Origin of the sequence: Streptococcus sp. 21.1 (assembly GCF_016648635.1) — a bacterium.
In the GTDB taxonomy this organism is placed as follows: domain Bacteria; phylum Bacillota; class Bacilli; order Lactobacillales; family Streptococcaceae; genus Streptococcus.
This window is the reverse complement of record NZ_JACLQL010000013.1, coordinates 1-52929: the sequence shown is the minus strand read 5'-3', so window position 1 is coordinate 52929 and position 52929 is coordinate 1. Positions and strand designations below refer to the sequence as shown.

Sequence of the window (52929 nt, the reverse complement as noted above, 5' to 3'; positions counted from 1 at the left end):
TTGGGCGCGTAGCTCAGATGGTTAGAGCGCACGCCTGATAAGCGTGAGGTCGGTGGTTCGATTCCACTCGTGCCCATTATATGGTCCGTTGGTCAAGGGGTTAAGACACCGCCTTTTCACGGCGGTAACACGGGTTCGAATCCCGTACGGACTATATTTTATGGAGGATTACCCAAGTCCGGCTGAAGGGAACGGTCTTGAAAACCGTCAGGCGTGTAAAAGCGTGCGTGGGTTCGAATCCCACATCCTCCTTATAACTAACGCGGGATGGAGCAGCTAGGTAGCTCGTCGGGCTCATAACCCGAAGGTCGTAGGTTCAAATCCTGCTCCCGCAATTTGGCTCGGTAGCTCAGTTGGTAGAGCAATGGATTGAAGCTCCATGTGTCGGCGGTTCGATTCCGTCTCGCGCCATTTGTTTATATTTTGGAAGGGTAGCGAAGAGGCTAAACGCGGCGGACTGTAAATCCGCTCCTTCGGGTTCGGGGGTTCGAATCCCTCCCCTTCCATAGTAACGGGCATAGTTTAAAGGTAGAACTAAGGTCTCCAAAACCTTCAGTGTGGGTTCAATTCCTACTGCCCGTGTTAGTAAGGTGGCGAATGTGGTGAAGTGGTTAACACATCAGATTGTGGCTCTGACATTCGGGGGTTCGATTCCCCTCATTCGCCTATATTTTTGGGGTATAGCCAAGCGGTAAGGCAAGGGACTTTGACTCCCTCATGCGTTGGTTCGAATCCAGCTACCCCAGTTATACTTTGCCGGCGTGGCGGAATTGGCAGACGCGCTGGACTCAAAATCCAGTGTCCGCAAGGACGTGCCGGTTCGACCCCGGCCGCCGGTATAGTAAAAAAGACAAGGTTTTCGGACCTTGTCTTTTTTTCTCTGTTTTTGTTGAGTTACCAATTTTTTCCATTTTAAAATAAATCATCAAGTTTATTAGCCAATGTTTTCTGTTTGCTAGGGTACAAATGAGAATAAGTATCAATTGTTGTTGTAATAGATGCGTGTCCTAATCTTTCTTTGACAACAAGATAATCTTCTCCTTGATTTATAAGTAATGATGCATGAGAGTGTCTTAAATCATGAATTCTTATTTTCTTTAAATCTTTATCCCTTTCTAGTATTTGCTTAAACTTCTTATCAATCATATTTTTTGTAATTGATATTGGTGTACTCTGTATTATTTGAAGTTCTTCAGTATTTTTCGTAAATTCCTCAAGTTTTTCTTTTTGTTTTACTTTCCAATCTATTAGCATTTCTGCTAATTTCTGATTTATTGTTATATTTCTAGTTCCTGATCGTGTTTTTGTTGTATTAATGTAGCTTGTATTATTAACAAAGTATACCGTTTTGGTAACGTAAATCGTATTTGTTAAAAGATTTATATCATTCCAGTTCAATGCGAGGATTTCTCCCATTCTCATTCCAGTAAAGAAAGCAATTACGAAAAACAGGTCATAACTTATTTCATCATCTCGAATAAGTCCTCTAAATCTCGTGAATTCTTCTATACTCCAAAATTTAATATCAGGCTTCCTAATTGGTAATTTTCTCAGATTCTTAACTGGATTTTTATCAATGAGTGATTTTCTTATACCAGTATCAAAAATTTTTTTAAGTAGAATCAGAACCTTATTAATTGTATTATAGCTTAAAACTTCATTTTCATTTTGTTTTTTAGGTTTTGTTTTTAGGTATTCACGAAATTCGAATATATGGTCATACGTTAATTTATTTAAATTTGTATTTTTAAAATATGGCTTAATATGACGCTCATAATTATTTCTTTGTGTACTTGTGTAGCTTACTTTTCTGCCATTTTTCAAATCATCTTCTTCAAGTAAGTCGAATAACATATCCGTTGTTACTACAAAGTCAAATTGTTTTTCTTTTAATTCTACAACTCTAATATGTTGTTCAAGTTCTAGGGCTTCCTTTTTAGATTTTAATCCTTTACGAATAATACGTATTCTTTTTTGTGTGACTGGGTGGAAACCGTTAGAAACATCAACAGTCCATTTACCACTTTTAGTTTTACGAATAGTCATTCATTATGCTTCTTTCTGGAGTTCAATTCCTAGTAGTTCTTCAGCGACACTGGCTGGAATTGTACCAATCCGTTTGTTATCGTAGATATTAAAACCACGATTCACTAATAGTAATTTGCCAGTATGGATAATCTTTCTTGCAGTTCCTGGAGCAAATCCAAGTTCGATAAGGTCATCTTTTGTTACAGTTTTAATCATGTGCTCTCCTTTTCTAATTAGATTAAGTACGGGGAGGATTAACTCCCCTTGTCTTATACTTATTTTTGTTTTACATCTACTAAATGGATAGCATCCGCCTTGTAATACATCGTTGAACTAATCATAGTAGCTTGTAAATTGTCAAATGTAACTGGTACTTGATCCATTGCTTGGATATAGTCATTATCGACTAAAGCTTCTGGATTGTCTACTGAGACTTGGGTTGATTTCTTTTTGAATTGTCCATCCTTGATCGTTACATTGTATTTCCAACCAATGATTTTATCGGTATTAAAACGTCTTTCGCTACCATCTCGGTTTTTGATAATTTCTCCGTTTGCATCTGCTCGGACTTCCGTTTCAAATTTTGGAATGACTTCATCCAATTCAAATTTTGTTCCAATGTTATTGAAATTCCAGTCATTTTGTGAGAGCATTTTTGCCATATTTAATTTCTCCTTTTGATATTTTCTTTGATTGTAGGGATTAAATCTTCTCTTTTAAAGAGAATTGCCCTTTCTATTAATCCACTTGCTAAATCTGGTGGATATTCCATATTGTTGAGTGCGAGATAGTTAGATTTCTCATACTCATGCAGTAAGTTATTGTCGTATAGAAATTTATACGCTTTTAGAATAGCTCCAGAACCTTTATAGGTAAACCATTCTAATTTTTGTTCTAGTTCTGTCTTTGGTTTTGAAATAATGATAGAGACAGGTTTTGAGTGACCTAAAAACTTTTCCCAAGATCTCAAAGGTTTTGAGAAGTGACTATCACTATAGAACCTCACTTTTTCTTTGAGGTATCCCTTGGTAAAGTTAAGAAGATCTATTTCTGAATGCAACCATTCTTGAATGAAGTAGTGAGCTTTTGCTTTCCTAAGTTCTAACTCAGTTCTTATCCAATTTTCTATATACCGCTTGCTGATCCCGAGCTTTTCAGCTTGTTCTAAGCGCTTATCGTAAATTCTAAGTCTTTCATCATCATTGGGTTTTCTTAAATATAAGGTCTGACCGATCGTTTCATCTCCGTAGGTATTGTAGTAGGTGCTTTTTCCATATAGAAAGCGTTTCTTCTGACAAATCTTTAGAAGTTGATTAGGAGTGAAATAGGGTGTTTCATTAAAATCATCTATTGCAATATCAATTCGTCTTACTGAAAAATGAATGTAATTGTAGTAGAGGTTGTTCAGAAACTGTCTTTCGGAGAGACTATTTGGATCTAATACCATATCTCTATAGAACTCTAGTGCCTGTCCTGACATGACAAGCATGTAGGACGACTCTTTCGATCCATAGTAGATACGGATATTCCCATAATGAAGCTGGCTATCATAGTTATAGTATTTAAGGCTCCCCTTATTCTCAATAAATAGGTCAAAGTCAAGAAATAGGATATCTTCGATTATTTCTTTTGGCGAAAATTCAGTCTTATCAAACTGAATTTGAATCCAGTCAAATACAGAACGTAAATGCTCATTTTTTGCCATAGATTTTGATTCAACTTTTTGCCTAATTTTGCCACCCTTAAAATCTCCAAAACCCTTGGTAATACTGAATTTTTTCGATGGTACACCTAACTTGCAGAGGGTGGTGTTACTACACACCCTATCGGTCAAAAATGGTCCGTCCGCATCTACGCTCATTTTCGGCTTTCTGCCTCATGGCTCAGCCGAAAACTCGCTATTAGCCGAACCTATTTTTTGACCTCTTGTTAACAAACCCTAGTAAGCCGGTTTGCATCGACTCTTCAATATCTTGGATTTTCTTTTTTAGGTTGGAATTCTCAATTTTTATCAGTCGCATTTCTCGCTTAAATTCCTGTTTTAAGGCGCTCAGTTCATCGTAGAGCTCATCTATTACTTGGTTTAGGGATTCATGTTCATTGTCTGCTAGACTCCCAAATACGGCTTGTATAGCCTCTTTTAGACCTATTTCAAGTTTTAGTTTAGCTAACTTTTGAAATTGTCTAAGGTCTTCGTCTGTAAAATCATAGGCAACTGTATAACTTAATTGATGAGTTCTGGGATTTCTACTGATAGGAACTTTAATTTTCTTAAATTCCTTGCCACTTATCTCTTTAATCAGTTGAATCCAATTTTTAAGAGTAGAGGTAGAGTTTAGGCCAGAAATTTGATTGACTAACTCTTTATTGGTCATCTTTTTGTGAAACCTCCGAAATTTTCTTGTGCAACTGAAGAGTTTTCTGTGGTATAATTGTTACATAATATGTTTTGATCTTGGAACGAACGGCACATTTGTTTCAAGATTTTTTATTTTGTCGAATCCTACCTCCTTTATTAAAATTTTTTAAATCGACTACTAGTTACATACGCTTTTACCTCCTTTTATGCTATAATATTCTCAATGGAATATTCAATCTCAAAATAAATATTCCTTATGGAATAATTCTATTTTATACCGTTTAGAATATTTTGTCAAGCTAAAATATACGAATAAGAATATCTATAGGAGAATTATGTATACAGAGGATTATAAATTTTCAGAGAGGTTAAAAACTCTCAGAAAATCAAAAAAGTTAACTCAAGTACAAATATCGGAATTAATTGGAGTTCAACAAGGGACATATTCTCGGTGGGAGAATGGAACGTTAGAACCAGGATTAGAATTCGTTGTGAAATTAGCAAATATCTTTGGGACTACTACAGATTATTTGCTGGGACAAAAACCTTATTCAATTATCAGTAGTTTACCTCTAGAACAATTAGATCTTACCAATATTGCAAACTTTTCAAAGGATGAGTTTGATATTTTGAAACATTCAATAGCAGTTTCGGTGGCAAGAAATAAAATAAAGGCAACAGAACTAAAAGATAGAGTTATAGAAAAAAATCAGTTGTCAGAAAAAGATGCAGAACTTTTGAATAAGATTTTTGAAGAAGTTAAAACTTATTGGGAAAATTAGGAGGACGCTAGTCTTCAAAATTCCCTCCCAAAATGTGTCCAAAATATTGACAGAATTCTAGCTTTTCATTATAGTTCTTATGGAACTTTTTTTCTACAACAAAATAGGCTCCATAATATCCATAGGGGATTTACCCACTACAAATAGTATAGAGCCGGTTTTATTAATGTCCTGCATTTCCTAATAAGTTAACCATGACAACACCAATGATAATCAAAATTAAACCGATAATGCTATAAACATTTAGTGTTTCTTTGAAAATCATTACTGCGATAGAGGCTGTCAAAACTAAACCGACAGCTGACCATGTTGCATAAGCTATTCCTAAAGGAATTTTTTGCATTGCTAGTGAGAGGAAATAGAAACAAACGCCATAGCTAAGTAGGGCAGAAACGGTTGGAATAGGCTTTGTAAAACCGTCTGATAATTTCAAAAGGTTAGTTCCCAATATCTCTCCTACAATGGCGATAAAAAGATAAAAGTATGACATGTCTTTAACCTCCTATATGTCATGTTTTTGCTCTAAGAGCTATTATAGCTATCCGTTTTTTATAAATCTTGGCACAAGTCATGAGAATTTGTAGTAAAACTGTGGCAGACACTTTTTCAGAACCAATAGCTGATAAGTTTAGTATATCATAAGATAAATTTAAAAAAAAAAGTTTTGTTAGAAAATGAATTATCAAATTCTTGGGCTAAAGAGTTATTTTTGTTAAAATAATAAAAAACACTTACCCTAATTAAAGGAGAAAATAAAATGATTACATTAACTGTTAATCGTACAAGTGTCTTGAATACCTCTGGATGAATATAACCTGTTGGGACATATCGTCTATTCTCTGATGATGCTCTTAGAACGATAAGGTATGGAGTGTTACCAAAAAGTTACTAAAATTTGAAAAATGAGTCTATTTTGCAAGATTCAAAAGGCTTAAAACCCTATTAAATCAGGGTTGTAAGATTTAAATAATGGAGTTATGGAACTCAAAATCCAGTGTCCGCAAGGACGTGCCGGTTCGACCCCGGCCGCCGGTATAAGTTACACTCCTTTAGGAGTGTTTTTTTGTCTATAGGAGTTTAATTTTTATGTCTGATAAATTTCAGCTTCTCTTAAAACAAATTCGTTTTCCTGAGGAACACGATGCTTTTAAAGAAATTAAAGATGGTTCTATCGAAACAGTAAAACTATTTAAATCAAAACGGCAGTGGTTTTTTGTTTTTTCTTTTCGTAGTGTTCTTTCTTATGAGTCTTTTGTGCTTTTTGATAGTTTACTTCATTCTTCCTTCGATTCTTTAGGTGCCAAAGCTTCTTTTGAGATTCGTTTACTTTCTACTTCTTGTGATGATTCTTTACTTGGAGACTATTTTTCATATGCCTTAGATAGTTTAAAATTTTCTCACTTTTCTATTTATTCTTTATTCTCAAATCTAAAGGTTGAAATTTCAAATAATAGTATTTGTGTTAAGGCTCCAGCGCATATTATTAAAGAAAATTTACAGGATAGATTTATTTCTTTGATTTCTAAATCTCTTTCTCAAGTTGGTTTATCTGATGTATCAATTTCTGTTCTTGAAGATAAGGAAGCGTCATCTTCGATAGAAGAGGCTTACGAAACAAACAAGGTTTCTTTACAAGAACAAGCTGAATCTCAGGCAAGACAGGCTCTTCAATCAATTCTTGAGAGTGCTCCAGCACCGAAACCTGTGAACGAACTGGTCCAAAATTTTGCTGAGAAACAAAGTCAACGTCAAGCTAGTTTTGATAAGGCTGAAATAACGCCAATGGTTGATATTAATTCTGAAGAGAATCGTGTTGTTTTTGAAGGATATATTTTTGATGTAGAGCAACGTGAAACTAAGACGGGTCGAATTATTATTAATTTCAAGGTAACTGATTATACCTCTAGTTTTGCAATGCAGCGCTGGGTTAAAGATAGTAATGAGCTTGCTAAGTTCGATATGATAAAAAAAGGTAACTGGGTAAGAGTTCGCGGTCGTATTGAGAATAATCCTTTCACTCATAGTCTGACAATGAATGTACAAGATATCAAAGAGATTTCGCACACACCTCGCAAGGATTTGATGCCTGAGGGACAAAAGCGTGTGGAATTTCATGCACATACTAACATGTCGACTATGGATGCCATGCCAACTGTGGAAGAGCTTATTGATACTGCTGCTTCTTGGGGGCATCCAGCTGTTGCTATAACTGATCACGCTAATGTTCAGAGTTTTCCTCATGGCTACCATAGGGCTAAGAAAGCTGGTATTAAAGCTATTTTTGGTCTTGAAGCCAATCTTGTTGAGGATAAAGTTCCTATTGTTTATAATTCCCAGAATTTGGATTTAAAAGAAGCAACTTATGTTGTATTTGACGTAGAGACAACGGGCTTGTCTGCTGTTCATAATGATTTGATTCAGATTGCCGCATCAAAAATGCATAAAGGTAATATTATTGAGCAGTTTGATGAATTTATAGACCCAGGGCATCCTCTTTCTGCTTTTACTACTGAGTTGACAGGTATTACTGATAATCATGTAAAAGGTGCTAAACCTTTAGTCCAGGTTTTACAGGAGTTTCAAGAATTCTGTCAAGGAACTGTGCTAGTAGCCCATAATGCGACCTTTGACGTTGGTTTTATGAATGCCAATTATGAAAGACATCAGTTACCAACAATTTCACAACCAGTTATTGATACTTTAGAATTTGCACGAAATCTTTATCCTGAGTATAAGCGTCATGGTTTGGGTCCTTTGACGAAGCGGTTTGGTGTGGCTTTGGATCACCACCATATGGCCAATTATGATGCGGAAGCAACGGGCCGTTTGTTGTTTATCTTCATAAAAGATGTGTTTGATAAGCACGGTTTGACTAATTTGGAACAGTTGAACACGGATTTGGTTTCTGAAGATTCGTATAAAAAGTCTCGTGTTAAACATGCGACGCTGTATGTTCAGAATCAAACTGGCTTGAAGAATATCTTTAAGTTGGTAAGTTTATCAAATGTCTCATACTTTGAGGGGGTAGCACGTATTCCTCGTACGGTCTTAGATGAGTATCGTGAGGGAATCATTGTAGGTTCTGCTTGTGCTGATGGTGAGGTTTTTGATACGCTTCTGTCTCATGGTATTGAAAAGGCAGTTGAAGTTGCTAAATATTATGACTTTATTGAAGTTATGCCACCAGCGATTTATGCACCATTGATTGCGAAGGACTTAATTAAGGATGAGGTGGCTATAGAACAACTGATTCGAGATCTGATTGAAGTTGCTAATCGTCTGGACAAGCCTGTGCTTGCTACAGGAAATGTACATTATATCAATCCTGAGGATGCGATTTATCGTGAAATCATTGTTCGTGCTTTGGGACAAGGAGCAATGATTAATAGGCCAATCGGTAAGGGAGAAAATGCAAAACCTGCTCCTTTACCTGAAGCGCATTTTAGAACAACGAATGAGATGCTAGATGACTTTGCCTTTTTGGGAAAAGACTTAGCCTATGAAATTGTTGTAACTAATACGCAGGCTATGGCAGAACAAATTGAAGAGGTCGAGGTTGTCAAAAAAGACTTGTACACACCTTTCATTGATCGTGCGGAAGAACAGGTTGCGGAGATGACATATGCTAGAGCGTTTGAGCTCTATGGTAATCCTTTGCCTGATATTATTGATCTGCGAATTGAGAAAGAGTTGTCCTCAATTCTTGGTAATGGTTTTGCCGTAATTTACCTGGCTTCGCAGATGCTGGTTAACCGTTCAAATGAACGTGGGTACCTAGTTGGTTCGCGTGGATCTGTCGGTTCTAGTTTTGTTGCGACGATGATTGGAATTACTGAGGTTAATCCGATGCCGCCACACTATTTATGTCCTAAATGTCAACACTCAGAGTTCATTACAGATGGTTCTTATGGATCTGGCTTCGATTTGCCTGATAAGGAGTGTTCGGAATGTGGAACGGAGTATAAAAAAGATGGTCAGGATATTCCTTTCGAGACTTTCCTAGGTTTTGATGGGGATAAGGTTCCGGATATCGATTTGAACTTTTCCGGTGATGATCAACCATCAGCCCACTTGGATGTTCGTGATATTTTTGGAGAGCAATATGCTTTTCGTGCTGGAACAGTAGGTACTGTTGCAGATCGGACGGCTTATGGTTTTGTCAAAGGTTACGAACGTGACTACAATAAGTTTTACCGAGATGCCGAGGTCGACCGTTTAGCCATGGGGGCTGCTGGTGTTAAGCGAAACACAGGTCAGCACCCGGGTGGTATCGTTGTTATTCCAAATTATATGGATGTCTATGATTTCACACCTGTTCAATATCCGGCTGATGATGTAACGGCTGCTTGGCAGACAACTCACTTTAACTTCCACGATATTGATGAGAACGTGTTGAAGCTTGATATTCTGGGACATGATGATCCGACTATGATTCGTAAGTTGCAGGATTTATCAGGAATTGATCCCAAAGATATTCGAGCAGATGATCCAGATGTGATGAAACTTTTTTCAGGGACTGAAATTTTGGGGGTTACACCTGAACAGATTGGGACACCAACGGGAATGTTGGGAATCCCTGAGTTTGGGACTAACTTTGTTCGTGGTATGGTCGACGAGACGCATCCGACGACCTTTGCGGAACTCTTACAGTTATCTGGTTTGTCCCATGGTACAGACGTTTGGTTGGGTAATGCACAAGATTTGATCAAGGAAGGTATTGCCACTCTGAAAACCGTTATCGGTTGTCGTGACGATATCATGGTATACCTAATGCATGCGGGATTAGATCCTAAGATGGCCTTCACCATTATGGAACGTGTGCGTAAGGGAATGTGGTTGAAAATTTCTGAAGAAGAGCGAAATGGCTATATTCAAGCCATGCGTGAAAATAATGTTCCAGACTGGTATATTGAATCTTGTGGTAAAATCAAATACATGTTCCCTAAAGCCCATGCGGCAGCCTACGTTATGATGGCCCTGCGTGTAGCTTATTTCAAAGTGCACCATCCTATTTATTACTATTGTGCCTACTTTTCAATTCGAGCTAAAGCATTCGAGCTTAAAACGATGTCTGCGGGTCTTGATGCTGTTAAAGCTCGAATGGAAGATATTAAGGAGAAGCGCCAACGAAATGAAGCGACTAATGTTGAAAATGACTTATTTACGACGCTTGAGATTGTTAATGAAATGTTAGAACGTGGCTTTACCTTTGGCCAGTTAGATCTTTATAAGAGTCAGGCAACTGAATTTCTGATTGAAGGAGATACCTTGATTCCACCGTTTATTGCACTTGAAGGTTTGGGTGAGAACGTTGCTAAGCAAGTGGTTGCTGCGCGTGAAGAAGGGGAGTTCCTTTCCAAAACAGAATTGCGTAAACGAGGAGGTCTATCATCAACCCTAGTTGAAAAATTGGATGAAATGGGAATCCTAGGAAATATGCCAGAAGATAATCAATTAAGTCTTTTTGATGATTTCTTTTAATAGCTAAAGAGAATCGTCATCAACTTTGAGAGAATGGAGTCAGTCTCCGTTCTCTTTTTGTTTAGGGGTCTGCATGTGATGCTAAAAAGTCAAAGCTGAGAAGAAACCTTTTTCTTCGTCTTATGGTATACTGATAGAAAATTATAGTTTCGAGGAGTTAATCATGGTTTTACCAAATTTTAAAGAAAATCTTGAGAAATATGCTAAATTACTGGTTGCTAATGGGATTAATGTGCAACCTGGTCACACAGTGGCCTTGAGCATTGATGTAGAACAAGCAGAGCTAGCTCACCTCTTAGTAAAAGAAGCCTATGCTTTAGGAGCAGCTGAGGTAATTGTTCAATGGTCAGATGATATTATTAATCGCGAGCGCTTCTTGCATGCCGATATGGACCGCATCGAAGAGGTTCCTGCCTATAAAAAAGCTGAGATGGAATATTTGTTGGCCAAGAAGGCAAGTCGCTTAGGTGTTCGTTCATCAGATCCAGGTGCCCTTAATGGTGTAGCTCCTGAGCGTTTATCTGCTCATGCAAAAGCTACTGGAGTGGCCTTTAAACCTATGCAGGTGGCAACTCAGTCTAATAAGGTTAGTTGGACTGTAGCTGCTGCAGCTGGTAAGGAATGGGCTAAGAAGGTCTTTCCCGATGCTTCGAGTGATGAGGAAGCTGTAGATTTACTTTGGGACCAAATTTTCAAGACCTGTCGTGTTTATGAAGAGGATCCTGTACGTGCCTGGAAGGAACATGCTGACCGTTTGGATGCTAAGGCACGCCTACTCAATGAGGCACAATTCTCAGCCTTGCATTACCAAGCACCTGGAACAGATTTGACTCTAGGGTTGCCTAAAAATCACGTTTGGGAGTCTGCAGGTGCCATCAATGCGCAAGGTGAAGGCTTTCTTCCTAATATGCCAACAGAAGAAGTCTTTACGGCACCAGATTTTCGTCGTGCAGATGGCTATGTCTCAAGTACAAAGCCTCTAAGTTACAATGGCAATATTATTGAGGGAATCAAGGTAACCTTCAAAGACGGTGAAATTGTAGATATCACAGCGGATCAAGGTGATGAAGTGATGAAGAATCTCGTATTCAACAATAATGGGGCGCGTGCTCTAGGTGAATGTGCTTTGGTACCAGATCCAAGTCCTATTTCACAGTCAGGCATCACTTTCTTTAACACTCTTTTTGATGAGAATGCATCCAACCACCTAGCTATTGGAGCAGCCTATGCTACCAGTGTTGAGGGAGGGGCAGACATGACAGAAGAGGAGCTTAAGGAAGCTGGTCTTAATCGTTCTGATGTACACGTAGATTTTATGATTGGTTCAAATCAAATGGATATTGATGGTATCTGCCAAGATGGTAGTCGTGTACCAATCTTCCGAAATGGGGATTGGGTAATCTAAGTATGATGGAGAATTTATCATGATTGGAAGTATGATAGTTGGTTTTCTAATTGGCCTTATTGCTTCTGCTATATCAAATAGGGGTGAACGTATGGGCTGTATTGGCAAGACCTTTGTTGGATGGCTAGGTGCTTTTGTTGGTCAGCTTCTTTTTGGAAATTGGGGACCGATGTTAGCAGATACTGCTATAGTCCCTTCGGTGCTAGGTGCTGTTATCTTATTAGCCCTTTTTTGGAATCGTAATAGTTAGAAATGAAAGAGTTCTGAGGTATTGGTTAGATATCTAAGGACTCTTTTTTCTTATTTTTTCATTTTCATATACCACTTTTAGAAAAACTGTGGTAGAGTAATAAAAACAGCATCTATTTGGAAAGGACTAGAAATGAGCGACTTAGATAAAAATATGGCTGTAAAAAGTATGGTAGTTATGCGTAAGGCTTTTCGTACCATCGATGCCAAGGTTTCTGAGACCTTTAAAGAATTTAATTTGACACCAACTCAATTTGGAGTCATGGACGTGCTAAATGCCAAAGGACGTATGAAGATTGGCGAATTAATTGATCGCATGCTTGCTACCTCCGGTAATATGACTGTCGTCATTAAAAATATGGAGAAAAAAGGCTGGCTGACGCGAGAAGCCTGCCAAACAGATAAGCGTGCTTTCGAGGTTGATTTGACGGATGAGGGCCGTCGTATTATTCAAGCAGCAATCCCCCCACATCAGCAAGCTATTGAGGAGACTTTTTCCGTTCTGACACCTGAAGAGCAGGCACAGTTGGTAGAGCTACTGAAAAAATTTAAGAATGTCTGAGCATATTTCTTTATATTTCTAATGAAATCACATATATTACTATGTAGTACTAATTATTAATTGTTAGAAATACAAAGGAAATGTATCATGAAAAACATTCTATTTATCGTTGGGTCTCTTCGTAAGGGATCATTTAACCACCAATTAGCAGAAGAAGCTGAGAAAATGCTAGCTGATAAAGCTAATGTTTCTTATCTTGACTATAGTCAAGTACCTGTTTTTAATCAGGATTTAGAAAGTCCGGTTCTTCCTGTTTTGGCAGAAGTTCGAGAGCAGGTCTTGGTAGCAGATGCAATCTGGATTTTCTCACCGGTTTATAATTTCTCAATTCCTGGGCCAGTGAAAAATTTGCTTGACTGGTTGAGCCGCGCCCTTGACCTATCAGATCCTTCAGGACCATCAGCTCTTCAAGATAAGATTGTAACCGTGTCATCAGTTGCTAATGGTGGTCACAATCAACTTTTTGATGTCTACAAAGAATTGTTACCATTTATCCGTACCCAAGTGGTTGGTGATTTTACAGCGACAGGTGTAAATGATACAGCATGGGTGGATGGAAAATTCGTAGCAACAGCAGAAGTTCTTGAAAGCCTTCAGAATCAAGCAGAGGCTTTGGTTGAAGCCATTAAATAAGAATAACGAATACCCGAGGTTTCTAGCTTCGGGTATTTTTATATGCAATAATGAAAAAAGACACCCTAAGGTGTCCTCGTATTATGAAGGCGGTAGACGGATTTGAACCGACGATCAAGCTTTTGCAGAGCCGTGCCTTACCACTTGGCTATACCGCCATAACAGATACCATTCTATCGAAAAAACAAAGATTCGTCAAGTCTCTTTCATCAAATTGGCTGGTTGATTGTTCAAACTGCCTATTTACAAGAAATATAAAGAGGCTGAAAGACATTCAACCTCTTTATATTTCTTGTAATTGTTGTAGATAGATTACTAACACGTATGTTTTGATTATTGTCTAATCAAGTAATCAAAGGCTCCGATAGCAGCTGTAGCACCAGATCCCATGGAAATAATGATTTGTTTGTAGGCGCTGTCAGTACAGTCACCTGCGGCAAAAATACCAGGGATATTTGTTGAACCAAATTTATCAACGATAATTTCTTGGCGTTCATTGAGTTCAATACCACTGTCTTTGAGCCAAGCAGTACTTGGTACAAGACCAATTTGGACAAAGACACCTTCAAGATTAAGATGTTTTTCTTCGTTTGTATCACGCTCAACGTAACTCAAACCAGTCACATGATCTTGACCAAGAATTTCTTTGGTTGCAACGTTCTTAAGAATGGTTAGATTATCAGTTTTAGCAGCTCGTTCTTGTAAGACTTGATCTGCCTTCAATTCAGGCAAGAACTCTAAGACTGTAACGTGTTTAGTAATACCCGCTAAATCCAAAGCAGCTTCCAAACCTGAGTTACCACCACCGATAACAGCAACGTCTTTTCCTTCAAATAGAGGACCATCACAGTGTGGACAGTAAGTAACCCCTTTATTGCGGAATTCATCTTCACCAGGAACGTTGATATTACGCCATTTGGCTCCGAGAGCTAGGATAGCCGTTTTAGATTTTAGAACGGCACCGTTAGCCAGTGTCACTTCAATAAGTTCTTTCTTTTCGATGCCAGTAGCTAATTGACTTTTGATGATATCAACATTGTAAGATTTTGTATGCTCTTCAACTTGGGCCATTAACTTAGGACCTTCTGTATATAGCGTACCAATCATGTTCTCAATACCAACTGTCTCGATAACTTGTCCACCAAAAGTTTCTGCTAAAAGCCCAGTTTTAAGCCCTTTACGAGCAGCGTAAATTGCAGCACTGTTTCCAGCAGGACCACCACCAATAACCAAGACATCATAGACACCTTTATCAGCGAAAGCCTCAGCTTCAAGTGGTCCGTCCAACTTTTCTACAAGCTGTTCAATGGTTGCACGACCAGAAGTAAATTCTTCTTGGTCTTTGTAAACCGTAGGAACAGACATGATACCTTTGGCTTTGACCTCATCTTGATACATACCACCTTCAATCATGGTGTGGGTGATATTGGGGTTTAAAACAGCCATTATATTAAAGGCTTGAACAACGTCTGGACAATTGTGACAGGTTAGTGAAACATAAGTTTCTAAATCGATGGTTTTATCAATCTTCTTGATACGTTCGATAGTGTCATCATCAACTTTAGGTGGACGACCAGAAACTTGCAAGAGAGCTAAAATGAAAGATGTGAATTCGTGGCCCATTGGTAAGCCTGAGAAAATAACACGACTTTTTTTCCCTTTTTGTGCAATACCAAAACTAGGTTGACGTTTTAAATGTGTTGATTCAAGACTAATGCGGTCAGACATAGCGACAATCTCGTCTAGAAATTCTTTTACTTTACGAGAATTATCATCATCCCCTAAATCTGTTTGTAATACAATATCAGATTCTAGTAAATTTAAATACTGCGCTAATTGTGTCTTGATTTCTTTATCTAAGACCATGGATACCCCCTGGTTGTTAAATTTTACCTACAAGATCTAAGCTAGGAGTAAGTGTTTCAGCTCCTTCTTTCCATTTGGCTGGACAAACTTCACCTGGATGTTGACGAATATATTGAGCAGCACGAACTTTATCAATAAGAGTGCTTGCATCACGTCCAATACCATCAGCGTTGATTTCCATCATTTGGATAACGCCATCTGGATCAATGATAAATGTACCACGTTGTGCGAGGCCATCTTCTCCAAGAACATCAAAACCTTGTGAGATGTGGTGTGAAGGATCTCCAATCATAGGATAAGTAATAGTTCCAACAACATCTGAGTCATCATGCCAAGCTTTGTGAACAAAGTGAGTATCAGTAGAGACAGAGTAAACCTCTACACCAAGAGATTTAAGAGTTTCATATTGTTCTTGAAGGTCACCGAGTTCAGTTGGGCAGACAAATGAGAAATCTGCAGGGTAGAAGCAGAAAACAGCCCATTTTCCCTTAACATCTTCATCTGTAACAGTAATGAATTCCCCGTTGTGGTAAGCTTGTGCTGAAAATTCAATAATTTCTTTTCCGACTAATGACAAAATAATGTCCTCCTCTATTTTTGATAGCCTAATTATAAACAAAATACTTATCAACCTCAAAGAAAACGATTGCAATTTTAATGCGGGTAATTTTTTTCTAATGATTAGCCTGATTTTAGAGCTTGTCAAATGTCACTTTTTTTGATAAACTACTATAGTTGCGTAAAGTGACAAATACTCATTCTAAGCCGATTGTGGTCTTGTTGCCGCAGGGTGGGACTGCAAGTCTAAAGCTTAGAAGAGGAAAAAACAATTTTTAAGGAGAAATACTCATGGCAGTAATTTCAATGAAACAACTTCTTGAGGCTGGTGTTCACTTCGGTCACCAAACTCGTCGCTGGAATCCTAAGATGGCTAAGTACATCTTCACAGAACGTAACGGAATCCACGTTATCGACTTGCAACAAACTGTAAAAATGGCTGATACAGCTTACGAATTCGTTCGTGAAGCAGCGGCTAACGATGCAGTAATCTTGTTCGTTGGTACTAAAAAACAAGCAGCTGAAGCAGTAGCTGAAGAAGCAACTCGTGCTGGTCAATACTACATCAACCACCGTTGGTTGGGTGGTACTCTTACAAACTGGGATACTATCCAAAAACGTATCGCTCGTTTGAAAGAAATCAAACAAATGGAAGCTGATGGAACTTTCGAAGTTCTTCCTAAGAAAGAAGTTGCACTTCTTAACAAACAACGTGCACGTCTTGAAAAATTCTTGGGTGGTATCGAAGATATGCCTCGCATTCCAGATGTAATCTACATCGTTGACCCACACAAAGAACAAATCGCTGTTAAAGAAGCTAAAAAACTTGGTATCCCAGTTGTAGCGATGGTTGATACAAACGCTGATCCAGATGAGATCGATGTAATCATCCCAGCTAACGATGACGCTATCCGTGCCGTTAAATTGATCACTTCAAAAATGGCTGATGCTATCATCGAAGGTAACCAAGGTGAAGATGCTTCTGCAGATTTCCAAGAAGCAGCTGCAGCTGATTCAATCGAAGAAATCGTTGAAGTTGTCGAAGGTGACAACAACTAATCTTTAAGATTGGTTAGGGCTCGATGCCTACTAAAGATACGACAAACACCTAAGGGGCGGGGCTCAGCCCTGCCCCTTAGGTTGATAAAATAAATTTGGAGAAAAACAAAATGGCAGAAATTACAGCTAAACTTGTTAAAGAATTGCGTGAAAAATCTGGTGCTGGTGTCATGGACGCTAAAAAAGCATTGGTTGAAGTTGAAGGTGATATCGAAAAAGCGATTGAATTGCTTCGCGAAAAAGGTATGGCTAAAGCAGCTAAGAAAGCTGACCGTGTTGCAGCTGAAGGTTTGACGGGTGTTTACGTTAACGGTAACGTTGCAGCAGTTGTTGAAGTTAATGCTGAAACTGACTTCGTTGCGAAGAACGCTCAATTCGTTGAGTTGGTAAACGAAACAGCTAAAGTAATTGCTGAAGGTAAACCAGCTAACAACGAAGAAGCACTTGCATTGACTATGCCTTCAGGTGAAACTCTTGAAGCTGCATACGTAACTGCTACAGCTACTATCGGTGAAAAGATTTCATTCCGTCGTTTTGCAGTTGTTGAGAAAACTGATGCACAACACTTCGGAGCTTACCAACACAACGGTGGACGTATCGGTGTTGTTTCAGTTATCGAAGGTGGAGATGATGCTCTTGCAAAACAAATCTCAATGCACATCGCAGCGATGAAACCAACTGTTCTTTCATACACTGAATTGGACGAACAATTTGTTAAAGATGAATTGGCACAACTTAACCACGCTATCGATCAAGATAACGAAAGCCGTGCTATGGTTAACAAACCAGCTCTTCCACACCTTAAATATGGTTCTAAAGCCCAATTGACTGATGCTGTTCTTGCTCAAGCTGAAGAAGATATCAAAGCTGAGTTGGCTGCTGAAGGTAAACCAGAAAAAATCTGGGATAAAATCATCCCAGGTAAAATGGACCGCTTCTTGCTTGACAACACTAAAGTTGACCAAGCATACACACTTCTTGCTCAAGTTTACATCATGGACGACAGCAAAACAGTTGAAGCTTACCTTGAATCAGTAAACGCTTCAGTAGTAGAATTCGTTCGCTTTGAAGTTGGTGAAGGTATCGAAAAAGCATCTAACGACTTTGAATCAGAAGTTGCAGCTACAATGGCAGCAGCTCTTAACAACTAATTCTAGTTGCTAGATAAAAAGAAAAGAAGTTACGTGAATGAATCGTAACTTCTTTTTTGTTGCTATTAAAAAAACGTCTGAGCATGCCCCAGACGTTGAAAAAAGTAATTAATGAGCGAAGGTATTTACACCAAGTAGAAGAGAGAGTGTTCCCATGATGATACCTGCAAGGATAACCCCAAGCATAACAGCAATAACACTACGTTTAAAGTCCCAATCTAGGATAGATGCTGCTAGGGTACCAGTCCAAGCTCCTGTTCCTGGAAGCGGAATTCCCACAAAAAGGAGAAGGGCCCAGAAGACACCCTTATCTCCAGCAGCTTTTTCAAGTTTTTGGCCACCACTGTGACCTTTTTTAAGACACCAGGTAAAGAAGCCACCAATTAGAGGTTTATCTGCCCCCCATTCGAGGACACGGCGGGCGAAGAAGAAGATAATTGGAACTGGAATCATGTTCCCAATGACACAAAGAATTAGGGCTTGCCACCAAGGGATACCTGAGGCGATAGCAACAGGAACGGCTCCACGGAGCTCAACCAAAGGAATCATAGAGATTAAGAGTGCAATGATGTATTTCATGAGTAACCTTTCATAAGGGAATAAAATAAGAGATAAGACTCAAAATGACATGAGCTTTATCGAGAGTGATAAGACTAATACTACTGCGAAAGTGCTAGAAAGTACTTGTTGGATTAGGTGGGTCTCAGCCTGTTAAAGTGGATAGAAAATTTGAATCAAACACCTTAAGTTACCTAATATTTTAGTCTTATTTATTGTATCTTATATGGTCTCTAATGACAACTTTAAAAAGCTTTTTGAAGGTATAGTTTCCCATGAGCTGACATTTTTGGTATAATAATAGTCAGTTATAGTCAAATTAGACTGGAGGAATTAAGATGGCAAGAAATACATCAGATAGTATAGAAGAATATATTAAAGAATTGCTGGGCCAGTCTGGAATTGCTGAGATTCAACGCTCGAACTTAGCAGATACTTTTCAAGTTGTACCGAGTCAGATTAACTATGTTATTAAGACTCGTTTTACAGAAAGTCGTGGTTATATTGTTGAGAGTAAACGTGGAGGTGGCGGTTATATTCGTATCGTCAAGGTCAGATTCTCCGACAAGCACCACATGATTAATGATTTGCTTCAGAACTTAGCAGATCAGCTCAGCGAGCAGGTATTTACAGACTTGATTCAGTTGCTTTTTGATGAAAAAATCATCACTGAACGTGAGGGAAATTTGATTTTAGCAACTGCTAGTGATGATGTTTTAGGCGAAGATGCGGCTGCTATTCGTTCGCGTATTCTACGCTCGCTATTACTTAGATTGGATAGAAAAGGAAATTAGATGACGACATATTCAAGAAAAATGCAGGCCATTTTCCATCGTGCTCAGCTTGAGGCAGAGCGTTTTGGAAGTCCTTTCTTGGAGACTTGGCATGTGCTTCTGGCTATGGTTGAGGTTCCAGGATCTGTAGCCTACCTAACATTTACTGATTTTGAGGACCGTATTCGTGCGGAAGAGATTGAGACAGCCGCTGTACTAGCGATGGAGAAAAGTCCAAAAGACTTGTCTGAATCAGATATTATCGATTTACGTGCACAGTCGCATGCTTTAGAGGCTATGTTGCAAGAGGCAGAGGGAATTGCTGGTGTGACTGGTGCTGTAGAGGTAGGGTCTGAACATGTATTGATGGCCTTCCTCCTTCATAAGGATTTGATGGTTTGTCGTCTCCTTGAAGTTGCTGGTTTTCAATATAAGGATGACAGCGATAAGCCTCGTATTATCGATTTACGACGTTCTTTGGAGCGTTACGCAGGTCTTAGTAAGCAAGATTTGAAGGCCATTCATGACCTTCGTAAGCCTAAAAAATCAAAGGCATCAGGAAATTTTGCTAATATGATGCAGCCTCCTCAATCTTCTACTGGGGAACTGTCAGATTATACCAAAGACTTAACGGCAGTAGCCGAATCAGGTGCTCTTGATCCTGTTATTGGACGTGAGAAAGAAATTTCACGCATGATTCAGGTTTTGAGTCGTAAAACGAAGAATAACCCAGTTCTTGTAGGTGAAGCAGGTGTTGGTAAAACGGCACTTGCGCTTGGCTTGGCACAACGTATTGCTTCAGGCGAAGTACCTTTTGAGTTGGCTGATATGCGTATCTTAGAGCTTGATATGATGAGTGTGGTTGCAGGAACACGTTTCCGTGGCGATTTCGAAGAACGTATGAATCAGATCATTGATGAGATTGAAGCTGATGGAAAAATCATTCTCTTTATTGACGAATTGCATACGATTATCGGTTCTGGTTCAGGTATTGATAGTACCTTAGATGCGGCAAATATTTTGAAACCTGCTCTAGCACGTGGAACTCTTCATATGGTTGGAGCAACAACTCAAGCTGAGTACCAGAAGCATATTGAAAAAGATGCAGCTCTTTCTCGTCGTTTTGCTAAAATTACAATTGAGGAGCCAAGTGTAGCTGAGGCGATTGATATTCTAAAAGGCCTACGTTCGTCTTATGAAGACTATCATCGTGTAACGATTACTGATGAGGCAGTTGAGACAGCAGTCAAGGCAGCCCACCGTTATTTGACGAGTAAAAACTTACCCGACTCTGCCATTGATCTTTTAGATGAAGCGAGTGCAACTGTTCAAGGTTGTATCAAAAAAGAAGCCAAACGTGAGATAACGCCTTTGGATGAAGCACTTCTATCTGGTGATATGAAGGCTGCTGTTAAACAATATAAGGCTAGCCAAAAAGCAAAATTACCAAAACCTGCCTTGGTAGATGCAGATCAGATTATGCAAACCCTTAGTCGTCTATCAGGTATTCCTGTTGAGAAGATAACACAGGCAGATAGCAAGCGTTACTTGAATCTGGAAGCAGAGCTTCACAAACGTGTTATTGGTCAAGATGAAGCAGTTTCGGCGATTAGTCGTGCTATTCGTCGTAACCAGTCAGGTATTCGTACCGGAAAACGCCCGATTGGTTCCTTTATGTTCCTTGGCCCTACTGGTGTTGGTAAGACAGAATTGGCCAAGGCTTTGGCGGAAGTTCTCTTTGATGATGAGTCAGCTTTGCTTCGCTTTGACATGTCAGAATACATGGAAAAATTTGCGGCTAGCCGACTTAACGGTGCTCCTCCAGGTTATGTTGGATATGATGAGGGTGGTGAATTAACAGAGAAAGTTCGCAATAAGCCTTACTCAGTTCTCCTTTTTGACGAGGTGGAAAAGGCTCACCCAGATATTTTCAACATCCTCTTACAGGTTTTGGATGATGGTGTCTTGACAGATAGTCGAGGTCGTAAAGTCGACTTCTCAAATACCATTATCATTATGACTTCGAACTTGGGAGCGACTGCTCTTCGTGATGATAAGACCGTTGGTTTTGGAGCCCAAGACATTTCTCATAATCACCAAGCTATGCAGTCACGTATTATGGAAGAACTTAAGAAGGCCTACCGTCCAGAGTTTATCAACCGTATTGATGAGAAGGTTGTCTTCCATAGTCTTGAGGAAGAGCAACTTCGTGAGATTGTCAAGATTATGGTGAAACCGTTGGTATCAGCTTTGGCTGAAAAAGGGATTGACTTGAAATTCCAACTAGCTGCCCTTAAGCATTTAGCTAAAGATGGCTATGATGTTGAGATGGGTGCCCGCCCATTACGTCGTACGATTCAAACTCAAGTGGAGGACAGGTTATCTGAGCTCTTACTAGGTGGCCAAGTAGTTAGTGGACAAACTCTTAAAATCGGCTGCTCGAAAGATAAATTAACCTTTACAGTAGTGTAAAAATCAAACAAAAAGACAGATTACAGGTGTAGTCTGTCTTTTTTTGTGTCAATAGGAGTCAAGATAGAGTCAATCTTTCTGTAAAGATGGGGTAAAAGAAAAAGCCGAGCAAAGCTCGACTGTAATAATTAGAGTTTTTCGTTGACAAAGTTGACAAAGTGATTCCACCAGACCTTGAGGAAGAAGCTTTTCTTAACTTCTTTACCAGCAACCAGTTCCATGCTAGGCATACCCTGGTTAGGCAAGTAACCTTCTCCTACAAGTGATTTATCTTCAAAGGTAGCAGTTCCAACCTTGTCACTTGAGTTGACAGGGGCTTGGACTTGATTTGTAGTAACTTTAATATGTTTACTATTGTTAGTATCTATTTTTTGGATGATATTAAAGTCAGACTTAGCAACAGCAGTGACTTGCTTAGATTTACCATCAAGGACATTGGCTTGGCTTTTACCAATAGCTTGTCCTTTTTTGGCAATGGTCTTGCTTTCCCAATGATAGACTACGTAGTTAAGTAGGTCATTGGTTGCAGTGAAACGGGCGTAATCATCAGTATCGGTATTATCAGCATTCAAAATGACTGTGATAATGCTCATGCCGCTTTCATTTGAGTGGGCCACGAAGGAAGCACCGGCTAAATCAGTGGTCCCTGTTTTTAGGCCATCTACACCTTTACGGTAACTAGGTTGTCCCTTGAGCATATAGTTGAAGGTTTTGAGTTTGTTGACACCATCAAAATCAGCTTCAGTTTTTTTAGTGATGTCGAGAATTTCAGGATATTCTTTTACCACGTGTTGTGCAATGATAGCAACATCTTTAGCACTCATGGTATTTTCTTCGTCTGATTTAGAGCCTGGATAGATATTGTCACCTAAGTAAGAATTATTGAGACCAGAGGCATTGACAATCTTGGCATCAGTGATACCCCAATCTTTAAGTTGGGCTTTCATCATGTCGACAAACTTACTTTCGGTTCCTCCGATTTCCTCGGCTAGAGCAATCGATGCACTATTGGCACTGGAAATAAGAGTTGCGTCAAGAAGTTGTTTGACAGTGTATTTGCGGGCATCTAGTGGGATATTGGATACTCCGGCACTGACAGTTAGTTCAAAGGGGTAGTCAGAAATATCAACTTTGCTGTTCCATTTGAGGTCTCCTTGATCTACCGCTTTATAAACCATGTAGGCTGTTAGGAGCTTGGTAATAGAGCCAATCCCTGTAGAAGTGGTTGCATCTTTTTCGTATAAAATTTTGCCAGTAGTAGCTTCGACAGCGATGGCATGTTTGGCTGCGGCATCATATCCTTTTTTCTTATCTGCTGCAAAAGCAGGGGCTACGCTTCCCAGACAGAGTAAGAAGGTCATCATAAGCGTAATCAGTTTTTTCATGGTTTGTTCCTTCATGTATTTTGGATATTTATTATACCACATTTTGAGAGGAACATAAGGTGTAGAGAAGGGGCATTTACTAACAGGACTAATTTTGAAGGCAAGATAAAACTACCTTTTGATATCTAAAAGGTAGTTTTGTGTTTACTTATTTCCTGTAAAGAAATTAACGATATGGTTCCACCAAACTTTTAAGAAGAAACTTTTCTTGATAGATTGGTTGGCTGTTACCGAAATTTGAGGCGGATCAGAGATGTAACCTGTTCCTACGAGATTCTTATCATCAAAGGTTGCTGTTCCAATAGTGTCACCTTTTTTGATAGGTGCTGTTATGGTTTTTGCTTTGATTTTAACAGCATCATTTTTGCTGTTTATTTTTTGAATGACTGTAAGGTCTGACTCGAGCTTAGCAGAGATGGTTTGACGGTCTCCATCGGCTACCTTAATATCATTTTTCTTGACGATTTGTCCTTTGGTGTTGAGGGTTTTGATTTCCCAGTTTTGAGTCACATAATCTAGCAACTCATTTGTGGCTGTGAATCGAGCAGCTTCATCCTCTCCGCCATTGTCCGCATTCATAACAACTGTAATCAAACTCATGCCATTTTCATTGGAGTGGGCTACAAAGGATGCCCCTGCAAGTTCGGTTGTTCCAGTCTTGAGTCCATCAACGCCTTCACGGTAGTTGTCTTGCCCCTCCAACATGTAGTTGTGGGTCGTTAATTTGTTGTCACCTTCGAAGTCAGTTTCGGTTTGCTTGGTGATTTCAAGTACCTGAGGATAGTCTTTGATGAGGTGGTCCGCAATAATTGCAACATCTAGGGCGCTCATCGTATTCTCGTCATCTGGTTTTGAGCCAGGATAGCGGTTATCCCCAAGATATTTATTATTTAGACCAGAAGCGTTAAATAATTTAGCATCTGTAATGCCCCATTCTTTTAGTTGGGCTGTCATAGTGTCAACGAAGGCACTCTCTGATCCTGAGATTTTTTCAGCCAGAGCAATAGCAGCACTGTTAGCGCTGGAAATGAGGGTGGCATCTAGGAGTTGTTTAACAGTGTATTTTCGGGAATCCAGTGGGACATTTGAAACTTCTGAATCAACGGTTAAGTTGAAAGGATAGTCTGAAATATCTACTTCAGTGTCCCAGGTAATTTTTCCTTGATCAACTGCTTTATAGACCATGTAGGCTGTTAGGATTTTAGTCATTGAAGCCACACCATCAGGGGTAGTGGCGTCCTTTTCATAGAGGACTTTTCCTGTAGTTGCTTCGATAGCAATCGCATGTTTAGCGGAAACATTGAAGTCATCTGTCTGTTCTTGTGCTAGAGCAGGTGTTACTAGGCCTAGTAAGATTAAGGCAATCATGATGATGTGTTGTAATTTTTTCATAGTCATTCCTTTGTCTCTCATAGGTGTTTATTATATCACAAAACGACTTAAATATCTGAGAGAAAGGGAATCTTAGCTGCTAACTTATGCTGGAGCTCTGCCATTTTTGACTATATTATGGTAAAATGAAAGTTATATCAAATGAATGACATAAAGTTGACCGGTTCATTTTTATAAGGGCTGGTCATGGATAAAAAGAGGGATCAAACATGGCTAAACAAACTTTTGAGATGACCTTTGCAGGACGCCCGCTTGTCGTTGAAGTTGGGCAGGTAGCCAAGCAGGCTAATGGTGCTGTCGTCGTGCGTTATGGAGATACAACGGTATTATCAACAGCTGTTATGTCTAAAAAGATGGCAACTGCAGATTTCTTTCCTTTACAGGTTAATTATGAGGAAAAAATGTATGCAGCTGGTAAGTTCCCGGGGGGCTTTAACAAGCGTGAGGGTCGTCCTTCAACAGATGCCACGTTGACTGCTCGCCTCATTGACCGTCCTATTCGTCCTATGTTTGCGGAAGGCTTCCGAAATGAAGTTCAAGTCATTAACACCGTCCTCTCTTATGATGAGAATGCTAGTGCTCCGATGGCAGCTATGTTTGGCAGCTCTTTAGCTCTTTCTATTTCTGACATTCCTTTCAATGGTCCGATTGCTGGGGTTCAAGTGGCCTATGCCGCAGAAGATTTCATCATCAACCCAAGTGCAGCGGATAAGGAAATTTCACTTTTAGACTTGACAGTGGCAGGTACCAAGGAAGCTATCAATATGGTAGAGTCGGGTGCTCAGGAATTGTCTGAGGATATTATGTTGCAAGCACTCTTGAAGGGACATGAGGCTATTCAAGAGTTGGTTGATTTCCAAAATTATATCGTTGCAGCTGTTGGTAAGGAAAAGGCTGAGGTTGAACTTCTACAAGTTGATGCTGATTTGAAAGTCGAAATCGAAACGGCTTATTGTGATCAGTTAGCTAAGGCTGTTCAGGTGGAAGAAAAACTGGCGCGTGAAGCAGCAACTCAGGCTGTAAAAGAAGAAGTCCTCGCCTCTTATCAAGAACGCTTTGCAGAAGATGAAGATAAGGAAACCATTCTGCGTGATGTAGCAGAAATCCTTGAGCAGATGGAACATGCTGAAGTACGCCGTCTCATTACCGAGGATAAGGTTCGTCCAGATGGTCGTCGTGTGGATGAAATCCGTCCTTTGGACGCAGAGATTGACTTTCTTCCTAAGGTTCATGGTTCAGGTCTCTTTACACGTGGACAAACTCAAGCCTTGTCAGTTTTGACTTTAGCACCTATGAGTGATACACAACTTGTTGATGGTTTGGATCCAGAGTATAAGAAACGCTTCCTTCACCACTATAATTTCCCTCAGTATTCAGTGGGTGAAACAGGGCGTTACGGTGCACCAGGTCGACGTGAAATAGGTCACGGAGCCCTAGGTGAACGTGCCCTTGCTCAGGTTCTTCCAAGTGTTGAAGAGTTCCCTTATGCTATCCGTTTGGTAGCAGAAGTCTTGGAGTCAAATGGTTCTTCCTCACAAGCCTCTATTTGTGCAGGAACCTTGGCTCTTATGGCTGGTGGTGTACCGATTAAGGCGCCTGTTGCAGGGATAGCCATGGGGCTTATCTCAGATGGTACTAACTACACTGTCCTGACTGATATTCAAGGTTTAGAAGACCATTTTGGAGATATGGACTTTAAAGTAGCTGGTACACGTCAAGGAATTACAGCTCTTCAGATGGATATTAAGATTTCAGGTATTACACCTGCCATTCTCGAAGAGGCTTTGGCTCAAGCCAAGGTAGCTCGTTTTGAGATTCTTGACGTTATTGAGTCAGCAATCGCTGAGCCACGTCCAGAATTGGCACCAACAGCGCCTAAGATTGACAGTATTCAGATTCCTGTTGACAAGATTAAGGTTGTCATCGGTAAAGGTGGCGAAACGATTGACAAGATTATCGCTGAGACTGGTGTCACTATCGATATCGATGAAGAAGGTCTTGTTCAGATTTTCTCTAGTGATCAGGATGCCATTAACCGTGCTAAAGCTATCATCTTTGATCTTGTACGTGAAGCTAAGGTTGGAGAGGTTTACACTGTACCAGTTGTGCGTATTGAAAAGTTCGGTGCCTTTGTTCACCTCTTTAATAAGACAGATGCTCTTGTCCACATCTCAGAACTAGCTTGGGAACGCACTGAGCGTGTCGAAGATGTGGTTAAGGTTGGGGACATGGTAACTGTTAAAATTATCAAAATCGATGAAAAAGGACGTATCGATGCCTCAATCAAGACCTTGCTCCCTAAGCCTGAAAAGATTGAGGACGGGGAAAATAAAGGAGAGCATCGTCACCGCCGTCGTTCTCATCACAAACCACGCCACCATAATGAAAATGGTGAAGCACCGAAAAATCCTGATAAATCAGAAACGAAAGAACAGATAGAAGAATGACAGAAAATCAAGAATTGCAAGCTTTTGATGAAACTCTAAAAGAATTTTTAAAGGAACCAGACCACTTTTTGACCAGTCTGGCTTTGGTTAATCACCTACAACGTACTCCCGTCTTGGCTGCCCAAGACCTCTACGCAGTTGAAGTGGAAGGCAAGAAGGTTGTTCCTGTCTTCACTAGTGAACAGGACTTACAATCTTTCAAAGCTACTCAAGAGAGTGCTCGAGAACAGACTTGGATAGAACGTTCAAGCTTAGATATCCTAACACAACTGGTTCAGGCAGAGCTTTTTGGTATTGCTTTCAATTTAAAAGAGGATGGTGATTTCTCAAATACCACTCTGTTTGCAAGCAGTGAACTTATCCAGTTTATCAACTATTTCACTCAGACGCTCAATAACCTTTTGGGTGAGGAAAATCAAAAGGCGGATCCTGAAGATAAGATTTATCTTGTCCCAGCCTTCATTCACAAACGCGAGGAAGATGGTCAGGATGACCGTCTCTTTGCGACCATGTCGAATGCAGAGGGACAGAGTTATGTGCCTGTGTTTACGAACTTAACGAGCTTTGCAAAATGGTACGGTAACGAAACTTTTGGCCTACCTTTCCGTAAGGCTAAAGGGACGATTTTACAATGGCCACTGTCAGAAATTTACCAGCCTTCAACAGGTGAAAATGAGTTGGATAAGGTTCAAGGTATTGTCATCAATCCGTTTGATGAGCAGCCTGAGTTAGTCGACTGGTCTTATTTTGAAGGGGATAGCGAGTAGACCTAGTGTTCACAGCTTTCCACTTTAAAGAATAGTAGGGCTACAACAAACAATAATAGTAATAATGATGTAAGGAGTGACCTAAATGGGTTGGTGGAAAGAAAGTATTGATATAGTAAAGAAAAATGACCCAGCAGCTCGGACGAGTCTGGAGGTTCTTTTAACCTACCCTGGATTAAAAGCCTTGGCTGCTCATCGTATCTCACATTTTCTCTGGCGCCACCATTGTCGACTCTTAGCACGTATGCATAGTCAGTTTTGGCGCTTCTGGACTCAAATCGAGATTCACCCAGGGGCTCAGATTGCTGAAGGTGTTTTCATCGACCATGGCTCAGGCCTTGTCATTGGTGAGACAGCTGTTGTGGAGAAGGGTGCTATGCTTTACCACGGTGTCACTTTAGGTGGTACTGGTAAAGATGTCGGAAAACGTCACCCAACCGTTCGTGAGGGTGCCTTGGTTTCAGCCCATGCTCAGGTCATAGGCCCTATTGAGATTGGAAAGAATTCTAAGGTCGGTGCGGCAGCTGTGGTTGTTGCGGATGTCCCAGAAGATGTTACAGTCGTTGGTGTTCCTGCTAAGGTTGTGCGTGTTCATGGTCAAAAGGATGAAGAAGTTATTCACGATATTGAAGAAGGACGTGAATACTATAGCGAAAAACTAGAAGACCTTCTAAAAGCAGCTAGCTTCCACTCATCACGGCTATAAGGAAAGGAAACGATGAAACTATTTAGTTCAAAGGTGACTCGATTGACGGTCGTGGGCCCTCTTGCCCTTGTTTACATTGCTTTACATAGAGCAGACTATAGCATGGCAGCCTTGTGGTTTTGCATTGCTCTTTTATGGGCTGGTCTTGTTTTTAAGCAACGTCACAAGTAATACTTGAGTTATGAAAAATTTATTCAAAAACAATCCTTTTTTGGTCTTCTATATAGTTGGGAGTTTCCTTTCAGCTATGTCTCTCTTGGCTCAGGGTCAGCTGGTTGCGGCTATATGGATTATCATTCTTGTGATACTCTTGTGTTTATACCTAAACCATATCAAGGATAAAAAATAGTTTCCAGTTAATTGAAAGGAATCTCTAGTGATTAAAATTTATGATACGATGACGCGTTCGCTCCATGATTTTGTACCTTTGACAGAAAATGTTGTCAATATGTATGTCTGCGGACCAACAGTTTACAATTATATTCATATCGGAAATGCCCGTTCAGCAGTAGCTTTTGATACTATTCGTCGTTATTTTGAGTATTGTGGCTACACAGTCAACTATATTTCTAACTTTACGGATGTAGATGATAAGATTATCAAGGCAGCCAATGAAGCTGGCATTTCAACTAAAGAATTGTCGGACAAGTTTATCGCGGCTTTTATGGAAGATACTGCACAGCTTGGCATTAAACCAGCGACACAAAATCCTCGTGTTATTAACTACATGGATGAAATCATTGCATTTGTGTCAACCTTGGTTGACAAAGGTTTTGCCTATGTCTCTGAAGGTGATGTTTACTTCCGAGTAGCTAAGTCAAACAACTATGCTAAATTAGCTAACAAGACTTTGGAAGATCTTGAAATTGGTGCAAGCGGACGTACGGATGCTGAAACAGAACGTAAGGAGAATCCTCTGGATTTTGCCCTTTGGAAAGCTGCCAAAGAGGGAGAAGTTTCTTGGGACAGCCCGTGGGGACCTGGTCGTCCTGGTTGGCACATCGAATGTTCAGTTATGGCGACTGAAATCCTTGGAGATACCATCGACATCCATGGTGGAGGGGCAGACCTTGAGTTTCCACACCATACCAATGAAATTGCTCAATCAGAAGCCAAAACTGGCAAGACCTTCGCCAACTACTGGATGCACAACGGTTTTGTCAATGTGGACAATGAGAAAATGTCAAAATCCTTAGGTAACTTTGTAACGGTTCATGATATGCTTAAGACAGTCGATGGTCAAGTGCTTCGCTTCTTCCTAGCAACACAACAGTACCGTAAGCCAATTAACTTTACTGAAAAAGCTATTCATGATGCTGAAGTCAATCTTAAGTATTTGAAAAACACCCACAGTCTTCCCTTGACAGATCAGGTGAATCAAGATGAGTTGCAAACTTATCTTGAAGCCTTCCAAGAAGCTATGGATGATGACTTTAATACAGCGAATGGTGTGACTGTTCTGTTTGACATGGCCAAATGGATTAATTCAGGCAATTATGACCAAACCGTTAAGGATGCTTTTGAAAAAATGCTCCAAGTCTTCGGTATTGTTTTCGAAGAAGAAGTCCTTGATGCAGATATCGAAAAACTCATTGAAGAGCGTCAAGCGGCGCGTGCCAACAAGGACTTTGCGACAGCAGACCGCATTCGCGATGAGTTGGCTGCTCAAGGTATCAAACTTCTTGATACCAAGGATGGTGTGAGGTGGACACGTGACTAAACACCTTGATGTCAACCTTATTAATGGTATTGCTCTCGCTTTTGAGGGAGATGCTGTTTATTCCTTGTACATTCGCCGTCACCTGATTTTTCAAGGTCAGACCAAGCCAAATCAATTGCACCGTCTAGCTACACGCTATGTGTCGGCAAAGGCGCAAGCTAGTCTCATTGAAAAAATGCTAGAGCAAGAGCTTTTGACTGAAAAAGAGCTAGATATCTATAAACGAGGTCGTAATGCGAATAGTCACACCAAGGCTAAAAATACAGATGTCATTACCTACAAAATGTCAACAGGCTTCGAAGCAGTCATGGGCTATCTTCATATGACCGAGGATATTGCTCGCTTAGAGGAACTTATTGATTGGTGTATTGACGAAGTTGAAAAAGAAATCTAAAAATTCTGCCGAGAGCAGGATTTTTTGTTATTTAAAGGCTATAAAAATTGTGACAATTAGTTGAAGCTTCAAAATTTAGATTATTTGAGAATCAAAGTAATTCAGCGTCTTGACAATAAAAAATAAGATGAAACTAATATTTAGCACCTTGAAAATGAGAAAGTTAAGGGATGTCTAACACGTGTAAAACCCCGATATTATAGCTTTTTTAATAAAACTAATTTGACAGAAAGTAAAAAAAAAGTCTATAATATTAATAAATGAGGCCATCTAAAAATGAGGAGGTGAATGGAAATAGCTAAGAAAAAAGTTTTCTATACAACTTTTGCTGCTTTGATTTTATCTAGCTTTACGCTTCAAACAGGTAAAGCAGATGAAGTTCAGGTAAAATCTGATGAAGCTAAAATAGATTATGTTAATAGTGAGGCACCGACTCCAGTTGCTCCTCAAGCTGATCTTTCATCGGTAGGAGCTAAGGCAGAGCCAGCGAGTCAAGTAAGTTCAGTAGTGACCTCAACGTCACTGATGGTTGTCTCTTCAAGTGAGACAGATGAGGGGCTTCTTGAGGTACATTCTCAAGTTGATATCGTGGAGACTAGCGTTTCTACGACGACACCTCATTCAGAAGAGGCTCGTGCCCAAGCTTTTGGTGAGGATCGATCAGTAGCGGCGTCTGAACGAGGAGATGCAAACCCAACATCTGATTCTGAACAAGCTAAACCAAATATTGTGCTTACTTATGATAAGTCTCGTGAGGCTACAGCGACTGCAGAGTCACAAGCTGTGACTTCAATGTACAAGAGTGAAAGCACACTATATACATCCGAACTTGCTGGAAATACACATGCAGTTATTGAAAAATCAGAGTATTCTTCACTGGATTCTCATACGACATCTGTAAGTGCGACTCCTACTAGCCAAGCTATTGCAACTTCTGAAGTCGCTTCTGAGTCTGCAAGTACTGCAAGTTCGCTTGCATCTACGGCTCCAGAAACGAGTCAGTTAAATAATAATTCAGAAGATAGCTTAACTGTCCTCACGATTGGTTGGAAAGATTCATCATCAACTTCTGAGGTCTTTGAAACTTCTGAAGTGGTTTCTATGTTGCAAAGTGAGAGTTTGACCTATTCGTCAGAGGTAACCTTTACGGATGGACTCATCTCAGAAATCTTAGCGACTCCAATCACTTCTGAAGTTTACACCGTTGTTCCAAAACGAGACAGTACTGGAGCGCTTCTTGAAGATCAACCTGCTGTTACAGGGAATACAGACATTCTTTATTTAGCACGTGGTGAAATCTTTAACGTCAATTTTGATGTTAACAAGATGGAAGGTAAGAAGATTAAGGGGCTTAATCTAGTCCTTGATGGTAAACAAATTCATCATAGTTACTTTGTTGAAGGAACTCTGGATGAGGTCAATGCTGGTTTGAGTGCCTACCATTTGGCAGAACAAACGACTGGTATTCATAAAATGACCTTTGAGTTGATTGATACGAATAACAATATTCATTACCTGACACAGACTTTTAGCGTCTTCAATGAAGGCGAGCGTCCAGTGACACCTGATAGTTACCGTAGGAATCAGTATTCATCAACGACAACAACGACTGTACCGGTTACTTATAATACCAGTGCAAATAACTATACTGAGACCGCCAATCATATACAAGCTACGGCTGTTAATGAGTTGGCTGAGACAACTAGAGCGTTAACACAGCAATTAGCAGAACAAATTGCTGTGGTTTTGAGTGGTTGGTCTTCAGCGATTTCTGGAAATAGTTCAACAAGCACAGGTTCAATTGATATCTTCCAAGCAGCAGGTAAAACCATTACTCAAGCTGCGAGAAAGATTGCAGAATCAATCTCAGATCCAGATACAATTGGTAAGCAAGCTTTGGCTGCTGCAACTGTTGTTCTAGTTCTCCTAGTGCTTTATCTAGCAGCAATTACATTTATTTAACATGCTTTGCCCTCGTAAGAGGGCTTTTTTTATGATAGAATTAGCTTATGAAAACAACTAAAGAATCAAGTCTAGACATTGTTTATGGTGTGCACGCCGTAACAGAGAGTCTAGAAGCAAATACTGGTAATAAACTCTATATTCAAGATGATCTTCGAGGGAAAAATGTTGATGCCATTAAGGCCTTGGCAGCTGAAAAGAAGGTTTCCATCTCTTGGACACCTAAGAAAACCTTGTCTGATATGACAGGTGGGGCTGTGCATCAAGGTTTTGTTCTTCGTGTGTCAGAGTTCGCTTATTCTGAGCTCTCAGTTATTATGGATAAGGCTGAACAAGAGGAGAATCCTCTAGTCCTCATTTTAGATGGACTTAACGACCCTCATAACTTTGGTTCTATCCTACGTACAGCTGATGCTACTCAGGTGACAGGAGTTATTATTCCTAAGCATCGTGCTGTGGGGGTAACACCTGTCGTTGCCAAGACATCAACAGGGGCCGTGGAGCATATTCCCATTGCCCGAGTGACTAATCTTAGCCAAACTCTTGATAAGCTTAAAGAAGCAGGCTTCTGGGTGTTTGGAACGGATATGGATGGGACCCCATCTCATAAATGGAATACAGCTGGAAAGGTTGCCCTTATCATTGGTAATGAAGGTAAGGGAATCTCTGCTAACATCAAGAAACAAGTGGATGAGATGATTACTATACCCATGAGTGGTCATGTGCAGAGCCTTAATGCCAGTGTGGCAGCAGCAGTTCTCATGTATGAAGTTTATCGAAACCGATTGTAACTATGAAAAAAAGAATACTTCTAGTTGATGGTTATAATATGATTGCCTTTTGGCAAGAAACCCGTCAACTCTTTAAGACCAATCAGCTTGATGAAGCTCGTGAAACATTGCTTCGTAAGCTCAATCATTATGCTAACTTTGAACATATTGATATTATCTGTGTGTTTGATGCCCAGTTTGTTCCAGGGAGCCGTCAGCGTTATGATCAGTATCGTATCAGTGTTATTTTTACTGAGGAAGATGAGACAGCAGATAGCTATATTGAGCGCGCAGCGGCTGAGATGAATACTGTTCAAAATTTAGTTGAAGTAGCAACTAGTGACTTAAATGAACAGTGGGCTATCTTTTCACAAGGAGCTTTGCGTGTTTCGGCGCGTGAGTTGGAAGAGCGTGTCAATACTGTTAAGTCTGACTTAGACAAGATGTCGGCACATATTGACTTAAAGACACCAAAACTACGTCCATGGGACGATGCACAATTAGGGAAATTACAGGACCTTTTAAATGAAATAGAATAGAGGGACATATGACATTTAACATTTTGACAGATTCTACAGCAGATCTAGATGAAAAATGGGCTCAGGAGAATAAGGTAGAGCTCGTTGGTTTGACCATTACGCTTGATGATATTGCCTATGAAACCGTTGGTCCTAACCGTTTAACGAGTGACCGTCTCTTGGAACGTATGCAGGAAGGCAGTCAGCCGACTACTAGTCAAGTGAATGTTGGTCAATTTGAAGAGGTTTTTCGTCGTCACGCCAAAAATGGTGATGCCCTTCTTTATATTGCCTTTTCATCAGTGCTTTCAGGTACTTATCAAAGTGCTGTTATGGCGCGTGACATGATTTTGGATGAATACCCAGAAGCTGTCATTGAGATTGTAGATACTCTAGCGGCAGCAGGTGGGGAAGGTCATCTCTCTATCTTGGCGGCAGAAGCTCGTGACCAAGGTAAGAGCTTATCTGAAACGAAAGCCATGATTGAGGCTATTTTGCCAAGATTACGCACTTACTTCTTGGTTGACGATCTTTACCATTTGATGCGTGGGGGACGTCTCTCAAAGAGCTCAGCTATTATTGGTAGTTTGATTAATATTAAACCTCTCCTTTGGTTAGATGCTTCAGGCAAGTTGGTTCCTCTGGCTAAAATCCGTGGACGTAAAAAAGCCATTAAAGAAATGGTGCTGCAAGCTACTCAGGATATTGGACATAGCACAGCAATTCTCGCTTATGCCAATGATATTGAAGCGGCGGAGAATCTAAAAGAACAATTGTTAGCAGTTGACGACATTGAGCAAGTTCTCATTATGCCACTTGGGCCAGTCATCTCTACCCACGTTGGACCAGATACCTTGGCCGTCTTTACGATTGGTAAAGAAGTTAGATAGAAAAAGTGTCAGATAGGATTTCCTATCTGATTTTTGTTTTCTGAAATGATAGATTAATAGAATATAAAAAGATAATATATACAAAATGAATGATATATTTGACATAACGTAAAATAATGCTATAATGAATCTAGAAAATGGAGGAAACAAAATGAAGAAGTCAAAGAAAAAAGTAGCTAGCAAGATGGATGAACGTGCTCAGTTGATCAGCGGAGAATCTTCTGCTAGAGGTTATTGGATAGCCATGCTTGGTATGTTTGTAACGATTATGGTTGCTAGTAAGACACACTCCGTCGAATTAGTGCAGTCACTATTAATCATCACTTTCTTTGGTTCTATGTGCCTAGTATTAGTTCACAGCGTATCACGTAATGGGCATCCATGGTTGCTAGACAAAAAACTTGAGAAGAAGATGCTTATAATTTCCTGGGTAATGTGTTTTTTGGGAATTTTTATATTGCTAATGGGCCTCTTAAGTCTATTTCAGTCGTTTAAGATAGGGAAGAATCTTATGAGTAGTGTAGCATTTTTGACATTGGGTTTGACCCTTATTTGTGACTGCTGGGTTATTATTAAAAGAATTAAGAAAAACCGTTTGGAAGAGCTAGAAGACGAAGAGTAGGTTTTTTAAATGAAAAATTTAAAAATGAAGTCAGCGCGTGTAGCAAAGGATCTCACTCAACAGGGGTTGGCAGATGCTATAGGAGTCTCTCGTCAGACTATCTCAGCTATTGAAAAGGGAGACTACAACCCGACTATAAATCTGTGTATTGCTATCTGCAAAACTCTGGACAAAACTTTAGACCAGCTTTTTTGGGAATCTGAGGATTAATTTGTACCCCCTTAGAGGTTAATTAGGTATGATTTCTAGTCTTACACCTTATAAAATTAGAGACTAAAAAAATACAAAAAATAAAAGAAAAACACCTCCAAATGACTTGCCTTGGACGTGTTTTTTTGATATTATGTTAAACGGTATTGTTTACCCCATTTGAAAGGCCCCGGAACCTTCCAAATACTTTTCGATGGGAAGGAACACCCATCACTCGTAAACAAAAATCGAACTATATATAGGAGAAATCATGAACAAAACAACATTTATGGCTAAACCAGGCCAAGTTGAACGTAAATGGTATGTCGTTGACGCAACTGATGTGCCACTTGGACGTCTTTCTGCAGTAGTTGCTAGCGTACTTCGCGGAAAAAACAAACCAACTTTCACACCACACACTGATACAGGTGACTTCGTAATTGTTATCAATGCTGAAAAAGTCAAATTGACTGGTAAAAAAGCAACTGATAAGATCTACTACACTCACTCAATGTACCCAGGTGGATTGAAACAAATCTCAGCAGGTGAACTTCGTTCTAAAAATGCTGTTCGTTTGATTGAAAAATCAGTTAAAGGTATGCTTCCACACAACACTCTTGGACGCGCACAAGGTATGAAATTGAAAGTCTTCGTTGGCGGTGAGCACACTCACGCTGCACAACAACCAGAAGTACTTGATATCTCAGGACTTATCTAATTCTAAGAGGAAAGGAGCACTAATATAATGGCACAAGCACAATATGCAGGTACAGGACGCCGTAAAAACGCCGTTGCACGCGTACGTTTGGTTCCAGGTACTGGTAAAATCACAGTTAACAAAAAAGATGTAGAAGAATACATCCCACACGCAGACCTTCGTCTCGTTATCAACCAACCTTTCGCAGTTACTTCAACTGAAGGTTCATACGACGTACACGTTAACGTTGTAGGTGGTGGATACGCTGGTCAATCAGGTGCGATCCGTCACGGTATCGCTCGTGCACTTCTTCAAGTAGATCCAGACTTCCGCGATTCATTGAAACGCGCTGGACTTCTTACTCGTGATGCACGTATGGTTGAACGTAAGAAACCAGGTCTTAAGAAAGCTCGTAAAGCATCACAATTCTCAAAACGTTAATTCGTTGCTGGGAAGCACAATACAAACGAAAATACTTTGCAACTTGCAAGGTGTTTTTTGTATGAGAATTAGCGGTGCACAATTAGGATAGCTCTAGCGACTTTAGTCGCATAGAGATATGCTATGCATAGTTGCCCCAAGAAAACAAGCGAAGCGACATTTGATTGGATGGTAACCACTGCACTCAAAACGTTAATCGATACGATTATATCAACGTTTCAAAGCAATCAAGAGTTTACCTCATGGGTGCTTTTTTGTATAGATTTCTGAAAAATTGTTCAAAATTTTACTAGAGTTTTGTCTTCATCTTGAAATTCTTATAACAATGTGATATATTTATAACAGATAAGGTGTGATGTATTTATAACATGGTGAAAGAAGGTGACGAAAATGAAAATGTCGAAGAACTTAAAGATAATCCTTTATATCGCTAGCGTGCTTATTGTTGTATGTTTAGTTTTATTGCTGGGGAATCACCTACCGATTCTAGCAAAAGGTGCTATTATGACGATGTCTTGGCTTCCTACGTATTTGGCTTGTACGATGCAATCGGTCCTCTCAAAATCAACCTATCAAAAGAAAGAGAAAAATATGTTTGGGATTACTGCAAAATTATATACAGTGCTTGTACTTCTCTCGTCATCGATCTATACAATTGGAGTTTGGCTTCTAACTCCTGGTTCTTTGATTAAGAATATAATGTTAGGAATTGGATTAAGTGTTCAATTGTTATTAATGTTTTACTTCTTATTCAAGAGAATTAATGAAGAACCTGATGAACGATTTTATAGAAATATTGCAAAGTCCTCTTCCATTTTGTTTACAATAGCAATCTTTATATTATTGGGAATTGCAACCTTGATAGCCGTCTGTAAAGTTTTCGTTTTGAATGCTGGATTTCTTTATATTTTGGTGGCTTTTTTACTCTTATTATTTGCCATTACTTACTTTATCATTGAAAAAAGGGGATGAAATATGGCGAAAGAAAGTAAAATAAAGACTAACTTGAAAGAAGTAAGGGAAGCTTATGGTATGACTCAACAAGATTTAGCAGATCAAGTAGGAATACGGAGAGAAACGATTGTTCACTTAGAAAATAACCGCTACAACCCTTCGTTGGAAATGGCTTTAAAAATAGCACAAGTCTTTAATAAACAAGTGGAAGAACTATTTCGTCTGAAATAAGAGAAGTAAAATAATCCAATTGATTTGTGTATTAGTTTTTTGGAGACTTGTTATTCTGAGAAGAGGTCTTGGTAAGAGGGAGTGTTTTCAAAGGAATTTTCTTGACTTCACCTTAGTTGAAACGCTTTTAAAAATAAGATAATAGTTTATTTTTCAAGCATTTTAACCCAATAATAGAACTTTTTAGGCCGAAATACTTTCAAAAATGCTAATGTTTCTCTAATCTATTCAATTTTGAGGTCTTGCATATTATGTAGTTATCATACAAAAGCGCTCAAAGTGAATGAGTACATTCATTTGAAAGATGGTATTGTTATATACTTCAAACATATTATCAGTAAAGGGTTTTATATGTCTATTAAATATCTCTTGATTTTTGGCCAAAAAACTTCACATAATAATGAATGTATATTTTACAAATTATGCTTTTATATATGATTTAAATTTGTATTTAAACTTAGCAGAGGACGTAATAAATTACCTAAAATAACATTAAAATTAAAAATGATTAATTATTACTATTTGGTAACAGACTTCAAAAACCCTTTGTTTGTAGGAATTGTAGGATATATTAAAAATTTAAAAAAGTTTTTAAAAATTGTTGACATATCTCTAAATAGTGTTATAATCTATAAATGTCAGGGAGGTCCTGATACTAAATATATAATAATCCATTAGAGGAGAAACAATTATGAAAAAAGTATTGCTTACATCAGCTGCAGTTCTTGCAGTATTCGCTTCATCAGCAGCAGTTTTCGCTAACGACGGTAACGTTCACACTGGAAACCTTGATAACAAAACTGAAGCAACTGGTGGTGACTTCTTCACAAACAACGAAGGTGGTCTTACTCAAGCTGCTAAAGATGGTCTTAACAACGTTGACGCAGATTCAACTAAACAAAAATTTGAAGATGCTGGTGAACACATCGAACCAAAACGTGATGCTAACGGAAACATCATCAAAGATGAATTTGTAGTTACTGATAAAGCTAACGCTAACAAAGACGCTAAAGAAGAAGCTAAAGCTGTTAAAGCTGCAGAACAAAAAGCTCCAGCAGCAGCTAAAGCTGACGCTAAAGCTCTTCCAAACACAGCAGCAGTTAAATAATTAACTGTTATTGTTAAAAAAGAATATCACTGGAGCTCAAGCTTCGGTGATATTTTTCTATGGATAAAGAAAAGGATTTGACATTTCATGAGTAATCACAATCGTAAATCTAATGGATCTCGCAATAAACTGATTGCTGGAATTTCTGCCGTAGTAATTGCTGCTTTGGCTATCTTCCTTGGCTTCCAGTTTATGTCTCCAACAGCATCATCCTCTAATGGTGTTAAGAGTGTTTTAACGACTAAAAAAGCAAACACTTATAAAGTTTCAGATGAGGAGAAAGCTTACCTCAAAAATAAATTTGATGGTCTTGAGGCAACAAACCCTGATACTATCGCTTATGTCTATGCACCAGGGACTAAATTGGATGAGCCGGTTGTTCAAACAACGGACAATTCAACCTATTTAGATAAAACATTCGATGGAGGAAACGTTCCATATTTGGGAACTGTCTTCATGGATACAGACAATAAGAAAGATTTCAGCGATCGTTTGACTTGGCTCTTCGGTCATGCTCGAGGAAGTAAGGTTGCTGATAGTCGTATGTTCAACGACGTTAACTACTATAGTGATCAGTCATTCTTTGACAAACACAAATATGTTGTTATTGAGACACCTCAACGTAAGTACTATTACGAAGCACTTGCTATGGTAATTGTGCCTGAAGATACAGCTTTCTATCGTACATCATTTGAAAGCGATAAAGACTTTAAACAACAGTTGGATATTATCTATGATCAAGCAAGTGTTAAAAACAAGGATTTGAAGGTTAGTGCTTCAGATAAATACCTCGTTCTTTCGACTTGTCGTGAGGAAGATGAAACAATTCGTGCCAATCTCTACTTACGTCAAATTCCAGACTCTGAAATGTCTGATTTTGTAGCTAAACACGGTAAAGATTTGGAATACACACCAACACGCTAATCATTAACAAAACTCTACTTCATACTGAAGTAGAGTTTTTTATCTTGTCTAAGAAAACTGATCTTTTCAATCGTCGTGGAATTGAGATGTAACCGTTTATTAATCTTTTTTATCATCAATGGATAAGTTTTTTTGGTACACTAGAAGTATGAAAAAGGAGAGTATTATGAAACAGAGCCAGGCTAAAAAGCGTGACAATGCGATGACTAATAAGATTTTGATGGGGTTAATTGCTCTTGTCTTAGGTTTGCTTTTTCTTGAGATTTTAATTGTTCATAGTAAGAACGAACAGCAAAAGAATGCCTCGAACCAGATACAGACAGCACGTATCATGGCTAATGGGGACTTGCTCTATCATGACGGTCTCTATATGAGTGCCCTGCAGGCAGATGGTAGCTATGATTTCACGGAGAATTTTACTTATGTGAAGCCGTGGTTAAAGCAGGCTGATTTGGTTTTGGGTGATTTTGAGGGAACTATCAATCCTGACTATCCCTTGTCAGGTTATCCTCTGTTTAATGCTCCTCAATCAGTGACCGCAGCTATTAAGGATGCTGGCTATGATGTTATGGATTTGGCTCATAATCATATCTTGGATTCTGGTTTAGAGGGGGCTTTTACAACGGCTGATGCTTTTAAAGAGGTGGGCATTGATCCTGTTGGTGTTTATGAAAAGCCAGTTCGTGACAAGGCGCCACTCCTCATCAAGAATGTTAATGGTATCAAGGTTGCAATACTTTCCTATGCTTATGGTTACAATGGCCTAGAGTCGAACTTGACGGATAAAGAGGTTGCAGACCACTTATCGAATTTGGATGAAAAACGTATGAAAGCTGAGATTCAGCGTGCAGAAAAAGAAGCAGATATCACGGTTATCATGCCTCAGATGGGTGTTGAGTATCGTTTGGAACCGACAGATGAACAGGTTAAACTCTATCATAAGATGATTGATTGGGGTGCCGATATTATCTTTGGAGGTCATCCTCATGTGGTTGAGCCTTCAGAGGTGGTTAAAAAGGATGGGCAGCAAAAACTTATTATTTACTCAATGGGGAATTTTATCTCTAACCAGCGCATAGAGACTATGGATGGTGTGGATAGTGCAGAGTGGACAGAGAGAGGTGTCTTAATGGATGTGACCCTTGAGAAAAAGAATGGTCAAACCACGATTAAGACGGCTCAAGCACATCCGACTTGGGTTAACCGTACGCCTAAAGGAACAACTTCGCCAGAGGGGTATCCTTTGTATACTTACCAAACTTTTATTTTAGAGGATTTCATTAAAGGTGGTAAATATAGAAATAAACTAGATGAAGAGACCAAAGAACGTATCGATACTGCCTATAAAGAAATGAATGCCCATGTTAATTTAAAATGGAAATAAAGCTAAGATATCGCCTAAATTTGGCGGTATTTTTTGTTTATCGACAAGTTATCCACAGACTTATCCACAGGTGTGGATAAGTCTGTCAACTGTGTTGAATATTGATTTTTCAAGGTTTTAAAAGAAGGAAATTATTTAGGTTGTGAACAAGTTTATCCACAAGTAGTTAGGTCAAAGAGAGGATTTTTCATAAACGATAATGATTAAATGTTGCTGAAACATTCGTCTTTTTCAAGAAAAAAGAGGCAATTTTCATAAAAAATAGCATTTTTAATCAAAATATGCTAAAATTATACAAAATAAAATGATGGAGGCTTCTCATGAAAGCAATTATTACAGTTGTAGGTAAGGACAAAGCAGGTATTGTTGCGGGTGTTGCGACTAAGGTGGCAGAACTTGGCTTGAATATTGATGATATTTCTCAAACAGTCCTTGATGAATTCTTTACCATGATGGCGGTTGTATCATCGGAAGGCAAACAAGATTTTACACACCTACGTGCTGAATTGGAAGCCTTTGGTGAGTCATTGAACGTTAAAATCAACATCCAAAGTTCAGCGATTTTTGATGCGATGCACAACTTGTAAGATAGGAGTAGCTTAAAATGGATATTAAACAGGTCACAGAAACCATTGCCATGATTGAGGAACAGAATTTTGATGTTCGTACCATTACCATGGGAATCTCACTCCTAGACTGTATCGATTCAGATATCGATAAGGCAGCGGAAAAAGTATATAACAAGATTGTATCTAAGGCTAAGGATTTGGTAACTGTTGGCGACGAGATTGCGGCTGAACTTGGTATTCCGATTGTTAATAAACGTGTATCTGTTACTCCGATTTCAATCATCGGTGCGGCAACAGATGCTACAGACTATGTACCTTTTGCGAAGGCGCTTGACCGAGCAGCTAAGGAAATCGGCGTTAACTTTATTGGTGGTTTCTCTGCGCTCGTTCAAAAGGGGTACCAAAAAGGTGATGAGATTCTTATCAATTCTATTCCACGTGCGCTTGCTGATACTGATTTTGTCTGTTCGTCTGTCAACATTGGTTCAACAAAGACCGGTATTAACATGACAGCAGTACGTGACATGGGACGTATCATCAAAGAGGCTTCTCAGGCAGATCCAATGGGTCCAGGTAAATTGGTTGTCTTTGCCAATGCGGTTGAAGATAATCCATTTATGGCAGGTGCCTTCCACGGTGTTGGTGAGGCTGATGTTGTAATCAATGTTGGGGTTTCAGGTCCTGGTGTTGTGCAACGTGCAGTTGAGAAAGTTCCAGGCGAAAGTTTCGATGTTTTAGCTGAAACAGTTAAGAAGACTGCCTTCAAAATCACACGTGTTGGTCAGTTGGTTGGTCAAATGGCCAGTGAACGTCTTGGTGTCGAGTTCGGTATTGTAGATTTGTCTCTTGCACCAACACCAGCAGTTGGTGATTCAGTAGCCCGTGTCCTTGAAGCGATGGGTCTTGAAGTTGTTGGTACACATGGTACTACTGCAGCTCTAGCCCTTCTTAATGACCAAGTTAAAAAAGGTGGTATCATGGCATGTAATCAAGTTGGTGGTTTGTCAGGTGCCTTTATTCCAGTTTCTGAAGATGAGGGGATGATTGCGGCTGTTAAATCTGGTCATATCAACCTTGAAAAATTGGAAGCTATCACAGCCATCTGTTCTGTTGGTCTAGACATGATTGCTATTCCTGCTGATACGCCAGATACTACAATCGCGGCCATGATTGCTGATGAAGCGGCTATCGGTGTTATTAACCAGAAAACAACAGCTGTTCGTATTATTCCTTATGGTAAGGAAGGTGACATGCTGGAACTTGGAGGTCTTCTTGGGTATGCACCGGTAATGAAGGTAAACAAAGCTTCATCGGCTGACTTCATTGCGCGTGGTGGTCAAATCCCAGCTCCTGTTCACAGCTTTAAAAACTAAACGGATGATAAATGCTTTGCCAATTGGTAAGGCATTTTCTGATGGTCTCGCTGGCTAGATAGTCGAGGGGATTTGTGCTATAATGAATTCAAAAATGACGGAAAGAAGGGGCGCTATGAGTAAGGTTAGGTTATATATTGCGAGACATGGCAAAACGATGTTTAACACCATTGGTCGTGCACAAGGTTGGTCTGATAGCCCTTTGACCCCATTCGGTGAAGAAGGTATTCGTGAATTGGGGGTAGGTCTGAAAGCGGCAGGTATTCCTTTTAAAGCTGCATATTCTAGTGATTCAGGTCGAACGATTCAAACTATGGATATCATTTTGCGTGAGACGGGTTTAGAAACTATTCCCTATAAACGTGACAAACGTATTCGTGAGTGGTGTTTTGGTAGTTTAGATGGTGGCTATGATGGTGAACTTTTCTACGGTGTGCTACCGAGAACAGATGCTTTTCAAGGTAAGGATTTGCATGAGGTAACTTATCCTGAGCTTGCACAAGGTATCCTTGATGTGGATACAGCTGGTTGGGCAGAGCCTTGGGAAGTGCTCAGAAAACGTATTTTAGAGGGGTTCACAGCTATTGCAGAAAATCTTGAGAGGTCTGGTGGCGGTAATGCTATCGTCGTTAGTCACGGCATGACCATTGCAACCTTTGCTTGGTTAATTGATCCTTCTGTCGAGCATCCTTCATTGGACAATGGTTCGGTTACTGTTGTTGCTTATGAAAATGGTAAATTTACATTAGAAGCACTTGGCGATATGACTTATCGTCAGGTTGGGCGAGAGATAATAGAAAAAGAAAATGGTAAAAAATAACTATCCAAGTCGCCGTCAGGCGAAAAAGCAAACCAACTGGTTTTTGGTTATCAGTAGTGTCTTAATTGCAGTTCTTTTAGTTGCAGCAGGACTTTATTCAGTATTTGGTGTCAGCCATACAGTCCAACAAACCAATGGATCGTCAATAACAAAAAGTAGTAAACAAGCTACCGATGCGACTCAAAGCAAGGATACAAAGGGACTACCTGATGTATCGCCTAAAGACTGGCAATTGCTTTTGGTAAATCGAGATAATAAGTCTAAAGAACTTAACCCTGAGATTGCTGATGTCGATGGTGTTTCTGTAGATGCAAGAATTGCTAAGAACGTTAAGGAGTTTTTAGCAGCTGCTCAAGAAATTGATCCAAGTTATCACTTGATATCAGGTTATCGTAGTGTTGCTTATCAGACAGAACTTTATAACAGTTATGTTCAGCAGGAAATGGCTGCTGACCCAAGTTTGACGGAGTCTCAGGCGGAGAAAAAGGTTCAAACCTATTCACAACCACCAGGAGCGAGTGAACACCAGACAGGTCTTGCGATTGATATGAGTACTGTAGATAGCTTAAATGAAGCAGATCCAGATACAGTAGCTAAAGTCAAAGAATTGGCGCCGAAATATGGCTTTGTTCTTCGTTTTCCAGATGGTAAAGCATCGTCAACGGGTGTAGGCTACGAGGATTGGCATTTCCGCTATGTTGGTAAAGAGTCAGCAGAGTATATGACTGAACATAATCTTACTTTGGAGGAATATTTGGCATTATTAAAGGAGAAAGCTAAGTGAGACGACGTTTTAAACTAAAAGCCTTCATTACCTTAGTTGTTGTTTTTGCTTTAGGTATTCTCTTACCTTTGATTCTTCATGCCTCTACAGATGATAATGCGCGTGCGGTAAAGGTTGCTTACACACAGCAAGAATTTATTGAGACCTTAGCTCCAACAGCTCAAAAGATGTCTAAAAACTATGGTGTACCTGCGTCTATTCTCCTTAGTCAAGCTGCATATGAGTCAAATTATGGTAGCAGTCTTTTATCTGTTAAATATCACAACATCTACAGTCTCCCTGCTCAGTCAGGTCAAGAACGTATTCGTTTAAAGGATAGTATCTACAGTAAAGGGAAGTGGCAATACCAAAAGGTGGATTTTGCAGTTTTTAAGGATTGGTCAAGTTCTATGATGACTTATTTAGAAGGACTTCGCCAAGGAACATGGGGCGAGTCGACCTATAAAGAGGTGGCAGGAACGACTAGTTATAAAGTTGCGGCAGAAAAACTACAAGCTGCGGGTTTTAGCAGTGATCCGGATTATGCCAAACACCTCATATCTATTATTGAGACCTATCATTTGTCAAAATATGATTGATAAGATTAGAGTGCCTCTGAGGTGCTCTTTTTTTGCTTTTCTAGGTCTTAAGATGTATTTTTAGCACTCTTATAAAAAGAGTGCTAATTTTTTGGTTTTTTGGGTTGACATGTTCAAGTTTAGGTGTATAATAGAATCATAAGTTAGCAGTCGATGTGTTAGAGTGCTAATAAATAGAAATGAGGTGACATCGTGATTACGCAAAGGCAAAACACTATTTTGAATTTGATAGTTGAGATGTTCACTCGTACACATGAACCGGTTGGTTCTAAAGCATTACAAGAATCAATTGATTCGAGTTCAGCGACTATTCGTAATGACATGGCCAAGCTAGAAAAAATGGGCTATCTTGAAAAAGCTCATACTTCTAGTGGGCGTATGCCAAGCCGAGCAGGTTTCCAGTATTTTGTCGCTAATTCTTTGAATCTTGATACGATTGATGAACAAGATGTTTATCAAGTGGTTAAAGCTTTTGACTTTGAAGCTTTTAAACTTGAAGATATCTTGGATGCAGCGGCAAAGCTGCTGGCAGAAATGACAGGATGCACAGCAGTGATTCAAGATGTGGAACCGACACGACAACGTCTGACTGGATTTGACATTGTTCATCTATCCAATCACGACGCTTTAGCGGTTCTTACTCTAGATGAATCTAAGCCTGTGACAGTTCAGTTTGCTATTCCAAAAAATTTCTTGTCTAGTGATTTGGAAATTCTTCATAAGCTTGTTCAAGAACGTTTTTTGGGAAACACTGTCTTAGATATCCATTACCGATTGAGAACTGAGATTCCTCAGATTGTGCAAAAGTATTTCAAGATAACAGATAATGTTTTAGATTTGTTTGATTATATCTTTTCACAACTTTTTAAGGAATTGATTTTCATCGAAGGTAAGGTTGCATCACTGACCTATGCCGACTTAAAAACCTATCAATTTTTGGACAATCCACAACATGTGGCACTAGAGCTTCGATCAGCTATCTCCGATGATGAAGTGACCAAGATTTCGGTTGCAGAATCAACTGAAGAAGCGCTTGAAAATGTCACAGTTATGAGTCATAAATTCCTGATTCCTTATCGTGGGATGGCGCTCATGCATGTGATTGGCCCAGTTGAAATGGATTATCGTCGCATGGTTAGTTTGGTCAATGTTATTAGTAGAGTTTTGGTTATGAAGTTGACGGATTATTACCGTTACCTCAATAGTAACCATTATGAAGTTAGCTAAGATATAACATTTAAAAAGTATAGAAAGAGGTGTATGCCTTGACTGAAGATATTAAAAAAGAAGAAGTGAAAGAAGAGGAAGCTACTGAGACAACCGAAGAAGTTGCAGAGGAAGTAAGCGAACCTTCTGAGCTTGAAGAAGCACAAGTGCGTGCCGAAGAATTTGAAAATAAATACCTTCGTGCCCATGCAGAAATGCAAAATATTCAGCGACGTGCCAATGAAGAACGTCAACAATTGCAAAAGTATCGTAGCCAAGATTTGGCAAAAGCGATTTTGCCATCACTTGATAACCTTGAACGTGCTCTTGCCGTTGAGGGCTTGACTGATGATGTCAAAAAAGGCTTGGAAATGGTGCAAGAAAGTTTAGTACATGCTCTTAAAGAGGAAGGGATTGAAGAAATCCAAGCAGATGGTGATTTTGATCACAACTTCCACATGGCTATTCAAACAATGCCTGCAGATGATGAACATCCAGCAGATACGATTGCACAAGTTTTCCAAAAAGGGTATAAACTCCACGAACGCGTCTTACGCCCAGCTATGGTAGTTGTATATAATTAATTGAAAACTTGTCCGAAATGACAGAAAACTATGAATGAAAGATAAAAAAGCAAAATAGAAATTAAGTAAAAAGGGGAAAAACATATGTCTAAAATCATTGGTATTGACTTAGGTACAACAAACTCAGCAGTAGCAGTTCTTGAAGGAACTGAATCAAAAATTATCGCAAACCCAGAAGGTAACCGCACAACTCCATCTGTTGTGTCATTCAAAAATGGTGAAATCATCGTTGGTGACGCTGCAAAACGTCAAGCAGTAACAAACCCAGATACCATCATCTCTATCAAATCTAAGATGGGTACTTCTGAAAAAGTTTCTGCAAACGGTAAAGAATACACACCGCAAGAGATTTCAGCTATGATTCTTCAATATTTGAAAGGTTATGCTGAAGATTACCTTGGTGAAAAAGTAACCAAAGCTGTTATTACAGTTCCTGCTTACTTCAACGATGCTCAACGTCAAGCAACTAAAGACGCTGGTAAAATTGCTGGTCTTGAAGTAGAACGTATCGTCAACGAACCAACAGCAGCAGCCCTTGCTTATGGTTTGGATAAGACTGATAAAGAAGAAAAAATCTTGGTATTCGACCTTGGTGGTGGTACATTCGACGTATCTATCCTTGAATTGGGTGATGGTGTCTTTGATGTATTGGCAACTGCAGGGGATAACAAACTCGGTGGTGATGACTTTGACCAAAAAATCATCGACCATATGGTTGAAGAATTCAAGAAAGAAAATGGTATCGACTTGTCAACAGACAAGATGGCTCTTCAACGTTTGAAAGATGCAGCTGAAAAAGCTAAGAAAGACCTTTCTGGTGTCACTTCAACACAAATCAGCTTGCCATTCATCACTGCTGGTGAGGCTGGACCTCTTCACTTGGAAATGACATTGACTCGTGCGAAATTCGATGATTTGACTCGTGACCTTGTAGAACGTACGAAAACTCCAGTTCGTCAAGCCCTTTCAGATGCAGGTTTGAGCTTGTCAGATATTGATGAAGTTATCCTTGTCGGTGGTTCAACTCGTATCCCTGCCGTTGTAGAAGCTGTTAAAGCTGAAACTGGTAAAGAACCAAACAAATCAGTTAACCCTGATGAAGTAGTTGCCATGGGTGCTGCTATCCAAGGTGGTGTAATCACTGGTGACGTTAAAGATGTTGTCCTTCTTGACGTAACTCCATTGTCACTTGGTATCGAAACAATGGGTGGAGTCTTCACAAAACTCATCGACCGCAACACTACAATTCCAACATCTAAGTCACAAGTCTTCTCAACTGCAGCAGACAACCAACCAGCCGTTGATATCCACGTTCTTCAAGGGGAACGCCCAATGGCAGCAGATAACAAGACTCTTGGACGTTTCCAATTGACTGATATCCCAGCTGCACCTCGTGGTATCCCACAAATCGAAGTTACTTTCGATATTGATAAGAACGGTATCGTATCTGTTAAAGCTAAAGACCTTGGAACTCAAAAAGAACAAACAATTGTCATCCAATCTAACTCTGGTTTGACAGATGAAGAAATTGAAAAGATGATGAAAGATGCTGAAGCAAATGCTGAAGCAGATGCAAAACGTAAAGAAGAAGTAGACCTTCGTAACGAAGTTGACCAAGCTATCTTTGCCACTGAAAAAACAATCAAAGAAACAGAAGGTAAAGGCTTCGATACAGAACGTGATGCTGCTCAATCAGCTCTTGATGACCTTAAGAAAGCTCAAGAATCAGGCAATCTTGATGACATGAAGGCTAAATTGGAAGCTCTTAACGAAAAAGCTCAAGCTCTTGCAGTTAAACTTTACGAACAAGCTGCAGCAGCACAACAAGCTCAAGCAGGAGCAGAAGGTGCACAAACAGAAGATAACTCAGGCGACGATGTCGTAGACGGAGAGTTTACTGAAAAATAAGATGCAAAGCCCGTTAAAACCTCACAGTGAAAATAGGAAATCCGACCCAGAAACTTTAGTTTCTAGGAAGATTTCTCTTTTTCACCAAGAGGTTAGGGCGTGCTCAATTCTGACTAATTAGTAAATGATAGTAAGAAATCCAGAGGTTGCAAACCAGCCTCTGTTTTTCGCTAAAATAAGTGAAGTGAATATAAGATATATTTGTGCTTCGTATCGTAACAAATAGAATAGAAAGGAACAGAGAGAGTTCGAGAAATTGAACACGAGCGGAAAGCTTGGAAATTAGATAAACCTCCTAAGAAATCAGGATTTCTTGTCGGTTTCCTAAATTTCAGTCGCTTTCTGTTCGCTCTTAGTATCTTGTATGAACAATACCGAATATTACGATCGTCTTGGGGTATCTAAGGATGCCTCTCAAGATGAAATTAAACGTGCCTATCGTAAGATGTCTAAGAAATACCACCCAGACATTAATAAAGAACCAGGTGCGGAAGAAAAATATAAAGAGGTCCAAGAGGCATACGAAACTCTAAGTGACGACCAAAAACGTGCAGCCTATGACCAATACGGACCAGATGGTGCGAATGGTTTTGGTGGCCAAGGAGGCTTTGGTGGTTTTGATGGTGGTGCAGGCTTTGGAGGCTTTGAGGATATTTTCTCTAGCTTCTTTGGTGGTGGTGCTACTCGTAACCCAAATGCTCCACGTCAAGGTGATGACCTTCAGTACCGTGTCAACTTAAGCTTTGAAGAGGCGATTTTTGGTGCAGAAAAAGAAGTTCACTACAACCGTGAAGCGACATGTAAGACATGTTCAGGATCTGGTGCAAAACCTGGAACAAGCCCTGTAACTTGTGGTCGCTGTCATGGTCAAGGGGTTATCAATGTCGATACGCAAACACCACTTGGTATGATGCGTCGTCAAGTAACCTGTGATGTTTGTCATGGAACAGGTCAAGAAATTAAAGAGCCATGTCAAACTTGTCATGGAACAGGACATGAAAAACAAAGCCATAAAGTATCTGTCAAGATTCCAGCAGGTGTTGAAACAGGTCAACAAATCCGTCTTGCTGGTCAAGGTGAAGCTGGTTTCAATGGTGGACCTTATGGAGATCTCTTTGTAATCATCAATGTTAATCCAAGCGATAAATTTACGCGTGATGGATCAACGATTTACTATACACTTAATATTTCCTTTGTCCAAGCAGCTCTTGGTGACACTGTCGAAGTACCAACGGTTCACGGAAATGTTGAGATGACCATCCCAGCAGGAACTCAAACAGGCAAAACTTTCCGTCTAAAAGGAAAGGGTGCTCCACGTCTTCGTGGAGGTTCACAAGGAGACCAACACGTTACAGTTAAGATTGTAACTCCTACGAAGCTAAATGATGCTCAAAAAGAAGCTCTCCTTGCATTCGCCAAAGCAAGTGGTGATGAAAAAATCGCACCACAGAAAAAAGGTTTCTTCAATAAAGTAAAGGATGCCTTAGAAGATTTATAAAGGAAGGACGCTTAATGCGTCTTTTTCTTTACGCCAAAAACTGTATGGGGTCAGTTGGCGATTGACCTACTTTTTATCCTTAAAAAAATCTGATATGATAATTCTATGGTTAGATACAAAGCGACAATTTCCTATGATGGTACACTTTTCTCAGGTTTTCAAAGACAACCAAATGCACGTTCCATTCAAGAAGAACTTGAAAAGACTCTCTTACGGTTAAATAGCGGTACACCTGTCACCGTTCATGGAGCGGGTCGTACAGATGCAGGTGTTCATGCCTATGGACAAGTTATCCACTTCGATTTGCCTCAGGAGCGGGATCCAGAGAAGTTACGTTTTGGTTTAGATACGCAATGTCCAGATGATATTGATGTTGTTAGTATCGAACTTGTATCGGAGGAATTCCATGCGCGATACAACAAGCACAGTAAAACTTATGAGTTCCTAGTAGATGCAGGGCGACCTAAGAACCCCATGATGCGTAATTATGCGACCCACTATCCCTACCCTCTAAGTTTAGCACCTATGCAGGAGGCTGCTAAGGGTTTGGTCGGTACACATGATTTTACAGGCTTCACAGCTTCAGGAACTTCTGTAGAAAATAAAGTACGCACAATTACCCAGGCTAGTGTATCTATCGATGAGAAAACTGGATTTTATATCTTTACTTTTTCTGGTAATGGTTTTCTCTATAAGCAAGTTAGAAATATGGTTGGCACCTTGTTGAAGATTGGCAATGGTCGCATGCCTGTTTCGCAAGTTAAGACAGTGTTAGAAAGTCGTGACCGTAATCTTGCAGGACCAACGACAGCTGGTAATGGTTTGTATTTAAAGGAGATACGATATGAGTAATGAGTTGATTTTAGCGATTTCAGGGAATGATATTTTTAGTGGTGGCGGACTTCATGCAGATTTAGCGACATTTACCACAAATAAACAGCATGGATTTGTGGCTCTTACCTGTCTAACAGCTATGACTGAGAATGGTTTTGAGGTCATTCCGGTTGATACTAATGTTTTTAAACAACAACTTGATTCACTAAAAGATGTCCCCTTCTCAGCAATTAAAATTGGTTTGTTGCCTAACGTTGAGATCGCAGAATTAACGTTGGATTTTGTTAAAAATCATTCTGATATTCCAATTGTCTTGGATCCCGTTTTAGTATGTAAGGAGACTCATGACGTTGAAGTTTCTCAACTACGTGATGAATTGGTTAAAATTTTCCCTTATATCACGGTTATCACTCCGAACTTACCTGAAGTCGAACTGCTTATAGATAGAAAGGTCAAGACTCTTGATGATATGAAGCATGCGGCTAGCTATCTCAATGAATTAGGAGCTAAGACTGTCGTTGTCAAAGGTGGAAACCGCTTGGATGGTAATAAAGCGATAGATGTCTTTTATGATGGAGCAGATTACAAATTGTTTGAGGAAGTTGTGTTGGATAAAAACAATACCGGTGCAGGATGTACATTTGCTTCAAGTATAGCTAGTGAATTAGTTAAAGGATGTTCAGAAACTGAAGCTGTGGCAAATGCTAAAGCCTTTGTTTATGAATCAATTAAACAATCAAATGAATTTGGAGTAGTTCAATATGCAAAATAAGAAAACAAAAGAGCTAACATTATTAGCGATCTTAACAGCTTTATCAGTGACCTTTGGATTCGTAGCTAAAATTCCAACTCCAACAGGGCTTTTAACTTTGGTAGATGCAGGAATCTACTTCACAGCCTTTTATCTTGGGAAGAAAGAGGGGGCAATTGTGGGCGGATTGTCTGCTTTTCTGATAGATTTGCTATCATCTGCTCCGCAATGGATGTTTATCAGTTTGTTAATCCATGGTGCACAAGGTTATTTTGCTGGCTTTAAAGGGAACTATCGTATCCTAGGTCTTCTGATTGCAGCAGTTGTGATGGTGGGTGGTTATGCACTTGCTTCAGTATTTATGTATGGAACAGGAGCTTCAATCGCAGAAGTGATTCCTAATTTCTGCCAGAATGCTTTTGGTGTAGTTGTTGGATGGGTATTGTATCAAGGATTCAAAAAAGTTCAGTCTAAAAAAGGTTAATAACATTACTAAACCCTATTGACAAGAACTAAATTGGGTGTTAAGATATAAAAGTTGTCTTAACAGACTTGCCACAAACTTGAAAAGGTTCCAAAACTTTAAA

Annotated in this window: 51 protein-coding genes and 11 tRNA genes; 50 read left to right on the top strand and 12 right to left on the bottom strand. The window is 39.6% G+C overall.

All coding sequences use genetic code 11. The features are described from left to right. Positions 1–2: 2 nt before the first annotated feature. The 10 genes from H7U01_RS08930 to H7U01_RS08885 all read left to right on the top strand — a co-directional run bounded on the left by H7U01_RS08930 (position 3) and on the right by H7U01_RS08885 (position 839). Positions 3–76, top strand: a tRNA-Ile gene (locus H7U01_RS08930). A gap of 6 nt (positions 77–82) precedes the next feature. Next, positions 83–154 (top strand) — tRNA-Glu (locus H7U01_RS08925). An 8-nt stretch (positions 155–162) separates the two neighbouring features. Beyond that, positions 163–252, top strand: a tRNA-Ser gene (locus H7U01_RS08920). Between the two features lie 9 nt (positions 253–261). Beyond that, positions 262–335: transfer RNA gene (locus tag H7U01_RS08915), tRNA-Met, on the top strand. A 3-nt stretch (positions 336–338) separates the two neighbouring features. Further along, positions 339–411: transfer RNA gene (locus H7U01_RS08910), tRNA-Phe, on the top strand. Between the two features lie 14 nt (positions 412–425). Next, positions 426–506 (top strand) — tRNA-Tyr (locus tag H7U01_RS08905). 5 nt (positions 507–511) lie between these two features. Beyond that, positions 512–582 (top strand) — tRNA-Trp (locus H7U01_RS08900). 11 nt (positions 583–593) lie between these two features. After that, positions 594–666 (top strand) — tRNA-His (locus H7U01_RS08895). An 8-nt stretch (positions 667–674) separates the two neighbouring features. Continuing rightward, positions 675–746, top strand: a tRNA-Gln gene (locus H7U01_RS08890). 9 nt (positions 747–755) lie between these two features. Next, positions 756–839 (top strand) — tRNA-Leu (locus tag H7U01_RS08885). A gap of 73 nt (positions 840–912) precedes the next feature. Here the strand turns inward: H7U01_RS08885 and H7U01_RS08880 are convergent. From H7U01_RS08880 to H7U01_RS08860, 5 genes are read right to left on the bottom strand one after another with little or no spacing between them, the layout of a single operon-like run. Further along, positions 913–2046, bottom strand: a complete 1134-nt coding sequence (locus H7U01_RS08880; RefSeq protein WP_004182166.1) for a tyrosine-type recombinase/integrase — start codon at positions 2044–2046, stop codon at positions 913–915. A 3-nt stretch (positions 2047–2049) separates the two neighbouring features. Then, a complete protein-coding gene (locus H7U01_RS08875) occupies positions 2050–2244 on the bottom strand; it encodes a DUF3173 domain-containing protein (RefSeq protein ID WP_000598356.1) in 195 nt (64 codons plus the stop codon). A gap of 59 nt (positions 2245–2303) precedes the next feature. Next, positions 2304–2690, bottom strand: coding sequence for a hypothetical protein (locus H7U01_RS08870; protein ID WP_001096844.1), 387 nt, complete (start codon positions 2688–2690; stop codon positions 2304–2306). Positions 2691–2692: 2 nt separating this feature from the next. Further along, positions 2693–3889, bottom strand: coding sequence for a replication initiation factor domain-containing protein (locus H7U01_RS08865; RefSeq protein WP_004182182.1), 1197 nt, complete (start codon positions 3887–3889; stop codon positions 2693–2695). Between the two features lie 40 nt (positions 3890–3929). Next, positions 3930–4403: a hypothetical protein gene (locus H7U01_RS08860; protein WP_000182279.1), complete on the bottom strand. Its 474-nt coding sequence runs from the start codon at positions 4401–4403 to the stop codon at positions 3930–3932. A 319-nt stretch (positions 4404–4722) separates the two neighbouring features. On the opposite strand from H7U01_RS08860, the gene H7U01_RS08855 reads away from it, so the two are divergent. Then, positions 4723–5169: a helix-turn-helix transcriptional regulator gene (locus tag H7U01_RS08855; RefSeq protein ID WP_000287814.1), complete on the top strand. Its 447-nt coding sequence runs from the start codon at positions 4723–4725 to the stop codon at positions 5167–5169. 163 nt (positions 5170–5332) lie between these two features. Here the strand turns inward: H7U01_RS08855 and H7U01_RS08850 are convergent, their stop codons facing one another. Next, complete coding sequence (locus H7U01_RS08850; protein ID WP_009732038.1) at positions 5333–5659, bottom strand: DMT family transporter; 327 nt, start codon at positions 5657–5659, stop codon at positions 5333–5335. A 596-nt stretch (positions 5660–6255) separates the two neighbouring features. On the opposite strand from H7U01_RS08850, the gene H7U01_RS08845 reads away from it, so the two are divergent. From H7U01_RS08845 to H7U01_RS08825, 5 genes are all read left to right on the top strand, one after another. Further along, positions 6256–10650 (top strand): PolC-type DNA polymerase III, encoded by a 4395-nt coding sequence (locus H7U01_RS08845; RefSeq protein ID WP_201041460.1) that lies wholly within the window; start codon positions 6256–6258, stop codon positions 10648–10650. A gap of 163 nt (positions 10651–10813) precedes the next feature. Next, positions 10814–12055: an aminopeptidase gene (locus H7U01_RS08840; RefSeq protein ID WP_070576117.1), complete on the top strand. Its 1242-nt coding sequence runs from the start codon at positions 10814–10816 to the stop codon at positions 12053–12055. A gap of 19 nt (positions 12056–12074) precedes the next feature. Beyond that, positions 12075–12305, top strand: a complete 231-nt coding sequence (locus tag H7U01_RS08835; RefSeq protein ID WP_002889604.1) for a GlsB/YeaQ/YmgE family stress response membrane protein — start codon at positions 12075–12077, stop codon at positions 12303–12305. A gap of 132 nt (positions 12306–12437) precedes the next feature. Then, positions 12438–12866: a MarR family winged helix-turn-helix transcriptional regulator gene (locus H7U01_RS08830; protein ID WP_060973199.1), complete on the top strand. Its 429-nt coding sequence runs from the start codon at positions 12438–12440 to the stop codon at positions 12864–12866. 87 nt (positions 12867–12953) lie between these two features. Next, positions 12954–13499, top strand: a complete 546-nt coding sequence (locus H7U01_RS08825) for an NAD(P)H-dependent oxidoreductase (protein ID WP_201041459.1) — start codon at positions 12954–12956, stop codon at positions 13497–13499. An 87-nt stretch (positions 13500–13586) separates the two neighbouring features. On the opposite strand, the gene H7U01_RS08820 is transcribed toward H7U01_RS08825, so the two are convergent. The 3 genes from H7U01_RS08820 to ahpC all read right to left on the bottom strand — a co-directional run bounded on the left by H7U01_RS08820 (position 13587) and on the right by ahpC (position 15942). Beyond that, positions 13587–13657 (bottom strand) — tRNA-Cys (locus tag H7U01_RS08820). A 175-nt stretch (positions 13658–13832) separates the two neighbouring features. Then, positions 13833–15365, bottom strand: coding sequence for an alkyl hydroperoxide reductase subunit F (ahpF, locus tag H7U01_RS08815; RefSeq protein WP_201041458.1), 1533 nt, complete (start codon positions 15363–15365; stop codon positions 13833–13835). A gap of 16 nt (positions 15366–15381) precedes the next feature. Further along, complete coding sequence (ahpC, locus tag H7U01_RS08810) at positions 15382–15942, bottom strand: alkyl hydroperoxide reductase subunit C (RefSeq protein ID WP_064520680.1); 561 nt, start codon at positions 15940–15942, stop codon at positions 15382–15384. Between the two features lie 272 nt (positions 15943–16214). Between ahpC and rpsB the strand changes: the two genes are divergently transcribed. Together rpsB and tsf are read left to right on the top strand one after the other, a co-directional pair. Next, on the top strand, positions 16215–16982 hold the full coding sequence (gene rpsB / locus H7U01_RS08805) for a 30S ribosomal protein S2 (RefSeq protein ID WP_002886342.1): 768 nt from the start codon (positions 16215–16217) through the stop codon (positions 16980–16982). A gap of 110 nt (positions 16983–17092) precedes the next feature. Then, on the top strand, positions 17093–18133 hold the full coding sequence (gene tsf, locus H7U01_RS08800; protein WP_002886343.1) for a translation elongation factor Ts: 1041 nt from the start codon (positions 17093–17095) through the stop codon (positions 18131–18133). 108 nt (positions 18134–18241) lie between these two features. On the opposite strand, the gene H7U01_RS08795 is transcribed toward tsf, so the two are convergent. Then, positions 18242–18712, bottom strand: a complete 471-nt coding sequence (locus tag H7U01_RS08795; RefSeq protein WP_004182164.1) for a COG2426 family protein — start codon at positions 18710–18712, stop codon at positions 18242–18244. A gap of 317 nt (positions 18713–19029) precedes the next feature. On the opposite strand from H7U01_RS08795, the gene H7U01_RS08790 reads away from it, so the two are divergent. Together H7U01_RS08790 and H7U01_RS08785 are read left to right on the top strand one after the other, a co-directional pair. Then, complete coding sequence (locus H7U01_RS08790) at positions 19030–19485, top strand: CtsR family transcriptional regulator (RefSeq protein ID WP_014633783.1); 456 nt, start codon at positions 19030–19032, stop codon at positions 19483–19485. Continuing rightward, positions 19486–21936 (top strand): ATP-dependent Clp protease ATP-binding subunit, encoded by a 2451-nt coding sequence (locus H7U01_RS08785; RefSeq protein WP_064520679.1) that lies wholly within the window; start codon positions 19486–19488, stop codon positions 21934–21936. A gap of 128 nt (positions 21937–22064) precedes the next feature. Here the strand turns inward: H7U01_RS08785 and pbp3 (H7U01_RS08780) are convergent, their stop codons facing one another. Both pbp3 (H7U01_RS08780) and pbp3 (H7U01_RS08775) read right to left on the bottom strand, forming a co-directional pair. Further along, entirely contained in the window at positions 22065–23321 is a 1257-nt protein-coding gene (gene pbp3, locus H7U01_RS08780; RefSeq protein WP_175063877.1) for a D-alanyl-D-alanine carboxypeptidase PBP3, read from the bottom strand. A 144-nt stretch (positions 23322–23465) separates the two neighbouring features. Further along, positions 23466–24713, bottom strand: coding sequence for a D-alanyl-D-alanine carboxypeptidase PBP3 (gene pbp3, locus H7U01_RS08775; RefSeq protein WP_173017859.1), 1248 nt, complete (start codon positions 24711–24713; stop codon positions 23466–23468). A 209-nt stretch (positions 24714–24922) separates the two neighbouring features. On the opposite strand from pbp3 (H7U01_RS08775), the gene pnp reads away from it, so the two are divergent. From pnp to H7U01_RS08625, 30 genes are all read left to right on the top strand, one after another. Then, positions 24923–27160: a polyribonucleotide nucleotidyltransferase gene (gene pnp / locus H7U01_RS08770; protein ID WP_201041457.1), complete on the top strand. Its 2238-nt coding sequence runs from the start codon at positions 24923–24925 to the stop codon at positions 27158–27160. Next, entirely contained in the window at positions 27157–27927 is a 771-nt protein-coding gene (locus H7U01_RS08765) for an SseB family protein (RefSeq protein WP_060971525.1), read from the top strand. The genes pnp and H7U01_RS08765 overlap by 4 nt, the downstream gene beginning before the upstream one ends. A gap of 85 nt (positions 27928–28012) precedes the next feature. Continuing rightward, a complete protein-coding gene (cysE, locus tag H7U01_RS08760; protein WP_014633706.1) occupies positions 28013–28633 on the top strand; it encodes a serine O-acetyltransferase in 621 nt (206 codons plus the stop codon). A gap of 376 nt (positions 28634–29009) precedes the next feature. Then, positions 29010–30353, top strand: coding sequence for a cysteine--tRNA ligase (cysS, locus tag H7U01_RS08755; protein ID WP_201041456.1), 1344 nt, complete (start codon positions 29010–29012; stop codon positions 30351–30353). Beyond that, positions 30346–30747 (top strand): Mini-ribonuclease 3, encoded by a 402-nt coding sequence (locus H7U01_RS08750; RefSeq protein ID WP_037599742.1) that lies wholly within the window; start codon positions 30346–30348, stop codon positions 30745–30747. Before cysS ends, H7U01_RS08750 begins: the two co-directional genes overlap by 8 nt. Before the next feature lie 288 nt (positions 30748–31035). Beyond that, entirely contained in the window at positions 31036–32709 is a 1674-nt protein-coding gene (locus tag H7U01_RS08745) for a hypothetical protein (protein ID WP_037603293.1), read from the top strand. Between the two features lie 47 nt (positions 32710–32756). Beyond that, positions 32757–33500: a 23S rRNA (guanosine(2251)-2'-O)-methyltransferase RlmB gene (gene rlmB, locus H7U01_RS08740; protein ID WP_002886369.1), complete on the top strand. Its 744-nt coding sequence runs from the start codon at positions 32757–32759 to the stop codon at positions 33498–33500. Between the two features lie 2 nt (positions 33501–33502). Next, a complete protein-coding gene (locus H7U01_RS08735; protein ID WP_002889631.1) occupies positions 33503–34018 on the top strand; it encodes an NYN domain-containing protein in 516 nt (171 codons plus the stop codon). An 8-nt stretch (positions 34019–34026) separates the two neighbouring features. Beyond that, positions 34027–34887: a DegV family protein gene (locus H7U01_RS08730; protein ID WP_073689846.1), complete on the top strand. Its 861-nt coding sequence runs from the start codon at positions 34027–34029 to the stop codon at positions 34885–34887. Between the two features lie 151 nt (positions 34888–35038). Further along, positions 35039–35509, top strand: coding sequence for a hypothetical protein (locus H7U01_RS08725; protein ID WP_073689847.1), 471 nt, complete (start codon positions 35039–35041; stop codon positions 35507–35509). Positions 35510–35518: 9 nt separating this feature from the next. Beyond that, positions 35519–35719: a helix-turn-helix transcriptional regulator gene (locus H7U01_RS08720; protein WP_002886373.1), complete on the top strand. Its 201-nt coding sequence runs from the start codon at positions 35519–35521 to the stop codon at positions 35717–35719. A gap of 250 nt (positions 35720–35969) precedes the next feature. Next, positions 35970–36416: a 50S ribosomal protein L13 gene (gene rplM, locus H7U01_RS08715; RefSeq protein WP_002886374.1), complete on the top strand. Its 447-nt coding sequence runs from the start codon at positions 35970–35972 to the stop codon at positions 36414–36416. Positions 36417–36443: 27 nt separating this feature from the next. Then, a complete protein-coding gene (rpsI, locus tag H7U01_RS08710; protein ID WP_002888293.1) occupies positions 36444–36836 on the top strand; it encodes a 30S ribosomal protein S9 in 393 nt (130 codons plus the stop codon). Between the two features lie 390 nt (positions 36837–37226). Continuing rightward, the gene (locus tag H7U01_RS08705) at positions 37227–37808 is read left to right on the top strand and encodes a hypothetical protein (RefSeq protein WP_021143452.1); all 582 of its coding nucleotides are present in this window, start codon (positions 37227–37229) and stop codon (positions 37806–37808) included. Positions 37809–37811: 3 nt separating this feature from the next. Further along, positions 37812–38021 (top strand): helix-turn-helix transcriptional regulator, encoded by a 210-nt coding sequence (locus H7U01_RS08700; RefSeq protein ID WP_002886384.1) that lies wholly within the window; start codon positions 37812–37814, stop codon positions 38019–38021. 691 nt (positions 38022–38712) lie between these two features. Next, positions 38713–39129 (top strand): LPKTxAVK-anchored surface protein, encoded by a 417-nt coding sequence (locus H7U01_RS08695; protein ID WP_021143454.1) that lies wholly within the window; start codon positions 38713–38715, stop codon positions 39127–39129. 87 nt (positions 39130–39216) lie between these two features. Further along, entirely contained in the window at positions 39217–40053 is an 837-nt protein-coding gene (gene srtB, locus H7U01_RS08690; protein WP_002889691.1) for a class B sortase, LPKTxAVK-specific, read from the top strand. 166 nt (positions 40054–40219) lie between these two features. Continuing rightward, positions 40220–41437: a CapA family protein gene (locus tag H7U01_RS08685; protein ID WP_073950726.1), complete on the top strand. Its 1218-nt coding sequence runs from the start codon at positions 40220–40222 to the stop codon at positions 41435–41437. A gap of 320 nt (positions 41438–41757) precedes the next feature. Continuing rightward, positions 41758–42024, top strand: coding sequence for an ACT domain-containing protein (locus H7U01_RS08680; RefSeq protein WP_002889695.1), 267 nt, complete (start codon positions 41758–41760; stop codon positions 42022–42024). Between the two features lie 17 nt (positions 42025–42041). Continuing rightward, positions 42042–43379, top strand: coding sequence for a PFL family protein (locus H7U01_RS08675; RefSeq protein WP_201041455.1), 1338 nt, complete (start codon positions 42042–42044; stop codon positions 43377–43379). Between the two features lie 115 nt (positions 43380–43494). After that, positions 43495–44199, top strand: a complete 705-nt coding sequence (locus H7U01_RS08670) for a histidine phosphatase family protein (protein ID WP_155222672.1) — start codon at positions 43495–43497, stop codon at positions 44197–44199. Beyond that, positions 44186–44983: a M15 family metallopeptidase gene (locus H7U01_RS08665; RefSeq protein WP_155222671.1), complete on the top strand. Its 798-nt coding sequence runs from the start codon at positions 44186–44188 to the stop codon at positions 44981–44983. The genes H7U01_RS08670 and H7U01_RS08665 overlap by 14 nt, the downstream gene beginning before the upstream one ends. Then, positions 44980–45561 (top strand): glycoside hydrolase family 73 protein, encoded by a 582-nt coding sequence (locus H7U01_RS08660; RefSeq protein ID WP_201041454.1) that lies wholly within the window; start codon positions 44980–44982, stop codon positions 45559–45561. The genes H7U01_RS08665 and H7U01_RS08660 overlap by 4 nt, the downstream gene beginning before the upstream one ends. A 192-nt stretch (positions 45562–45753) precedes the next feature. Further along, on the top strand, positions 45754–46788 hold the full coding sequence (gene hrcA / locus H7U01_RS08655) for a heat-inducible transcriptional repressor HrcA (protein WP_004182170.1): 1035 nt from the start codon (positions 45754–45756) through the stop codon (positions 46786–46788). Between the two features lie 38 nt (positions 46789–46826). Then, a complete protein-coding gene (grpE, locus tag H7U01_RS08650; RefSeq protein ID WP_155222670.1) occupies positions 46827–47351 on the top strand; it encodes a nucleotide exchange factor GrpE in 525 nt (174 codons plus the stop codon). Between the two features lie 84 nt (positions 47352–47435). Next, positions 47436–49259: a molecular chaperone DnaK gene (gene dnaK, locus H7U01_RS08645; protein WP_073950728.1), complete on the top strand. Its 1824-nt coding sequence runs from the start codon at positions 47436–47438 to the stop codon at positions 49257–49259. Positions 49260–49623: 364 nt separating this feature from the next. Then, positions 49624–50757 carry a molecular chaperone DnaJ gene (gene dnaJ / locus H7U01_RS08640; protein ID WP_002886399.1) on the top strand — a complete coding sequence of 378 codons (1134 nt, stop codon included), beginning with the start codon at positions 49624–49626 and terminating at the stop codon, positions 50755–50757. A 105-nt stretch (positions 50758–50862) separates the two neighbouring features. Then, positions 50863–51609 (top strand): tRNA pseudouridine(38-40) synthase TruA, encoded by a 747-nt coding sequence (gene truA, locus H7U01_RS08635; RefSeq protein WP_064524522.1) that lies wholly within the window; start codon positions 50863–50865, stop codon positions 51607–51609. Then, positions 51602–52363, top strand: a complete 762-nt coding sequence (locus H7U01_RS08630; RefSeq protein ID WP_064524524.1) for a bifunctional hydroxymethylpyrimidine kinase/phosphomethylpyrimidine kinase — start codon at positions 51602–51604, stop codon at positions 52361–52363. The genes truA and H7U01_RS08630 overlap by 8 nt, the downstream gene beginning before the upstream one ends. Further along, a complete protein-coding gene (locus H7U01_RS08625; RefSeq protein WP_064524527.1) occupies positions 52353–52826 on the top strand; it encodes an ECF transporter S component in 474 nt (157 codons plus the stop codon). Before H7U01_RS08630 ends, H7U01_RS08625 begins: the two co-directional genes overlap by 11 nt. The last annotated feature ends 103 nt before the right edge of the window (positions 52827–52929 follow it).

Bases quoted from the DNA above. Each gene is read 5' to 3' on its own strand.
- pnp (WP_201041457.1), top strand. From the start codon at position 24,923: ATGGCTAAACAAACTTTTGAGATGACCTTTGCAGGACGCCCGCTTGTC.
- H7U01_RS08665 (WP_155222671.1), top strand. From the start codon at position 44,186: ATGGTAAAAAATAACTATCCAAGTCGCCGTCAGGCGAAAAAGCAAACC.
- H7U01_RS08730 (WP_073689846.1), top strand. From the start codon at position 34,027: ATGACATTTAACATTTTGACAGATTCTACAGCAGATCTAGATGAAAAA.
- H7U01_RS08625 (WP_064524527.1), top strand. From the start codon at position 52,353: ATGCAAAATAAGAAAACAAAAGAGCTAACATTATTAGCGATCTTAACA.
- H7U01_RS08785 (WP_064520679.1), top strand. From the start codon at position 19,486: ATGACGACATATTCAAGAAAAATGCAGGCCATTTTCCATCGTGCTCAG.
- rplM (WP_002886374.1), top strand. From the start codon at position 35,970: ATGAACAAAACAACATTTATGGCTAAACCAGGCCAAGTTGAACGTAAA.
- rpsB (WP_002886342.1), top strand. From the start codon at position 16,215: ATGGCAGTAATTTCAATGAAACAACTTCTTGAGGCTGGTGTTCACTTC.
- rpsI (WP_002888293.1), top strand. From the start codon at position 36,444: ATGGCACAAGCACAATATGCAGGTACAGGACGCCGTAAAAACGCCGTT.
- dnaK (WP_073950728.1), top strand. From the start codon at position 47,436: ATGTCTAAAATCATTGGTATTGACTTAGGTACAACAAACTCAGCAGTA.
- H7U01_RS08790 (WP_014633783.1), top strand. From the start codon at position 19,030: ATGGCAAGAAATACATCAGATAGTATAGAAGAATATATTAAAGAATTG.
- H7U01_RS08725 (WP_073689847.1), top strand. From the start codon at position 35,039: ATGAAGAAGTCAAAGAAAAAAGTAGCTAGCAAGATGGATGAACGTGCT.
- H7U01_RS08720 (WP_002886373.1), top strand. From the start codon at position 35,519: ATGAAAAATTTAAAAATGAAGTCAGCGCGTGTAGCAAAGGATCTCACT.
- H7U01_RS08825 (WP_201041459.1), top strand. From the start codon at position 12,954: ATGAAAAACATTCTATTTATCGTTGGGTCTCTTCGTAAGGGATCATTT.
- pbp3 (WP_173017859.1), bottom strand. From the start codon at position 24,713: ATGAAAAAATTACAACACATCATCATGATTGCCTTAATCTTACTAGGC.
- H7U01_RS08855 (WP_000287814.1), top strand. From the start codon at position 4,723: ATGTATACAGAGGATTATAAATTTTCAGAGAGGTTAAAAACTCTCAGA.
- truA (WP_064524522.1), top strand. From the start codon at position 50,863: ATGGTTAGATACAAAGCGACAATTTCCTATGATGGTACACTTTTCTCA.
- H7U01_RS08870 (WP_001096844.1), bottom strand. From the start codon at position 2,690: ATGGCAAAAATGCTCTCACAAAATGACTGGAATTTCAATAACATTGGA.
- cysE (WP_014633706.1), top strand. From the start codon at position 28,013: ATGGGTTGGTGGAAAGAAAGTATTGATATAGTAAAGAAAAATGACCCA.
- H7U01_RS08680 (WP_002889695.1), top strand. From the start codon at position 41,758: ATGAAAGCAATTATTACAGTTGTAGGTAAGGACAAAGCAGGTATTGTT.
- H7U01_RS08850 (WP_009732038.1), bottom strand. From the start codon at position 5,659: ATGTCATACTTTTATCTTTTTATCGCCATTGTAGGAGAGATATTGGGA.
- H7U01_RS08670 (WP_155222672.1), top strand. From the start codon at position 43,495: ATGAGTAAGGTTAGGTTATATATTGCGAGACATGGCAAAACGATGTTT.
- H7U01_RS08845 (WP_201041460.1), top strand. From the start codon at position 6,256: ATGTCTGATAAATTTCAGCTTCTCTTAAAACAAATTCGTTTTCCTGAG.
- H7U01_RS08865 (WP_004182182.1), bottom strand. From the start codon at position 3,889: ATGAGCGTAGATGCGGACGGACCATTTTTGACCGATAGGGTGTGTAGT.
- H7U01_RS08705 (WP_021143452.1), top strand. From the start codon at position 37,227: ATGAAAATGTCGAAGAACTTAAAGATAATCCTTTATATCGCTAGCGTG.
- tsf (WP_002886343.1), top strand. From the start codon at position 17,093: ATGGCAGAAATTACAGCTAAACTTGTTAAAGAATTGCGTGAAAAATCT.
- H7U01_RS08695 (WP_021143454.1), top strand. From the start codon at position 38,713: ATGAAAAAAGTATTGCTTACATCAGCTGCAGTTCTTGCAGTATTCGCT.
- H7U01_RS08765 (WP_060971525.1), top strand. From the start codon at position 27,157: ATGACAGAAAATCAAGAATTGCAAGCTTTTGATGAAACTCTAAAAGAA.
- pbp3 (WP_175063877.1), bottom strand. From the start codon at position 23,321: ATGAAAAAACTGATTACGCTTATGATGACCTTCTTACTCTGTCTGGGA.
- H7U01_RS08745 (WP_037603293.1), top strand. From the start codon at position 31,036: ATGGAAATAGCTAAGAAAAAAGTTTTCTATACAACTTTTGCTGCTTTG.
- H7U01_RS08735 (WP_002889631.1), top strand. From the start codon at position 33,503: ATGAAAAAAAGAATACTTCTAGTTGATGGTTATAATATGATTGCCTTT.
- H7U01_RS08860 (WP_000182279.1), bottom strand. From the start codon at position 4,403: ATGACCAATAAAGAGTTAGTCAATCAAATTTCTGGCCTAAACTCTACC.
- H7U01_RS08830 (WP_060973199.1), top strand. From the start codon at position 12,438: ATGAGCGACTTAGATAAAAATATGGCTGTAAAAAGTATGGTAGTTATG.
- H7U01_RS08675 (WP_201041455.1), top strand. From the start codon at position 42,042: ATGGATATTAAACAGGTCACAGAAACCATTGCCATGATTGAGGAACAG.
- dnaJ (WP_002886399.1), top strand. From the start codon at position 49,624: ATGAACAATACCGAATATTACGATCGTCTTGGGGTATCTAAGGATGCC.
- H7U01_RS08795 (WP_004182164.1), bottom strand. From the start codon at position 18,712: ATGAAATACATCATTGCACTCTTAATCTCTATGATTCCTTTGGTTGAG.
- rlmB (WP_002886369.1), top strand. From the start codon at position 32,757: ATGAAAACAACTAAAGAATCAAGTCTAGACATTGTTTATGGTGTGCAC.
- H7U01_RS08700 (WP_002886384.1), top strand. From the start codon at position 37,812: ATGGCGAAAGAAAGTAAAATAAAGACTAACTTGAAAGAAGTAAGGGAA.
- H7U01_RS08685 (WP_073950726.1), top strand. From the start codon at position 40,220: ATGAAACAGAGCCAGGCTAAAAAGCGTGACAATGCGATGACTAATAAG.
- ahpF (WP_201041458.1), bottom strand. From the start codon at position 15,365: ATGGTCTTAGATAAAGAAATCAAGACACAATTAGCGCAGTATTTAAAT.
- H7U01_RS08840 (WP_070576117.1), top strand. From the start codon at position 10,814: ATGGTTTTACCAAATTTTAAAGAAAATCTTGAGAAATATGCTAAATTA.
- H7U01_RS08875 (WP_000598356.1), bottom strand. From the start codon at position 2,244: ATGATTAAAACTGTAACAAAAGATGACCTTATCGAACTTGGATTTGCT.
- H7U01_RS08880 (WP_004182166.1), bottom strand. From the start codon at position 2,046: ATGACTATTCGTAAAACTAAAAGTGGTAAATGGACTGTTGATGTTTCT.
- srtB (WP_002889691.1), top strand. From the start codon at position 39,217: ATGAGTAATCACAATCGTAAATCTAATGGATCTCGCAATAAACTGATT.
- H7U01_RS08630 (WP_064524524.1), top strand. From the start codon at position 51,602: ATGAGTAATGAGTTGATTTTAGCGATTTCAGGGAATGATATTTTTAGT.
- H7U01_RS08835 (WP_002889604.1), top strand. From the start codon at position 12,075: ATGATTGGAAGTATGATAGTTGGTTTTCTAATTGGCCTTATTGCTTCT.